Source organism: Pseudorhodobacter sp. (genome assembly GCF_034675685.1).
Lineage (GTDB): Bacteria > Pseudomonadota > Alphaproteobacteria > Rhodobacterales > Rhodobacteraceae > Pseudorhodobacter.
The window spans coordinates 229,528-287,198 of sequence record NZ_JAUCDA010000004.1; the positions used below are offsets into that span (position 1 = coordinate 229,528).

Consider the following 57,671-nt stretch of genomic DNA (forward strand, 5'->3'; position numbering starts at 1 on the left):
GCCCAGCTTTCGGGGTGAAAATCTACCCATGTCGCCCAGCCCGCAAAGAAGGTCCAGGCAAGTGCCATAGGCAAAGATACGGCGAACCAGCGGGCTGTCCGGGTTGGGTGGATGAATTTCAGGTTGGTAAACATCGCCACGGTCAGCGCGATGACAAAGCCAAGGATTGTCCAATATCCCGGTTCCAGTGCGAACATGACCAACACGAACATATTCCAGCACGCGGGGAAGCCGGCAAAAGAGTTATCCTTTGTTTTCATGCGTGTATCGACAAAGTAAATCACCGACCCATAGGTGATGACGATGATGATGATCCACCCTGTCCAATCGGGCAGCAGCCCCGATTTGAACAGCGCAAAGGCGGGGATGAAGACATAGGTCAGGTAGTCGATAATCAGATCAAGCAGCACGCCATCATAGGTCGGAAAATTGGTTTTCACATCATAGCGCCGGGCCAATGGCCCATCAATACCGTCCACCACCAAGGCGATGACCAGCCACCAAAACATCAGGCTCCAGTTCTCTTCTACCGCGGCCAGCATGGCCAACATGGCCAGAACCGCGCCGGTAGCGGTGAAGAGGTGAACAAAAAGTGCTTTCAGTTTCAATGCCATAGTTGTGCTCTATCTGGTAGAAATACGCTCAGGCGCGCGGATGCGCTTTTGCGTATACGTCCATCAGCCGGGCAGTATCAACCGCCGTATAGGCCTGTGTCGTGGAAAGTGATGCGTGGCCCAGCAACTCCTGGATCGCGCGCAGGTCGCCCCCGGCGGTCAGCAGATGGGTTGCAAAGGAATGGCGCAGCGCATGCGGGGTGGCCGTTGCGGGCAGGCCAAGCCGCGCGCGAACCCGCTCCATCGCGGCGGAGATCAGGCGCGGGTTCAATGCCCCGCCCCGCATGCCTAAAAACAATGGGCCGGTTGCAGAAACCTGGTAAGGACAAAGGCTTATATAGCGCGCGACGGCCTGGCCAGCCGCGGGCAAAACCGGCACCAGCCGTTCTTTGCCCCCCTTGCCCGTGATCCGCAGAACGTCGCGCAATGGGTAGGCCGCCCCGGTCAGCCCCAACGCCTCGGAAATCCGCAGGCCGCAGCCGTAAAGCAGCGTCACAACGGCAGTATCGCGCGCCGCCACCCAATCTTCGCGCGCATCATCGCCAATGACATCAAGCACTTGCATCGCGGCATCCGCGGCCAATGGCCGTGGCAGCTTGCGCCGGAATTTTGGTGCGCGGGTGGAAAGTGTTGCCGTGGCATCGACGCCTTCGCGGTCTGCCAGCCAGGCTGTAAAGCCCTTGACCGCCGATAAAGCCCGCGCCATCGACCGGGCACCAACGCCGCGCCCGCGTTCATGCGCCATCCAGGCCCGTATATCGGTTTGCGGCAACGCGGCGAGGCTGTGCAGCCCTTCGGTGCCGCCACGATGCAGCGCAAGAAACCCCAAATAGCCCGAAATATCTGTGCTATAGGCCTTTAGGGTGTTTTCAGCCGCGCCATCAAGCGCGCGCAAATGTGCCAACCATTCGGTCAGGGCGTCACGGGCCGCGGGCGAAATGGCAAGGCTCATGACAACCAGCGCCGCATTGTCCGCTCAAACACGGCTGCGAAAAAGGAAAGCAAGTCAGTGCCTTGGGTGGGTTTGAAGTGATGAGGGTCTTCCGCCCCAAGCACCAGCATCCCCGGCAAACGCCCTTTGCCAAAATCAAGGCGCATCAAGGCCTCTGACCTGATCCACCCGGCGCGATCGCCATAAAGCGCATCCGAGGCGGGAACGACCTGGCGCAAAGTGACAGGGCGCAGCGACACATTCCGGCCTGCTGCGATATAGTCTGCAACAAATCCCGGTTCGGCCACATAAAGCACGTCACCCAGTTTGCGCAGCGCCGGGTCATCTGCGCTTTGCACCGATTCCAGCACAAGGCGTATGCAATCCAGCCGCAGGGTTTGCATCACCTCACCCCCAAGGCTTTGCAAGAACGCCTCAAAATTCAACGGGTCGAGCATTTGCAAAATTGCCCGGTGAACCTGATTGGTGCCGGCAAGGTTTTCATAGGCAGCCGCAATCACCGAGCGGTGCGTATCCTCCAGCCGGTCCAGCCTGATTTCCAGCCGTTCCATCGCGATGCCGCGCAGATCCACGATGTTCGAGCCCATCGCGCGTTCATTCGCCGCGATCAATGCGCGCATAACGTCTTGATCTTCCAAAAGGCTTTCCGGCTCCGCAAGGATGCGGTCGCGCATATCCTGTTCAATCATACTGCTGCCTTGTTGTTTTGCGGCACTTTATCAGGGCTGCATCGCTTTTTCTTGCATTTTTTTGGGGCAGCAAAAATGCGCGATGCATTTGGGGCATATCTGCCATTCCATATGGTAAAAAAGCAAAAGGCCGAGCGTAAAAAGCGCCCGGCCTTTTGTAGGAAATGGCAAGGTTCAGAGGATCTTTTGTCCGGTTTTGGCCCAGTCTTTCATGAACTGGTCAAGCCCCTTGTCGGTCAGGATATGGTTGGCAAGGCCCTTGATCACCGAGGGCGGCGCGGTCATCACATCGGCGCCGATCATCGCGCATTGCGCAACATGGTTCGCCGTGCGGATCGACGCCGCAAGGATCTGGGTTTCAAAGCCGTAATTGTCATAAATCGTGCGGATATCGGCAATCAGGTCCAGCCCGTCCAGATTGATGTCATCCAGACGCCCGATGAACGGGCTGATAAAGGTCGCCCCGGCTTTGGCGGCCAGCAGCGCCTGATTGGCAGAAAAGCAAAGAGTTACGTTGACCATATGGCCTTCTTCCGACAGGACCTTGCAGGTTTTCAGCCCGTCCCATGTCAGCGGCACTTTCACCGCGATATTCGGGGCGATATCGGCCAGCTTGCGGCCCTCCGCAATCATCTCATCCGCCGTCAGGGCAACCACTTCGGCGGAAACGGGGCCAGAAACAAAGCTGCAGATTTCCTTGGTGACTTCCAGAATGTCACGACCGGATTTCAGAATAAGCGAGGGGTTGGTGGTAACGCCATCTACCATACCCAGATCGTTGAGTTCGCGGATAGCATCGACATCGGCGGTATCGACAAAGAATTTCATGGCACATGTCCTTTGGGTGTTACAATAGGGGTTGGGGGTGTATTAGCGCAAACGGCGGGGCTGTGAAAGGGCAAGGCGTGCAGGGCGAGCATTGGCAGGCGGGGCAAGTGATCGGCGTGGCTGTGACAGAAAGTTTCGGGCGCAGTCTTGGCCCGATTTTGGATTACCGCGCGCCCGAAGGCGGCTGTACCTTGGGTGATTTTCTGGAACTGCCTTTGGGACCGCGCAAAATTCTTGGTGTGGTTTGGGGCAAGGGCGTTGGCGGGATAGATCCGGCCAGGCTGCGCGCAGCGTATCGGGTGCTGGATGTGCCGCCGATGCGCGATGAAATGCGGTCATTTCTGGCGCGTGCGGCAGATTACACCCTGACCCCCTTGCAGGCCATGCTGCGCCTTGCCACCCGTGCGCCCGGCCTTGACAGCCCGCCGTCAACGCGGCGGGTCTACCGTTTGGGTGCGGGCGACCCGGCCCGCGCGACTGATGCCCGCGCGCGCGTGCTTGAGGTATTGCGCAGCTATGGCGGGCTGTCGTTTACCTTGAAGGAACTTGCCGAACAGGCCAGCGTGACGCCTGCGGTCATCAAGGGATTGGTGAAATCAGGCGTGGTGCTGGAACAGGACGCGCCCCGTGATCTGCCCTATCCGCGCTTGGACCCGGATGCGACGGTGGTGCGGCTTGCGGGCGATCAGGTGGCGGCGGGGGATGCGCTGGTGGCAAGTGTCGCGATGGGCGGCTTTTCTGCGACCTTGTTGAAGGGGGTAACCGGGTCGGGCAAGACCGAGGTGTATCTGGAGGCGGTAGCCGAATGTCTGCGCCAAGGGCGGCAAGCGCTGGTGTTGTTGCCTGAAATCGCGCTGACCTCTGAATTTATCAACCGCGTCGAAACCCGCTTTGGGGCCCGCCCTGCCGAATGGCATTCCGGCGTGACCATGACCGAGCGGCGCAGGCTGTGGCGCATGGCCGCGAATGGCGGTGCGCAGTTTGTGGCGGGGGCGCGATCGGCGTTGTTCCTGCCGTTTCAGGATCTGGGCCTGATCGTGGTCGATGAGGAACATGACAGTTCATACAAGCAAGAGGAAGGCGTGATCTATAATGCCCGCGATATGGCCGTGCTGCGGGCGTCGATTGCGGGGGCGGCGATTGTTCTGGCCTCGGCCACGCCCTCGCTGGAAAGCTGGGTGAACGCCAAGACCGGAAAATACGGGCGGCTGGATTTGGGCGCGCGCTTTGGTGTGGCTGAAATGCCAGAGATGCGGGCGATAGATATGCGGGCGGAAAAGCTGCCCTCAACCTGCTGGATCTCGCCCACGCTGGAACGTGCGGTCAAGGCGCGGGTGGCTGCGGGCGAACAATCGCTGATTTTCCTCAATCGGCGGGGCTATGCGCCGGTCACCCTGTGCCGGGCCTGCGGCGAGCAGGTGGGCTGTACCGATTGTGACGCGCGGATGGTGGAACATCGGTTTTTGAACCGGCTGATGTGCCATCAATGCGGGGCGACACGGCCGATGCCCGAGGTTTGCCCCTCTTGTCAGGTTGCGGGAAAAATGGCGCCGGTCGGGCCGGGGGTAGAGCGGTTGGCGGAAGAGGTGGTCGCGCTTTTCCCCGAGGCGCGGGTGGCGGTGCTGTCATCGGATTTGTTCGGATCAGCCCGTGCATTGAAAGAGCAGATCGAGGCGATAGCGGCGGGCGCGGCGGATATCATCATCGGCACCCAGATCGTGGCCAAGGGGCATAACTTTCCATTGCTGACGCTTGTGGGGGTGATTGATGCCGATCTGGGGTTGACCGGATCGGACCTGCGGGCGGCAGAGCGAACCTTTCAGTTGATGCGGCAGGTCGCGGGGCGGGCGGGGCGGGCGGACAAGCCCGGCGTGGCGATGATGCAGACCTTTCAGCCCGAACATCCGGTGATCCGGGCGATTCTGGGCGGTGATGAAGAGGCGTTCTGGAGCGCAGAGGCGGATGAGAGACGCTTCGCCGGGGTGCCGCCTTACGGGCGGATGGCAGGGATAATCCTGTCGGGGCCAGAGGTGGGGCCGGTGTTTGAAATTGGCGCGGAACTGGCCCGCCGGGATGCCCCGTTACGGGCGATCGGCGCGCAGGTTTTCGGGCCCGCACCCGCCCCGATTGCCCGCGTGCGCGGCCGCCACCGGGTGCGGCTTTTGGTGAAAGCCGAGAAAAATGCGGCCATTCAGGCGGCAATTTCGGAATGGATTGCACAGGTCAGGCTGCCCAATACTATACGGCTGGCGGTGGATATTGACCCGCAGAGTTTCTTGTGACCGCAGCTTTACAGCGTTTCGGCAAAAAACCTGAATTGCCAATAGCCTGCCGCGCTACGCGCTGTCGGGGCTTTGGTGATCAATGATGGATCACATATTTCCCGGAACGCTTTACGCCTGCGCGGGCGGTTGATGGGCTGTTGAAACTGTCCTGCGGGGCGGTTTCATGTGCCTGAATCCCACAGCTTTGCCCAAATGCGCTGGGCAAAGCTGTGGGGGCCGCGTCACGCATACCTCTCCGCCGTCAGCCCATCAAAGGAAATCTCGGGCGTTTTGCCCAGCACCACATCCGCGACGGCGCGGCCCGATCCGCAGGCCATGGTCCAACCAAGGGTGCCGTGGCCCGTATTCAAGAACAGGTTGTCATAGCGCGAGGCACCAAGAACGGGCGTGCCATCGGGGGTCATCGGGCGCAAGCCGGTCCAGCCTTCGGCTTTTGACAGGTCGCCACCTTTGGGAAACAGGTCGCTGATGACGTGGCGCACGGTATCGGTTGCATGCGGGCCAAGGCGGTTGGAATAGCCCGCGATTTCTGCGGTGCCTGCAACGCGGATACGGTCGCCCAGCCGGGTGATCGCGACCTTATGGGTTTCATCCATGATCGTTGATTGCGGCGCGAAAGCGTCATCAATGACGGGCAGGGTAACCGAGTAGCCCTTGACCGGATAGACCGGCAGACGAACGCCGATAGGGTTGAGGACGCGCGGCCCGTAGCTGCCAAGCGCGCTGACATAGGCGTCGCCGGTGATGCGGCCTGCGATTTCGGTATCGACGCCTGCCACGCGGCCATTTTCAATCGCAATTTCGCGGATGGCCTGGCCATATTGAAACTCGACCCCCATTTCGGCGCATTTCTCGGCCAGCTTGGTTGTGAACATCTGGCAATCGCCGGTGCGGTCGGCAACCAGGCGCAAGCCACCGACGAATTTGCTGCGCACCTCGGCCAGCGCGGGTTCAACGGCGATGCAGGCATCGGGGGAAAGCACCTCATAGGGGCTGTCATATTCGGCCAGGATATCCTGATCGGCTTTGGAATCCCTGAGCTGTTTGGCGGTGCGGAACAATTGCAGCGTGCCTTGTTCGCGGCCATCATATTCGATTCCGGTTTCCGCGATCAGCTCTGGCATCACATCGCGGGAATAGTTGGAAATGCGCACCATGCGACTTTTGTTGAGCCGATAGCTGTCCTCGTTGCAATTGCGGAGCATGTCATAGCTCCATTTCCACATGGTCGGGCTGATCAGGGGCCAGATGAACAGGGGGCGGCGCTTCATGAACAGCCATTTCACGGCTTTCATCGGAATGCCGGGGGCTGCCCAAGGCGAGGTCATGCCATAAGAAAGCTCGCCTGCGTTGGCGTAGCTGGCCTCCAGGCCCGGCCCCGGCTGGCGATCAAGCACGGTAACCGCAGCGCCTTGTTTGGCAAGGTAATACGCGGTGGTGACCCCGATTACACCTGCGCCCATCACGATGACTTTCATTGGATATCCTCTGCGACAGCCCCAAATTTTGCCGAGCATGCACCGGGAAAATCGGGAACTCAAGTCGCAGATATAGCCAGTTTTGCGCTGTGGATATGCCAGGGCGGTTTGCCCGGATCGGTTGATGACAAATCGGTGATCACAGCGCAAGCCATGCGGCGGTGCCCAGAATGGAGGGGGCCAGCGGCGCTGGCACCGATGGCGCAACCGTCGGCCAGCAGGGCGCCAAAGCCTGTAAAGGAGGTACCGATCACGGCAGGGCGCATGTTTCCGGCGGTCTTGAACCCTTCAAGTTTCGGCTTCCGCCCCCGAAGGGCAGCTTGCAAGACGCCGATTGGCCGACGGGCCGGAAAAGCTGGCAGAGTTGATGGGGCCAGCGCAAGCGCCGCTTGTGCCAGCGCGAAACTCAGAACCCAGCCGGAGGCCACAGCGACCCCCCTGCGCCTGCGCGCGTGTGCGGCGAAATCCCGGGATGCTTCCTTTTCGGCGGCAAGTTTGCGTTTCCCTGCGCCTGCGCGCGTGTGCGGCGAGATCCTGTTTCGGCAGGAGGCGACAAGCGCAAGGAGAGCAAGCGCAGCCCCTAAAACCAACCCTGTGGCATCGGGCAGGCCCAGCGTGGCTGCAAGGTGATGTTGCAGGGGCCGCCTGCCCGCCGCCCCGTGAGCGGGGGAAAGGGGCCAGTTTTCGGCCTGCAACCTTTAGGCGTTGGCCTTGCCAGATGGTTTCGCACCATCCAAGCGGCTTGACGCTGGCCGATCAGAGGGCTAGGCCGCTGGCATCCAAACAGAGGTTTCCCCATGCCCACCTACACTGCCCTGACCACATTGGAAGGCCAAGATGCCGCCGAAGCGCTTGCCGAGGCGATGGAGCGGATGGAACCAGAGCCAACCGGCGTTGGCGTGTTCGAGATCGAGGATGACAGCGGGTTGTGGGAGGTGGGGGCGTATTTTCTGGAAGCCCCGAATGAGGTGACGCTGGAACTGCTGGCCATGGCATTCGAGGCAAAGCCCTTTGTCATTTCTGAACTGCCCGAGGTGGATTGGGTCGCGCATGTGCGGCGCGAACTGGCCCCGGTCGAGGCGGGTCGTTTTTTCGTTTATGGCAGCCATGATGCCGATAAGGTGCCGACCGAGCCGGGCCGGGTGCCATTGCAGATAGAGGCGACCGTGGCCTTTGGCACCGGGCATCATGGAACCACGCTGGGCTGTTTGCGGGCGTTTGACCGGCTGATTGACAGTGGCTTTGCCCCTGCGCGGGTGGCCGATATTGGCTGCGGCACGGCGGTTTTGGCGCTGGCTGCGGCGCGTGTGCTGCCCGATGCGCTGGTGATCGCGTCTGATATTGATCAGGTTGCGGTGGATGTGGCGCGGGCGAATATGGCCATCAACATGTTGGAGGGCCGGGTAGAATGCCTTGAGGCGGCAGGGTTTGAACACCCGCGGCTGCGTGAAGCGGCCCCGTTCGATCTGGTTTTTGCCAATATCCTGAAAGGCCCGCTTGTGGAGCTGGCCCCGGATATGGCCAAACATATCGCCGAAGATGGGCTTTGCATCTTGTCGGGGTTGCTGGTGGTGCAGGCGCCCTCGATCGAGGCGGCCTATCACGCGCAGGGCTTTGTTTCCGTTTCCCGTGAAGATCTGGGTGAATGGTCAGCATTGGTGCTGCGCCGTAGCTGATGGGTTGAAACAACACGAGCGCTTGGCCACTTATAGCGGTTCGACCTTGGTTTGAAACACAGCCCATCACATGACGCGTTGAAATCCTTGGTTTCAGGTGGCGGTGAATGTGTGCGAGGTTCAAGGCGAAACGCTTTAGGGCGCGCTGGGTGCTTCAGGCAACAAAAAAGGCCGCTCTCCGGTTTGGGGGCGGCCTTTTCGGTTTGGCATCTCTGGGATGCAGGGATATGCGGGCATGGATGCCAGAAATCAAAAGCGGTTATTAAGCGCGATGTCGGCAATGTCGCCGCGTGTCAGGCCGATATCGTCAAGTTCACGATCCGACAGTTTGCCCAATGCGTTGCGGGTCACGCGCGCATCATTCCAGGCAACAAGCTCATTGGCGATATTGCTGAAAAAGCGGACGATGGAGTAAGTTGCGACAGCGCCGAACGGCGCGGTGCGGGACGTTTCAAAAGCGGCCATGGCGGCATTCCTTTTAAAAAGCTGCACATTTTGGCAGCACGGTTGTTCGATACAGCCCAGATAGGCGTGCTGCACCTGCAAAGCAATCCTTCCTGACAGCATGCCAGAGATGCAGATTGTGCATGGCTGTTTGCCCAATTTTCGCCTTTTTTCTAAAGGGATGTGGCAAAGTGTCGGTTTTGGGCAAGGAACCGTCGAATACCGTGCAGGCGCAGCAATTTCCCGAGGTTTGTGGCGGCCTGCGTAAAGCGCTTGGCGGATGTTCCCTATTCGTGCTATTCGCATTTTAACGATAAAAGGGGCAGGCATGCGGGTATTGGGCATTGATCCGGGGTTGCGAAACCTTGGCTGGGGGGTGATCGACGTTGCCGGATCACGGTTGACCCATGTTGCCAATGGGATTTGCCATTCTGCCCCAGGGGCGGGAATCGGTGATTTGGCGGCACGGTTGCTGAGTTTGCATATACAGTTGACAGAAGTTTTGCGCGCCTATGTGCCGGATGCGGCTGCGGTTGAGAATACATTTGTAAACAAGGATGCGGTGGCAACGCTGAAACTGGGGCAGGCGCGGGGAATCGCGCTTCTGGTTCCGGCGCAGTTTGGTATCACGGTGGGGGAATATGCCCCCAATGCGGTGAAAAAAACCGTGGTAGGTGTGGGGCATGCTGCCAAAGCACAGGTGGATCATATGGTACGGATTCATTTGCCCGGTGTGCAGATTGTGGGTGCAGATGCGGCGGATGCCTTGGCGATCGCGATTTGTCACGCGCATCATCTGCAATCGGCGGGGCGGTTGAATGCGGCGCTGAAACGGGCGGCGGGATGAAAAAGGTAGCGGCATGATTGGCAAGATCGCGGGACGGCTGGAATATTGTGGAACCGACCATGTTTTGATTGACGTGCGGGGGGTGGGCTATCTCGTCCATGTTTCCGACCGCAGTTTGGCGGCAATGCCGCCTGTGGGCGAGGCGGTGGCGCTGTTTACCGAATTGCTGGTGCGCGAGGATTTGTTGCAGCTTTTCGGCTTTCCGACGATGCTGGAAAAGGAATGGCACAAGCTGCTGGTTACGGTGCAAGGGGTGGGGGCCAAGGCCGCGATGGCGATTCTGGGCACACTGGGGCCGGAAGGTGTGGCGCGCGCGATTGCTTTGGGCGATGCGCGCGCGATTTAGGCAGCCCCCGGCGTGGGGCCCAAAATTGCGCAGCGCGTGGTCCTGGAGCTGAAATCCAAGGCGCCCAAGGTAATGGCGATGGGCGCGAACCCGGCCAGTACCGCAAGCGCGGCTGAGGATGATGTCATAGAGCCGCTATCCCCGCCCAGAAAGACGGCAAAAGCACAGAGCAGCGCTGCGGCGGCCAGTGCCGCCGGGCGCGCGGCGGCAAGTGCCGAGGCGCTTTCTGCTCTTATCAACCTTGGCTATGCGCATGGAGACGCGGCGCAGGCAGTGGCCCAAGCGGCCGCTGAGGCACCCGAGGCCACGACCGGCACGCTGATCAAAGCGGCGCTGAAATTGCTGGCACCGAAGGGATAAGCGATGGAACCCGATCCTATCTTGCGCCCCGACGGGCTGCCAGGCGATGTTGACCGCGCCTTGCGGCCGCAAGTGCTGGAGGAATTTGTAGGCCAGGCCGAGGCGCGCGCAAACCTGCGGGTGTTCATCGAATCGGCAAAGATTCGCGGTGAGGCAATGGATCACACCCTGTTTCACGGCCCGCCGGGGCTGGGCAAGACCACGCTGGCGCAGATCATCGCGCGGGAATTGGGGGTTGGCTTTCGCATGACTTCGGGGCCGGTATTGGCCAAGGCGGGCGATCTGGCGGCGATTTTGACCAATCTTGAAGCCAATGACGTGCTGTTCATAGATGAGATTCACCGGCTGTCGCCTGTGGTCGAGGAGGTGCTGTATCCGGCGATGGAGGATTTCGCGCTGGATCTGGTGATCGGTGAGGGGCCAGCGGCGCGGACCGTTCGGATTGATTTGCAGCCCTTTACATTGGTGGGGGCAACAACGCGGCTGGGGCTGCTGACCACGCCGTTGCGCGACCGTTTCGGGATTCCGACGCGCTTGGTGTTTTACACCGAGGATGAGCTGGATCTGATTGTGACACGCGGGGCACGGCTGATGGGGATACCGTCAGACCCGGATGGCACGCGCGAAATTGCCAAACGCGCGCGCGGCACGCCACGGATTGCCGGGCGATTGCTGCGCCGGGTGGTGGATTTCGTGCTGGTCGAAGGCGATGGCCGCCTGACGCGGGCAATCGCTGACCGGGCGCTGACCCGGCTTGGCGTCGACAATATCGGTCTGGATGGGGCGGACCGGCGGTATATGATGTTGCTGGCCGAGCATTACGGGGGCGGGCCGGTGGGGGTGGAAACGATTTCAGCCGCGCTGAGCGAGGCACGCGATGCGCTGGAAGAGGTGATTGAACCTTTTTTGCTTCAACAGGGGTTGATTTCAGCGAACCCCAAGGGGGCGCATGCTGGCAGCCAGGGCTTGGCGGCATCTGGGGTTGGAGGCGCCGAGGCCGCCGGGGCAGAGTGATTTGTTTGAGACGAAATAGCGCCGCTAGGTGGCCCTTTCGATTTCGCGCTGGGGGGCAGCGGATGGTTTCAGGTGTTTTTGCCCGGATAAAGCCGGGAGGCGGGGCTTGTTTGATGCGGTTTTCCTGCGCTATGGCTGTGGCCATGTAACAGGAGGCCAGCGTGAACGCGGATGAGATTGAGGCGCTGTTTACGCGCGGGGACGGTGAATATATGTTCGCGCGCTGGCAGCGACCGATTGTGCCGGTGGTGTTCGGGGTCGCGGATGGCACGCTGTCGGTGGTCAAAGGGGCGGTTGAGGCCGTCGTTGCACTGGCGGGCCATGAAATGGCCGAAACCGACCCGGAGCTGGGCGCGAACCTTATGGTGTTTTTCTTTTCCGATTGGGATGAGCTGCTGGCCGTGCCAAAACTGGATGCGATGATCCCCGATCTTGGGCCATTGGTGGCGCGGTTGCAGGCTGGGCAGGCAAACCAGTATCGCAGCCTGCGATTTGAAGCCTCGGGCGCGATCAAGGCGGCGTTTGTGTTTGTGCGAATGGATGCGGCACTGGCCGAAACACCGGCCGAGGTCTTGGCGCTGAATCAGGTGGTGCAGGTGATTTTGCGCTGGTCTGATGTGGCGTTTCGTGCGGCATCGCCGCTGGTGAGCGTGGGCGGTGTGGTGATGCTGCGGCCTGAGATTGGTGCCTTGATACGGGCAGGCTATGACCGCACCATGCCGGTGGCGGCGCAGGACCCAAGCCACGCGTTGCGCCTGGCTGCGCGGATGGCAAGGGCGCAAGAGGGTGCATGAAGATCGTTTGGCACCGCATGGGCCAAGAAGAAGGGGCGCAGGATGGGCCACCAATTTGACCTGAGAGTATATTATGAAGATACCGACCTTGCGGGGCTGGTTTATTATGCCAATTACCTGAAGTTCATCGAACGGGCGCGCAGTGAATGGGTGCGCGAGCTGGGGGTGGATCAGGCGGCGCTGAAGGCCCGGACAGGCGCGGTTTTTGCGGTGCGGCGGGTGGTGGCCGATTACCTGCGGCCTGCGGTTTTTGATGATCTCTTGCAGGTCCGAACCGCGATTCTGGGCGTGTCCGGGGCGCGGTTGCAGTTGGAGCAGGTTGTCTGGCGCGGCACGCTGCGGCTGTTTGTTGCAGAGGTAACGCTGGTTTGCCTGGACGCAGAGGGGCGCCCCACACGCTTGCCCGAGGTATTGCGGGCGCAGAGGGCCGCGCGGTAACAGGGATGTGCCGAGGTTGTGACCGGGGATGTGGCGGGTTTCTGCGCGCTCATGTGATGATCTATTGGCATTCGCCTTGAAAAGCGGATAGATTTACCGAATACCGAGGCTGGCAAACGGCCCATTAACATGAGCAGGCGATATGAACACCGAAACCCTTGCGGCAGCGCAAGAGATTGACTTCTCGCTTTTGGCGCTTTTTGCGCGCGCGACACTCACCGTTAAGCTGGTGATGCTAATGCTTTTGGCCATGTCTTTCTGGTCTTGGGCGATCACCTTTCGCAAGCATATCGCCTTTCGTCTGGCGCGGCGCGAGGCGGCGGTGTTTGATCAGGCGTTCTGGTCAGGTGAGCCGCTGGACGAGCTGTTTGAGCGGATCGGGTCGGAACCTGTCGGCGCATCGGAAAAGATATTTGCCGCCGGGATGCTGGAATGGCGGCGCAGTCACCGTGATGATGGCGGCCTGATCGCGGGCGCGCAAGCCCGGATTGACCGCAGTATGGATGTGGCGATTGCCAAGCAAAGTGAGCGGCTGAACAACGGGCTGTCGTTTTTGGCGACAACTGGGTCTACGGCGCCATTTATCGGGCTGTTTGGCACCGTCTGGGGCATCAAACACGCGTTTGAGCAGATCGCAATCAGCCAGAATACCAGCCTTGCCGTGGTTGCCCCCGGCATCGCAGAGGCCTTGCTGGCGACGGGTATCGGGTTGCTTGCCGCGATTCCTGCGGTGGTGTTTTACAACAAGCTGAATGCGGATGGTGAGAATATCATTGGCGGCTACGAAGCCTTTGCCGATGAGTTTTCGACGATTTTGTCGCGCCAGTTGGACGCCTGAACCATGGGTGGAGGCGTGGCGCAAAAATCTGGTGGTGGGCGGCGCGGACGGCGCAGGGGCAAATCTGCCGCGATGTCCGAGATCAACGTCACGCCGTTTGTCGACGTGATGCTGGTGCTGATGATCATCTTTATGGTTGCGGCGCCGATGTTGACCGTGGGCGTGCCGATTGAATTGCCAAAAACCGCAGCAACCGCGCTGCCAACCGAGCAAGAAGAGCCGCTGACGATCACCATGACCGCAGCAGGGCTGTTGATGATACAGACCCAGGAAGTTGCCGAAGGTGAATTGATCCCGAAATTGCAGGCTGTCGCGGCAGAGCGTACCAGCGACAAGATTTTCCTGCGGGCAGATGGCTCTATCCCCTACGCGCGGGTTGCGCAGGTAATGGGCGCGCTGAACGCCGGGGGCTTTCGCAATATCGGCCTTGTGACTGATACGGACGGGCCATCGTTTGGCGCGAGCGGCGGCTAGGCTGACGAGATGGACAAGGGTGTTCTTTATTCAGGCATCGGACATATCGGCCTGATCTTGTGGGTTTTTATCGGCGGTTTTTTCATCCGCCATGATAATGCTTCAGATATGGCGGTGACAGAGGTGTCGCTGGTATCGAGCGCCGAGTTTGAGGCGATTTTGGCGGCGTTGCCGTCTGCGCCCGCGCCGGATGCTCCGCAAACCGATATTTCCGCACCTGCGCCGGACATATCGACCGAGGAACCGCCTGCACCGGCCCCACAGCCAGAGCAGACCCCCGAAGCAACGCCTGCGCCCAGCCCCATGCCCGAGCCGATGCCCGAACCCGCCCCTGATCCGGTACCCGAGGCATCGCCCGATGTGACCGAAACCGCCCCTGTGCCGGTGCCGCAAGCCCCCGAGGACCCCACGCCACCTGCACCCGTCGCGGTTGAGGAGCCGCCCATTCTGGCCCCGGTAACCAGCGCGCGGCCACGGGCCAAGCCTGCCGAACGCGTGGCCCCTGAGCCGACTGAAGCACCAGCACCGGATGCCCGGCCTGACCCGACGCCAACCCCGGCCGTCACGCCCGAAGCTGCACCCGAGGCGCAGGTGGTGGAGGAGATAAAGCCGGAAACCGCGCCTGAAGAGGCGGGAACCGAACTGGCGACCGAAGCCAACAAGGCCGAGGCGCTGGCGCCCTCGGCCTCATCCCGGCCCAAACCACGCCCGGCGCGCAGGGCAGAGGCCACTCCGACGGAAGAGCCCGCAAAACCTGCGACCAGCGCCGCCACGCAGGCTGCAATTGACGCGGCCGTCGATGCGGCGATTTCTGCGGCTGCCGGTGCAAGCGCCCCGCCCGCACCTGCCGCAACGCCAAGCGGGCCACCGATGACGGCGGGGGAAAAGGATGGGTTGCGCGTGGCGGTCGAGGCTTGCTGGAATGTGGGGGCGCTGTCATCCGAGGCGCTGCAGATGACTGTGACCGTGGCGGCTGAATTGGGGCAGGATGGCAGGCCGGATGTTGGCTCTATCAAAATGATCGACTATGAGGGTGGATCAGACGGTGCGGCGCGACAAGCCTATGAAGCAGCCAGACGGGCGATTATCCGCTGTGGTGCAAATGGGTTCAAGCTTCCCCCTGAAAAATATGATCAATGGCGTAGTTTGGAATTGGTATTTAACCCGGAGAATATGAGGATCAAATGACCTGTCAGAGACGCTTCGGCCTATTACTTGCAATTGGATTGATGTTTGGCGGGCTGCATGCTGCCCCCGTCGTGGCACAAAATGGCCCACTTCGGCTTGAGCTGACAAAAGGCATGATTGAACCGATGCCCTTTGCAGTGCCCGGTTTTGTTGCCGAAAATGGGGCTGCGGGCGAATATGCCAACAACATTGCCCGCGTAATTGCGTCGGATTTGGCCGGAACAGGATTGTTCCGCGAAATTCCAGCCAGTGCGCATATCGGGCGGGTAGACAGCTTTGACGCGCCGGTCGCCTATGCGGACTGGAAGGCGATCAACGCGCAGGCGCTGGTGACAGGTGCCGTCAGCGCCAGTGGCGACCGGATCGTGGTGAAGTTCCGGTTGTTTGATATTTATTCCGGCCAGCAGATGGGCGAGGGGCTGCAATTTGCCGGCACAACGCAAAGCTGGCGGCGCATGGCGCATAAGGTCGCCGATGCGGTATACAGCCGGATTACCGGCGAGGGCGGCTATTTTGACAGCCGCGTGGTCTTTGTCTCAGAATCAGGGCCAAAGAATGAACGGGCCAAGCGGTTGGCGGTCATGGATTATGATGGCGCCAATGTGCAGTATCTGACTGATAGCCGGTCGCTGGTGCTGGCCCCGCGGTTCAGCCCGACGGGCGATCGGATCTTGTATACCTCGTACCAGTCGGGGTTCCCCAAGATTTACCTGATGGATGTGGCAAGCGTACAGGCCCGTGCGCTGGGGGATCAGCCCGGCACCATGACCTTTGCCCCGCGCTTTGCACCCGATGGTCGGACCGTGGTGTTCAGTCTTGAGCAGGGCGGCAATAGTGACCTTTACACGGTCGATACCGCTTCGGGTGCCCTCGGGCGGCTGACCAACGCGCCTTCGATTGAAACTGCGCCCGATTATAGCCCTGACGGGACCCAGATCGTGTTTGAAAGTGACCGTTCCGGCACGCAGCAGATTTACGTCATGGCGGCTGGGGGCGGTGAGCCGCGGCGCATTTCCAACGGGCCGGGCCGCTATTCGACCCCGGTCTGGAGCCCGCGGGGCGACCTGATTGCCTTTACCAAGCAGCATCAGGGCCGGTTTCATATCGGGGTGATGCGGGTGGATGGGTCAGATGAGGAATTGCTGACCTCGTCATTCCTGGATGAGGGGCCAACCTGGTCGCCAAATGGTCGCGTGATCATGTTTGCCCGTGAAACGGCAGGCGCGGCGGGGCAATCGTCGCTCTATTCGGTGGATATTTCGGGGCGCAACCTGCGCCCGGTGGAAGTGAGCGGGGCCGCCTCTGACCCGTCATGGTCGCCCTTGCTGCCGTAATATATCGTGAAAATTGCCCGATTCACAGGGCGGTTCAAACCTGCTACTCTGGCCCAAATCGGGCTGATACATAAAGGACGGAATGGATGTCTTATCTACCAAAGGCGATGTTGTTGATCGCTGTGCTGGGCCTTGCGGCCTGTAACAACCCTGACCGTTTTGGCGCAGGCGGCGCGGGTGGTGCCGGGGCTGGCGGAATTGACAGTTCGGGCCTGGGTGGCGCGAATGACCCGCGCTCGGTTGCCTATTTCCAGCAGACGCTGGGCGACCGCGTGTTTTTTGCCATTGACCAGAACACCCTGTCGGATGAGGCGCGCACAACGCTTGCGGGCCAGGCGCAATGGCTGCAAACCAACAGCGATTATGCCCTGATTGTGGAAGGCCACGCCGATGAGCAGGGCACCCGCCAGTACAACCTTGCACTGGGCGCGCGCCGGGCCTCGGCAGCACAAAACTTCCTTATATCCCAAGGGGTTGCCGCAAGCCGCATTCGCACTGTTTCCTATGGCAAGGAACGCCCGGTAGAGGTGTGTTCGACCGAGGATTGCTATAGCCGCAACCGCCGCGCCGTGACCGTGTTGTCGCTGGGCGCTGGTAGCTGATGATGATGCGCGCGGGCTTTATTGCGATCATGCTGGCGGTGCTGCCGCTGTCAGGGTTTGCGCAGGACCGCGCGCAAACCCTGGCCGATATTCGGCAGGAACTGGCGGTTTTGAACCAGTCGGTTCAAGGCTTGCGAACCGAGCTTTCGACCACTGGTGGGGTCAGCACGGGCGGCTTTGGCGGCTCTATCCTTGATCGGGTTGATGCGATCGAGGCGGCCTTGGCACAGGTGACGGCAAAAACCGAAAACCTCGAATTCAAGATCAACAAGGTTGTAACAGATGGCACCAACCGAATTGGTGACCTTGAGTTTCGGTTGACGGAACTTGAAGGCGGCGATCTGGGGGCGGTCGGCGCTACGCCTACTTTGGGTGGTGGAGATGCGGCGGCTGTGGCCCCGGTTTTGCCCGTGGCACCCTCGGCGGGCGGCTCGCTTGCAACCAATGAACAAAGCGATTTTGACCGGGCTAAGGAGGTGCTCGGTCAAGGTGACTTTCGCGCCGCCGCGGACCTCTTTGCGACCTTTGCCCAGACCTATACGGGTGGGCCCCTGACAGCGCAGGCGCATTATTATCGCGGTGAGGCGCTGTCAAATCTGGGCGAAACATCCGATGCGGCGCGGGCCTGGCTTGAGGCGTTTTCAGGCGATATGACCGGGCCGGTGGCGCCGGATGCCTTGCTGAAGGTGGGTAAGGCGCTGGCGACTTTGGGGCAGGGGCCAGAGGCTTGCGTCACCTTGCAAGAGGTTGGTGCGCGCTTTCCCGCCGATCCCGCCGCGATTGAGGCGGCGAATGCCGCGTTGGGGCTGGGGTGCCGGTAGGCGATGATTGGCCGCTGCAATTCGGGCCGGATGCGGCATTGGCCGTTTGCGCCCAAGCGGTGTTTTCAGCGGATCAAAAACCTGACCGGGTCGCGGTAGCGGTTTCGGGTGGGTCTGATTCAATCGCCGTTTTGCATTTGATGGCGCGGTTGGCGACGCATGAAGGCTTTGCGCTGCATGCGGTGACCGTGGATCATGCGCTGCGCAGCGACTCGGCTGCCGAGGCGGCTTGGGTTGCGCAGATCTGTGCCGGGCTGGCGGTGCCGCATCAGGTGTTGCGCTGGAACCATGCTGCGATTGCGGGCAACCTGATGGATGCCGCCAGACGGGCGCGCTATGGGATGATGAGTGATTGGGCGGCGGGGCAGAATGTCTCGGACGTGCTGCTGGGCCATACGGCGGATGATCAGGCCGAGACGTTTTTGATGGAGCTGGCGCGCCGCGCGGGGATTGACGGTCTTGTTGGCATGCAGCCGCAGTGGCAGCAAGGCGGGGTGCGGTTTTTGCGGCCATTTCTGACGATCCCACGCGCGGCCTTGCGGGACTATCTGTCGCGGCAAGGGGTTGGCTGGCTGGATGACCCCAGCAATGACAATGACCGCTTTGCACGGGTAAAGGCACGTCGGGCCTTGGCAGTTTTGAAACCTTTGGGCATTACGGTGGCGGTGCTGGGCGGTGTCATGGCCAATTTGCGCGCAGCCCAGGGCGCTGTGCTGGCCGCTACGCGGGATGCTGCTGCGCGGATCTGTACAGAAAGGGCTGGCGGCGTCGTTTTTGACCGGCCGCAATGGGCGGCAACAGGGGCCGAGGAACAGCGGCGCCTGTTGGTTGCCGCCTTGCGCTGGATTTCGGGTGCCGGCTATGCCCCGCGTGGGTCGGCTGTAGATCGGGTGTTGATGGCGCTTGCCAAGGGGCAGGGCGCGACCCTGGCAGGGTGCCGCATCCGGGTGTCGGGCAATGGTTTTTGCGTAATACGAGAGCCGAGGGCGGTGGCGGGGCTGGTTGCCGCGCCAGAACAACTGTGGGACGGGCGCTGGCAAGTGCGGGGGCCGTTTACACAGGGCCAAGAGATTCGCGCCTTGGGCATGGCTGGGCTTCGCCAGTGCAAGGACTGGCGGGCGACCGGGTACAGCCGCGATGCGCTGGTGGTCTCGCCCGCAATCTGGTATGATGAAGCATTGATTGCGGCACCGCTGGCCGGATTTCCGGCAGGTTTTGACGCGCGTATCGTCGCGTCTTTCAACCAATTTGTACTATCGCATTGAACAGTTGAAACTTATGTCTATTTTAAGCGCAAAGCTGTTGCCCCTTACGGCTCGGCACGTGAAGGAGAATCTTCGTGGGAAATGCACGAAATATCGCATTCTGGGTCGTCCTGTTGGTCTTGATCCTTGCTTTGTTTAACCTGTTCAGCGGCGGGCAGACGACAATGTCGTCGCGCTCGGTATCTTATTCCGACTTTATTTCGCGGGTCGATGCCGGCGATGTGGCCAGTGTGACCCTTGACGGTGAGGTGATTACCGCCCGCGGCAAGGATGGCAAGGATTTCTCGGTCATCAAGCCGCAGGGCGAAGATGTGACCGACAGGCTGATGGCCAAAGAGGTTGAGGTCGTAGCCAAACCGCAAGAGCAGTCGGGGTTTTTCAGCCTGCTGTCGCTGTGGCTGCCGTTCCTGGTGCTGATCGGCATTTGGATTTTCTTCATGAATCGCATGCAAGGTGGCGGTAAGGGCGGGGCCATGGGATTCGGTAAATCCAAGGCCAAGCTGCTGACCGAAAAGAATGGCCGTGTGACGTTTGACGACGTGGCGGGTATTGATGAAGCCAAAGAGGAGTTGGAAGAAATCGTGGAATTTCTGCGCAATCCGCAGAAATACAGCCGTTTGGGGGGTAAAATTCCCAAAGGTGCGCTGCTGGTTGGCCCTCCGGGTACGGGTAAAACCCTGTTGGCGCGCGCGATTGCGGGTGAGGCGGGTGTGCCGTTCTTTACCATCTCGGGTTCGGATTTTGTCGAAATGTTCGTAGGCGTGGGCGCAAGCCGCGTGCGCGATATGTTTGAGCAGGCGAAAAAGAATGCGCCCTGCATCGTGTTTATCGACGAGATCGACGCTGTTGGCCGGGCGCGTGGCGTTGGCATGGGCGGTGGCAATGATGAGCGTGAGCAGACGCTGAACCAGTTGCTGGTAGAGATGGACGGCTTTGAAGCCAATGAAGGCGTGATTATTGTTGCGGCCACCAACCGCAAGGACGTGCTTGACCCGGCTTTGCTGCGTCCCGGCCGTTTTGACCGCCAGATCCATGTGCCTAACCCCGACATCAAGGGGCGCGAAAAGATTTTGACCGTGCATGCGCGTAAAGTGCCGGTTGGCCCGGATGTGGATCTGCGGATTATCGCGCGCGGCACGCCCGGCTTTTCGGGGGCCGATCTGGCCAACCTTGTGAATGAGGCTGCGCTGATGGCGGCGCGTGTGGGGCGGCGTTTCGTAACCATGCATGACTTTGAACAGGCCAAGGACAAGGTGATGATGGGGGCTGAACGGCGTTCGATGGTGCTGACCACCGAGCAGAAGGAACACACTGCCTATCACGAAGCCGGGCATGCGATTGTGGGCATGGCGCTGCCGAAATGTGACCCGGTGTACAAGGCCACGATCATTCCGCGCGGTGGGGCCTTGGGTATGGTGATGAGCCTGCCGGAAATGGACCAGCTGAACATGCACAAGGATCAGTGCAAGCAGCGCATCGCGATGACGATGGCCGGAAAGGCCGCCGAGATCATCAAATGGGGTGAGGAAGGCGTGTCCAATGGCCCATCGGGTGACATAATGCAGGCCAGCGCTTTGGCCCGCGCCATGGTGATGCGCTGGGGCATGTCGGATAAAATCGGCAATATCGACTATGCCGAGGCACATCAGGGGTATCAGGGCCAGACGGGTGGGTTTTCAGTCTCGGCCGATACCAAGAACCTGATTGAAGAGGAAGTGAAGGGGTTGATCGACGAAGGCTATGCCCTTGCACGCAAGATTTTGCTGGAAAAGTCAGTAGAGTTCGAACGATTGGCGCAAGGCTTGCTGGAATACGAAACCCTGACTGGGGATGAAATCAAGAAAGTCGTTTCTGGTGAAAAACTGGGCGGCGACAATGATGGAGACAAGCCCTCGGGCGGCGAACCTGCATCGGTGGTGGCGATACCCAAGACCAAACCTCGCGGCAACAAGAGCGGGCTGGAACCAGAACCCTCAGCTTGACGTTGATGTGATCGCAATGCAAAACGCCGCAGGAAGGCCTGCGGCGTTTTGCTGTTTTGAAGCGCAACCAAAAAAATACAAGAATAAGGCGTTGTGGCCTCAACCCGACTTATGTGCCGCAGCCTGAAACCAAAGCTTTGATGCGCCATGTGAGGGAAGATTTCCCCTATGTGGCTTGTCTTCTGATAAGATCTGGGGGGATATGCTCCGCGATTTCGCGGCCCTGACGAGCGGGATCTATCACATTGGGCCACATGGCGTGCGATGTTGGCCGTTGATATCCAATCACGCGGTGAGTGAGATCAGAGCGTGGTTTTCGGCACCCGAGGGCAAAGTGCATTGCAGACCGACTTGCAAACCTGGACAGCTGGACCTGACGCAATATCCCAGCGGAGCAAAAAACGGCAACACGAAAAATGGGCATCGCGGTGGTGAACGCTGGGGCGTGGTTCGCATCGCCAGTTAGCGTAAGCGGGAGAAATCAGAGCAGCGCCAAAATACCAGCCGACAGTAAAAGCCCCAAACCGAAAGCTGCGTTGAAGACAAGCGCGACGGGGTGTTTGAGTGCGGTTTCTTTTTGCATTTCATCCTCCATGATGCTTGATTAACGCCACAAAGAAGTTTCGGTTCCTTTAACGCGGCGGCAGACCGTATAGACAGATTTCTGCGGGGTTTTATGGGGCGCGCGCATTCCCGCAAATCCGCCATCTTTATGTGGTTTTCGCGCCCTGACTTGCTGTTTTTGGCGTAATATCCGGCTTTGCAAACACGGGCTGGCGAATTTGGTCTGGGATGCGTCGGAAACGCTCTTTCCTGCTACAAATTGACTGGTTACACCATTCTCAACGCCCGACTTGGGCGATGGCATGCAGGGAGTGGCGGAACAATGGCATTTAAGACCGATATCGAGATTGCACGGGAAGCGAAGAAACAGCCGATCATGCAGATTGGCGAAAAGCTGGGCATCCCGCCCGAGCATCTGCTGCCCTATGGCCACGACAAGGCCAAGGTAAGCCAAGAGTTTATCGCCTCATTGGCGGGCCGCAAGAATGGCAAGCTGATCCTGGTTACGGCGATCAACCCGACCCCTGCGGGCGAAGGCAAGACCACGACGACAGTAGGGCTGGGGGACGGGCTGAACCGCATTGGCAAGAAAGCGGTCGTCTGTATCCGCGAAGCCAGCCTTGGGCCAAACTTTGGCATGAAGGGCGGGGCTGCGGGGGGCGGCTATGCGCAGGTTGTGCCGATGGAGGAAATGAACCTTCACTTCACTGGCGATTTCCACGCGATTACCAGCGCCCATAACCTGCTGTCGGCAATGATCGACAACCACATCTACTGGGGCAACGAGCTGATGATTGATGAGCGCCGTGTGGCGTGGCGTCGGGTAATGGATATGAACGACCGTGCGTTGCGCGATGTTGTGACCAGCCTTGGCGGCGTTTCAAACGGCTTTCCGCGCCAGACCGGGTTTGACATCACGGTGGCCTCTGAGGTTATGGCGATTTTGTGCCTGTCCAATGACCTGGCCGATTTGCAGCAGCGTTTGGGCGATATCGTTGTCGCCTATCGCCGCGACAAGGCGCCGATCTATTGCCGGGATATCAAGGCCGATGGGGCAATGACCGTGTTGCTCAAGGATGCAATGCAGCCGAACCTTGTGCAAACGCTGGAAAACAACCCGGCCTTTGTGCATGGCGGCCCGTTTGCCAATATCGCGCATGGCTGCAACTCGGTTATTGCGACCAAAACAGCGCTGAAACTGGGCGAATATGTGGTGACCGAGGCCGGCTTTGGGGCCGATCTGGGGGCTGAAAAGTTCATGAACATCAAGTGCCGCAAGGCCGGGCTTGCGCCGGATGCGGTGGTGCTGGTTGCCACGGTGCGGGCGATGAAAATGAACGGCGGCGTGGCCAAGGCCGATTTGGGGCCGGAAAATGTGGAAGCCGTGAAAAAGGGCTGCCCGAACCTTGGTCGCCACATCGGCAACCTTAAAAGCTTTGGCGTGCCGGTGGTTGTTGCGATCAACCATTTCGTATCCGATACCGAAGCCGAGGTGCAGGCGGTAAGGGATTACGTTAAATCCCAAGGGTCCGAGGCGATCTTGTGCAAGCATTGGGCGAATGGATCTGCCGGGATCGAAGATCTGGCGCATAAGGTCGTGCAGCTTGCTGAAAGTGGCGCCGCCAATTTTGCGCCGCTTTACCCTGATGATATGCCACTGATGGAAAAGATCGAAACCATCGCCAAGCGGATTTATCACGCGGATGAGGTGCTGGCCGACAAATCCATCCGGGCGCAGTTGAAGGTTTGGGAAGATGCGGGCTATGGGCATTTCCCGGTGTGCATGGCAAAGACGCAATACTCGTTCAGCACCGACCCCAACCTGCGCGGCGCGCCGACCGGCCATTCGGTGCCGGTGCGTGAAGTGCGGCTTTCGGCTGGCGCTGGCTTTATCGTGGTCATCTGCGGTGAAATCATGACGATGCCAGGCCTGCCACGGGTGCCAAGTGCCGAAGTTATCCGTCTGAATGCGGATGGCAATGTTGAGGGCTTGTTCTGACCCATAAAAAGGGGGGTGCGGCATCGCGCCCCCCGTGCCTTTGGCTATGCGGCTTGCCCCCATATCTTTAGCGGTTCAAAGCGGTAACAAAGACAAGATGAGGATAAAATGAAGCGCCCCGCCGACTGTGAGACGATGCAAGATATCCGGGCCGAGATTGACCGACTGGATGTGGCGCTGATTGAATTGTTGGCGGCGCGGGCAGGTTATATTGACCGCGCCGCCATTGTCAAAATTGGGGCTGGGCTGCCCGCCAGAATTGATGATCGGGTAGAAGAAGTGGTGGCCAATGTGCGCCTTGCGGCCGAGGCGCAGGGGCTGCCCCCCGATCTGGCTGAAACGCTATGGCGGCAGTTGATTGATTGGTCGATTGCGCAGGAAGACGTTATATTGCGGGCCGTGGCCCCGGAGGAGGCGAAATGAGTGCAGTGATCATCGACGGAAAGGCTTTTGCGGGCAAGGTACGCGGCAAGGTTGCAGCGCATGTGGCGCGGTTGATCAAAGACCATGGCATTACGCCGGGGCTGGCCGTGGTGCTGGTGGGGGAAGATCCGGCCTCGGAAGTTTATGTAAAGTCGAAGGGCAAGATGACGGTTGAGGTTGGAATGACCTCTATCGAACATAAGCTGCCTGCAGAAACCACCGAGGCGGATTTGCTGGCGCTGATTGCCAGCTTGAACGCGGATCCGAAAATTCACGGTATTCTGGTGCAGTTGCCGTTGCCTTCGCACCTTAACTCTGAACTGGTTATCAATGCGATTGATCCGGCCAAGGATGTGGACGGCTTTCACATTTCGAACGTCGGGCTGCTTGGAACCGGACAAAAAAGCATGGTGCCTTGTACGCCCTTGGGGTGTTTGATGATGCTGCGTGATCATTATGGCAGCCTGTCGGGATTGAATGCCGTTGTGGTGGGGCGCAGCAATATTGTGGGCAAGCCGATGGCACAGCTGCTGTTGGGCGACAGTTGCACGGTAACGATCGCACATAGCCGCACCAAGGATTTGGCTGCGGTCTGCCGGGGCGCGGATATTTTGGTCGCAGCCGTGGGTCGGCCTGAGATGATTACTGGCGCGTATGTAAAACCCGGCGCAACGGTGATTGATGTCGGTATCAACCGGATCGAACGCGATGGCAAAACCAAGCTCGTGGGGGATGCTGAGTTTGCAAGCTGTGCCGCCGTTGCGGGGGCGATTACGCCCGTGCCGGGTGGGGTGGGGCCAATGACGATTGCGTGTTTGCTGGCAAATACCGTGACAGCCTGTTGTCGCGCCAATGGCTTACCCGAGCCTGAAGGGTTGACCGCGTAAGATCTGGGCGCAAGGCCCCCCCCGCCCCCTTGCTTTGGGGGGCGGGGGGGGCCTTGCGCAGCCGGGGGGCGGGGCGCGAATGTGCGATATCTGCAATCCGGATAGCCGTTTCCCGTTTAAAATCATCACGTTCTGTAGATATTTTGCAAGGGCTTGGCCGCTGCACAGTGCCACTTGGTGCAGATGCAACGGCCCGCCGTAACTGCAGGCCAGTGGGAACGGCGGGGCTAGGGGGCCAAGACAGGGGCGCCACAGCGGGGCCGCAAGGTGGCCGGGCAAATCTTTCGATTTCCACTTGCTCTTGGCTGCCGCGCCGCCTATCCACATTACATGAAAATACTGTTTCTTGGCGATGTTATGGGGCGTTCTGGCCGGGCCGCGATTACCGAGCGGTTGCCGCGGCTTCGTGAGGATTGGAAGCTGGATTTCGTCGTGGTCAACGGCGAAAATGCCAGCGGCGGCATGGGCCTGACCGGGGCGCATGCCAAAGGCATTCTGGATGCCGGTGCCGATTGTGTGACCTTGGGCGACCATGCCTTTGACCAAAAGGACATGCTGCAATTCATTGAAAGCGAGCCGCGCGTTTTGCGCCCCCTCAACTATGCCAAGGGCGCGCCCGGCAAGGGCGCACGGGTGTTTGAGGCGCGTGGCGGCCGCAAGGTTCTGGTGGCGCAAGCGCTGGGTCAGGTCTTCATGAAACGTCCGTTCGACGACCCATTCTCTGCCGTGGAGGCTGTGTTGAAGGCGCATCCATTGGGCGGTATGGTCAGCGCCTCGATCATTGACATGCATTGCGAGGCGACCTCGGAAAAAATGGCGATGGGGCATTGGTGCGACGGGCGCGCCAGCCTATGCGTCGGAACCCATACCCATGTGCCAACGGCAGACGCGCAGATTTTGGCGCAGGGCTGTGCGTATCTGAGCGATGCCGGGATGTGCGGCGATTATGATTCTGTGATCGGGATGGAAAAACTGGAGCCCATGCGCCGGTTTATCACCGGAATGTCCAAAACGCGGTTTGAACCTGCGAGCGGCGATGCAACCCTGTCAGGGGTCTATGTCGAGACCGACGACAAGACCGGGCGCGCGACCCGTGTGGCGATGATCCGTATCGGTGGGCGGTTGCAAGAGGCACGCCCCTGACATGGCCTGCGCTTTGGGGCTGTTTGCCGACCCGGCAGTCAGGCTAGACTAGATCAGAACCTATAGGGGCGAATGCGCAAGTATGTTTGGTTTGGACCTTTCTGAAACGATGCAGGCGTGGGGGGCGATTGCCATCTTGTTTGGCATGTTGGTGCTGTTTGTCCGGGAAACCTTTCCGGTCGAAGTGACGGCACTTGCCGGGGCTGCCGTGATGCTGGTCACCGGGATCTTGCCACAAGATGATGCGATGGTGGTGTTGTCGAACCATGCCCCCTGGACGATTGCCGCGATGTTCGTGATCGTGGGGGCCTTGGTGCGCACCGGGGGCCTGGACTGGGTGACGCGGCTGGCGGTACGGAATGTCGAGGCGCGCCCGGCAGTGACCCTTGCGACCCTGTCGATCGCGATCATTCTGATGTCGGCCTTCATGAACAATACGCCGATTGTTGTCGTGATGATTCCGGTTTTCATGCAGCTGGCCAAACAGCTAAAGATGTCGCCGTCCAAGGTAATGATTCCCCTGTCTTATCTGGCGATTTTCGGCGGAACGATCACTTTGATCGGCACGTCGACAAACCTGCTGGTTGATGGCGTGGCGCGCCATATGGGCATGCAGCCGTTTGGCATATTCGACATCACGCCATTGGGTCTGGTCATGGCTTCGGTCGGGACGTTGTACCTGTTCTTGTTCGCGCGCAAGCTGTTGCCGACGCGCGACAGCATGGGCATGTTGCTTGGCGATCGGTCCAAGATGAAGTTTTTCACCGAGGTTGCGCTGCCCGAGGAGTCGGGGCTGATCGGCCAGAAGGTGATGGAAGTTGACCTGTTCAAACGCGAGTCGATGCGGGTGATTGACGTGTTGCGCGGGGATGCCAGTTTGCGCCGCGCGCTGGCGGGGGTAGAGTTGCAGGCGGGCGACCGTGTGGTTTTGCGCACCCCGATGTCCGAGGTATTGGCCCTGCAAAGCAGCCCCGACCTGCGCCAGGTTGAAAAGCTGTCCTCGGTGCAAACCGAGACGGTCGAGGTGCTTATCACCCCCGGCTGTCAGATGGTCGGGCGTTCGCTGGGGTCTTTGCGGTTGCGACGGCGGTATGGTGTTTACACGCTGGCTGTGCATCGCAGAAACCAGAACATCGGGCGGCAACTGGATGATTTGGTGGTACAGGTCGGCGACACATTGCTGCTGGAGGGGGCGGCGGCCGATATTCAACGGCTCGCGCTTGATATGGATCTTGTCGATATCGGGCACCCATCCGAGCGCGCCTATCGCCGGGGGCATGCGCCCATTGTGATAGGGGTTCTGACGGCGGTGGTTGGGCTGTCGGCCCTTAACGCGGCCCCGATTGTTATTCTGGCGCTGATCGGCGTAACGGTCGTGTTGGTGACGCGCTGCATTGACGCGGATGAGGCCTTTGGCTTTATCGAGGGGCGACTTTTGGCGCTGATCTTTGCGATGTTGGCCGTGGGCATGGGGTTGGACCGTTCTGGCGCGGTAAAACTGATCGTCGACGCCATTTCGCCGTTCATGCTGGGTTTGCCGCCCTTCATGCTGGTTTTTGCGGTGTATAGCCTTGCATCAGTGCTGACGGAACTGGTGTCAAACAACGCGGTGGCAGTGATATTGACGCCGATTGCGATTGGGCTTGGCAGCTCGCTTGGCGTCGACCCCAGGCCTTTGGTCGTGGCGGTGATGTTTGGTGCCTCGGCCAGTTTTTCGACGCCGATCGGGTATCAGACCAATACACTGGTTTACGGGCCGGGGGGCTATCGGTTCACCGATTTCCTGCGCATCGGGGTGCCGCTGAACCTGTTGATGATGGTGGTGATGAGCACGATGATTCCGTGGTTCTTCCCGTTTTGACCTGCGTTTGTGGTTTCGGGCGGGGTTGCGGATAAGGGCCCCGCTTGTGTATAGGGCGTTTACAGCGATTTATTCAGATAACGGAGACCGGGCTTATGGCAGGCCATTCCAAATGGGCGAATATCCAGCACCGTAAGGGCAAGCAAGACAAGTTACGCTCGAAAATGTTTTCCAAACTGTCCAAGGAAATCACTGTCGCGGCCAAGATGGGCGAGCCGGACCCAGATAAGAACCCGCGCTTGCGCCTTGCGGTAAAGGCGGCGAAATCGCTTTCGATGCCGAAGGATGTGATTGATCGGGCGATCAAGAAATCGCAGGCGGGCGATGCCGCCGATTACACGGAAATCAGGTATGAAGGCTATGGCGCCAATGGCATTGCGATTATCGTTGAGGCGATGACCGACAACCTGAACCGAACCGCCAGCAATGTGCGCAGCTATTTCACCAAATGTGGCGGCAATATGGGGCAGACCGGATCGGTAAGCCACGGGTTTGACCGGGTTGGCGAGATATCTTATCCGGCTGGGGCGGGTGATGCTGACACTGTGATGATGGCAGCTTTGGACGCGGGTGCGGATGATGTTGTGTCGGATGAGGATGGGCATTGGATTTATTGTGCAATGGAAGCCCTGAACGATGTGTCGGATGCACTGGAAAAGACCTTGGGCGAGTCGACTGAATCCAAGCTGATCTGGAAGCCGCAGATCTTGACAGAAGTAGATCTGGACACGGCGCAAAAGCTGATGAAGCTGATCGACATGCTGGAAGAAGATGACGACGTGCAGGATGTGACCCATAATTTTGACATCCCCGAGGATGTGGCCGCACAGCTTTAGGTGCTTCTGGGGCTTGATTTTGCCAAGATGAGTCTGGCTCTCGGCTTTCATGCCGGGGGCTTACAATCAGTCAGATAAAATAAATCAATAGGTTGATTGGGTTTGGACCCTGGCCTTAATGGGCTTCGAGGCCGACGCAACCATGCTTGCGTTCGTTGCTTTTCGTAAGCGGCTGACACTGATTTGGGCGTGACCCATGACGCAGGAGAGCTTGCCAGGATTGCATCTGGCCAGGCGCGAAACCCATCAGGTTCAGGTCAGGGCCACTGCCATTGCCACCAGCAAAATGACCACGGTTCCGCCAAACAGCATCTGTATCCGGCCCAGTTGCTGCGCAACCATCGGGCGCGCGCTTGGTGCAGGGGGGGGCACGGGGCGCGCCACCCGCGGCCGCTTTGGCAAGTCAGACATGAATCGCTGGCGCAAGGATTGGCCTGCGGATCTGATTTCAGGAATGGCGACGATCGGGCGTAAATCCAATTCGCGCTCCAACTGGCTGCGAGTCCGCAAAACCGGGTGTAGCTGGTCCAGCAAAAAGGCGGCCATCACCCCAAGAAACAGGCTGGCACCTGCGCCGAGAATCGCCAGTTTGCGGCGGCCACCGCTGATCGGGTAATCGGGTTCTGCGGCGCGTTCCAGCAAAGAGAATGTTTCGCCCTGATTGCGGTCTTGCAGCTTGGCATCGGTTTCGGCATCGGCGCTTCTGCGGGTTACGATTGCATATTGGTTTTGCAATTGGGTCAGATCACGTTGATATTGATCCATGCGGCGGTCTACATCCAACGCCTTGGCCAGCGTCGCCAGAAGTTCGGCGCGGCGCGTTTCCAACGCCTTGCCTTGGGCCGTCAGCGTGTCGATCTGCGCGATCAGCCCATCCAATTGGCGGCGATCCGTGGCGCGCAGGGTCGCTTTACGCTCAATCCCGGCCCGGTCATTCCGCGCGGCGACAAGCGCTTGATCAAGCGCCCGCAGTTCTGTCTCAATTCCTGTCAGCTCGGTGCGCAGCAACTCACGCTGGGCGGGCAGGGCATCACGGTTTTGCGCTTGAAACCCTGCCAATTCGGCTTCCAGCACGCCAATTTGCGTCTTGAGGCGGGTTTCTTCCTCGCGGAAAAAGCCAAGCGCTTCCTGGGCGCGCTCCATCTGGCCATCGGCACCAGCATCCAAAATGCCCTGCGCAAAATCATTGGCTACCCGTGCGGCTTTTGCCCGTGTTTCGGCCTGGGCGCTGATCAGCAGGGCCGACACCTCGGATGTTTGCCCAAAAGGCGCCGCAGCGCTTGCAACCGTTTCAAACCGCAATGCGATCCGCAACAGATGCACTTTTTCGTCATCCGTCAGCGGCAAGTCGGAATAAAGCTGGTGCCGCGCAATCACGGCAAGCATATTCTCGCGCGTGGTCAATTGTTGCTGGATGGCCTGCAAGCGTTTCGCTGAACTGTCATGCGCTGTGCCTGCTGCGGTATCCGGGCTGGTGACTGTAGGGCTTTGCACCTGAATGAGGGCGGTACTTTCAAATACATCCGGTTTGGCGATGACATAAAGCAATGTCATCACGATGCCGAACACCGTGACCGCGCCGATCAACAAGCGCCGGCGCAGCAGCAGCCCGATCAACTCATCCATATTTTGAATTTTACCCATATTACCCCCGTATCATGGCCCGTGCCACGGCTTCCGCATCATGCAATACCAAAGCGGCGCAGTTTGCGGTCTTGCGCGCGGTTCAGCACGACACCCATCAAGGGGCATTGATTGGAAAACAACCGCTCACAGGCGCGGACCTCTTCGGTGGTTGTTCTGGTCCCATCAACCACCAGCAACACCGCGTCAACTTGCGGCAACAATGCCAGCATGTCGTCGCTGACCAGCACGGGGGGCGCATCAATGACAGCCAGTTCCGGGTTTAGCTGTATCATCATCTCAGAGAGCGAGGCGGCCGTAGACGGCTCATGCAGGGTTTCGGCGGCATCGGGAATGGGGGTACTGTTCAGGCCTAGCGCAAGCGTGCGGCCTACGCGCTGAAAGTGGCTTTCCAAAGGTTGCTCGCCGTTCAGAAAGTCGCGGATCGGGCCAATATCGGCAAGGCCAAACAGCTTGGCCAAGCCCGGATGACGCAGTTCCAGATCCAGCAGCACCGTCCGGCTTGACGGGCGGCGCGCAAGGCTAAGCGCAAGATTGGCTGCAACGAAGGTCTTGCCACAGCCATGCGTAGGCGAGGTGATCGCAAGCCGTTTCCAGCCACGCTCTTGCATCGCGTGCAGCAGGCGGGTGCGCAGAATGTCGAAATAGGTCGTCACGCCGGATTGTTGCGATTCGATAAACAGACCTTTTCCGCTTAACTGTGCCGGATCAAACGTCACAACGCCAAGTGATTCCCATACGCGGTCCGGGTTGGGGGCAGACAGGTTAAGGGCGGTGCTGCCGGCGTCTTTCTCGGAGGCAGGTAAAACCGTTGGGTGCTGCGCGGCCTGCGGTGCCGCGCGAAATACCGATACAGCCGTAGTACGCGGGCGCTTGATTTCTTCTGCCATCTTTCGAAAGCTATCGTCATCCATTGGCGCTTGCCCCAAATCCGCCGGCCAACGGGCTGACGACAACAAGATATCGTGGTTGGCCATACAAAATCAGGCTCCTGCTGCCAAGCGCGACGACTGTCAACGCGGGCGGTTACACACATGGCACCCGCATCGCAGCAGGCAAGGTTTCTGGCCGTCACATTCGGGTGTGCCCCTGTTATGGTGCGCGCCTGCAAGATTCGTCCAGGCCCCCGCCCAGTACCTATAGATACCAGATTACGCTTTGAATTGAAAGACAAGAGGCGGGGCGTGGCCCCCGGTAGCGGTCTGTATGGGGCCCGCATCTGGGGGATACGCAAGATATATGTCGGGCGTGGCAAATGGGCTGGGCCGGCCGTATGATCGGCCAGCACAGTTTACAGGATACGCGCCGATGCCCAAGCCAACGCCCAAGCCGACGCCCAAGCCAACGCCCAAGCCAACGCACTGTCCCGATGCGGCCGCCAAACGGGTAGAGGCCGTTGTGATCGGGCGCAACGAGGGCGGGCGTTTGCGGGCCTGCCTTGCTTCGCTGGCCCTGCAGGTTGATCGGGTGATTTATGTCGATAGCGGGTCCACCGATGGTAGCGCCGCGCTGGCGCGGGACATGGGGGCGGCAGTGATAGGCTTGGATATGACGTTTCCCTTCACCGCTGCCCGTGCCCGCAATGCAGGGCTTGCAGCGGTACGCGCCGAATTTGTGCAGTTTGTCGATGGCGATTGCACGGTGCAGCCCGATTGGGTGACAGCGGCGCTGGCCTTTGCGGCGCAACATCCCGATGCCACGGTGATCTGCGGCCGCCGCCGCGAGCGGTTCCCCGAAGCCTCGGTTTACAACCGCCTGTGTGACAGCGAATGGAACACCCCTATCGGCCCGGCGCGTGCCTGTGGCGGCGATGCGTTAATGCGGGTGGCTGCGGTGCGGGCTGTGGGCGGATATGACAGCAGCTTGATCGCGGGCGAAGAGCCCGAGCTATGCCTGCGCCTTGCCCGCAAGGGGGGTGAGATTTGGCGTATCGACGCCGAAATGACGCTGCATGATGCTGCCATGACCCGGTTTGCCCAATGGTGGCGCCGCAGTCGCCGCGCAGGCCATGCCTTTGCAGAAGGGGCGGCCCTGCATGGCGCAGGGCCCGAGCGGCATTGGCGGGCCGAGGCGCGCCGCGCCGTTTTCTGGGGGGCGGGCGTTCCCGCCGCCGCTTTGGTCTTGGGGGGGCTGCATCCGCTGGGTTTTGCGGTGCTGTTGGCATGGCCAGCACAGGTTTTGCGCCTGATACCCCGACTGGGGCCAGAAAGGGCGTTTTTTACTGTGTTGGGTAAACTGCCCGAGGCGCAGGGGGTCTTTGGCTATTGGTGGGGCCGATTGCGGCGTAAACGCAAGCCGCTGATCGAGTATAAATAGCTACCCGCGCCGCCGCCATGCCCGCCATGCCTGCCCCGGCAAGATCGCGGCGCAGCTTAGATATCTTGGCACCATGCGTCTGGGGTTTTGTGCTGCCCGCCACGCCCACTCCAGCGCAAGGCGGCGCGACCACTCGGGCGCCCGCTGCTGATGGCCCGACAGAAAATCCACCCCTGCGCCCACGCTTGCGAATCCCGCTTGTGGCGCCAATCTGCGACCAAGGGCGGCCAATTGCTCTTGTTTTGGGGCGCCCAGCGCGATCAGGCACAGGCACGGCCCGATATCGTTGATCTGCCGCAGCAGGGCCTCTGCCTCGGGGCCAACGGGGTTGAAGCCAAAATCAGGCGCGATTGTGCGTGCGATCCTGACCCCCGGCACGCTAGCCCCCAACGCGGCGACCGCACCGGCCAGCGCTGTGGGCGTGCTGCCAAACAAGACCACAGGCCGGCCCAGCTTTGTGGCCACCCGCACCAGGGGCAACACCAAATCGGAACCGGGCACCAAAGACACCGGATGCCGCGCCAGCCTTGACAGCCACACAATCGGATTGCCATCGGCCACCACCATGTCTTGCACGGCATAGGCCGCACGAAACATCGGGTTCGCCCGCAGTTTGACAAGGTGATCAAGGTTGATTGTGGCCAACGAAAATCCGCGCCCATCCCGCAGATGTTGCGCCACATCGGCCAGAAGCGTGGCTGCGTCGGGGTGGGTGATCACAATTTCAGTACCGCCGAAAGCAAATTTCATAAGCGTGATCCGATGAGGGGGGGGGCCTGCGGGCTGTACCACGAATTTTTGTGTAAGTGAGGGTTGGAAACGTGGCGTAACAGCGATTGAAACGCAACACTCTGTTTCCAATCGGTTCAAGGATAAGGCTTTGAATGTTTCAAGATAAGGGCATTTATATTGAATTTCAAATGGTTAATGTCTTGCCCGCATGGGCTTCACCGAAATGCGCGCATCTGCGGGCGGGCAGGCACGCAACATTTGGGCCCGCCCGCACCCAGGCCGGATAGTTTGGGCGCGGCCCGCGTGTTAGGCTTGTCGCTGATAGCCGCGCCAGCCTGTCGCTGGTCTTTGAAAATGGAATGTCTTTCTGGCGATGCCCAACGCCTTTGCCTATCTGATGCTGCTTGCCTGGCCCGTCATAGCGACGGTTCTGTTTCGGCGTTTGCCGCGTGAAAAGGCGTTGATCTGGTCGATTCTTGCCGCCTATATGCTGTTGCCGCCGCTTGTGAATATCAACCTGCCAGCCGTGCCGGATCTGGATAAATTCACGATTTCCAACCTATGTGCCCTGGTTTTGACGCTTTGGGTGCTGGATGAAAAGATCAGCTTTTTGCCGCGCAGTTTCATCGGGCGGGTGCTGATCGTGCTGTATGTCATCAGCCCGTTTGCCACCATGCTGACCAACCCCGAGCCGATCTTGATTGTTGCCAAAGATGTTCCGGCGCTGCGGCTTTATGATTCGGTTGCGACAATCAGCTATCAGTTCATTGCCCTGCTACCGTTCTTTTTGGCCCGCCATTTGTTGCGAACCGATGCCGGGATGAAAGCAATGGTTGGCGCGTTGGTTACGGCCGGGCTGGTTTATTCTTTCCCGATGCTGCTGGAGGCGCGGCTATCGCCGCAGCTTAACATCTGGGTCTATGGGTTTTTTCAACATGACTTTTCGCAAAGCATGCGCGGTGGTGGCTTTCGCCCAATGGTTTTCATGCCGCATGGGCTTTGGGTGGCATTTTTCGCGCTGATGGCCGCGATGGCTGCGCTGATCATGCTGCGCACAAGCAATTCCGAAGATCGTCCGCGCCGACTTGCGATTTTTCTCTACCTCGGCTTCGTGCTTTTCATGTGCAAAAGTGCCGGCCCATTGGTCTATGCGCTGGGCCTGATCCCGATCATTCTGCTGGTTGGGCGGCGCTGGCAATTGCTGCTGGCGGCGGCTTTGGGCGTGGTCGTGATCTGCTATCCCTTGCTGCGCGGGGCACAGCTTATTCCGCTGGATACAATTCTGGATTATGCGCTGGCCATCAACTCTGAACGCCACCAGTCGCTGAGCTTTCGCATCATGAACGAAGAACAGCTTTTAGAGCGCGCGATGCAAAAGCCGTTTTTCGGTTGGGGTGGGTATGGCCGCAACCTGATCCTCGATCCGGTGACGGGCGCGATGCTGACCATTCCTGATGGGCGGTGGATTATCGTTTTGGGCACCTATGGCTGGCTTGGCTATATTGCCGAATTTGGCCTGCTGGTTCTGCCGCTGGTCTATCTGGGGGGGCAGGCGCTGGTTCAACGGTCAGCCGCGTTTTCGCCTTTTGCCTGCACGATCGCGCTGATTTATGCGGCCAATCTTGCCGATCTTTTGCCAAATGCCACGCTTATACCCTTCACTTGGCTGATGGCCGGGGCGCTGATGGGCTATGCAGAAAGCCTGGGCCTTCAAGCAAACACGCAAGCGATTGCGATGTCGAATGCCCGCCTGGCCCCCCGGTCTGACCCGCGCACGATACTCTGACTTGCTTGGCACCCGGCTTTATGGGCATTGATTCGGGGGTGAGCCGGGCAAGTGATCGTTTGTCACTGTTTCCCGATGGGGTCCAATCCGGCGCGGATATGCGGCGCTGCACGGTCAATCCTGGCGGGTTGTGCCATGTTTCGGCGGGTAAGGTGGCGGGAATGTGGCAGCACTGCGACATTGTTGCTGGTGACGCACTGATCCCTGAATGGCACAGTAGCGGGTATCAAAAGAAAGGCACCTGCGCTAGCTTTGGTCTGTTAAGACAGGCGGGTTAAGCTGTCTCATCCCTATGGGCCGGGGGCTGAGAGGTCAGGCAAGAGGGCCAGAGGCAAGCAAGATGGCAGACGTGGCAGACCGGACGGACCTAGATGAGAATGACATTGCGATTATCGGCATGGCGGCGCATCTGCCGGGTGCGGAAAATGTTTCGCAATACTGGTCCAATCTGATTGCCGGGGTTGAAAGCATCCGGCACCTTACCGAGGCGGAATTGCTGGCCAATGGCGAAAGCCAGGCCCGGATGCGGCATCGCAACTATGTGCCAGCCGCCGCCCCCTTGGATGATTTCGACCATTTCGACGCCGAGTTCTTTGGTTTCTCGCCCAAAGAGGCGGCGATCCTTGATCCGCAGCACCGTCAATTCCTTGAAGTGGCGTGGGAGGCATTGGAAGATGCTGGCCACCCGGCCGAGGCTTTTCCCGGCACTGTCGGCGTTTATGGCGGCTGCGGCATGGGCAGTTATTTCTATTTCAACCTGTGTTCGAACCCGGATCTGGTGGAAGATACCGGCCTGTTCTTGCTGCGTCACACCGGCAACGACAAAGACTTTCTGACCACCCGTGTCAGCCATATCCTTGATCTCAAAGGCCCATCAATCAGCATCCAGACTGCTTGTTCTACATCCTTGGTGGCCATACACTACGCCGCACAGGCCTTGCTGACGGGCGAGTGTGACATGGCGCTGGCGGGCGGCGTTACGGTTGAGTTGCCGCAGGGGCGGGGCTATATTTTCAATGAGGGTGAGGTTTTATCGCCCGACGGTCATTGCCATGCGTTTGACGCCAGCGCCCAGGGTACGGTTTTCGGCTCTGGTGCCGGTGTGGTTGTGCTGCGGCGGGCTGCCGATGCCCTGCGCGATGGCGATCATATCTGGGCGATCATCAAAGGCTCTGCCGTCAATAATGATGGCGCGGCCAAAGCTGGCTATCTGGCGCCTTCGGTTGATGGCCAGGCCAGCGCGATTGCCGAGGCCCAGGCCATTGCAGGGGTTTCCGCCGATACCATCGACTATATCGAATGTCACGGCACCGGCACCTTTCTGGGTGACCCCATCGAGATTGCCGCCCTGACCGAGGCTTTTTCCAAGACCACGGATGCGGTGGGCTTTTGCCGCATTGGCTCGGTGAAAACCAACATCGGCCATCTTGATACAGCCGCTGGGGTTGCCGGTCTGATCAAGGCCAGCCTTGCGCTGCATCACGGCCAGATGCCTGCCAGCCTGAATTATACCACGCCCAATCCGGCGATTGATTTTGAAACATCGCCCTTTCGGGTCAATGATCGCCTGACCGATTGGCCCCGGCGTAAAACCCCGCGCCGTGCGGGCGTGAACGCGTTGGGCGTCGGCGGCACCAACGCGCATGTGGTGTTGCAAGAGGCCCCGGCCCGCGCCCCTTCGGGCGAAAGCGACTGGCCGTTCCAAGTGCTGGTTCTATCAGCGAAAACCAAAGCGGCGCTTGACAATCAGGCGAAAAACCTTGCGGCCCATCTGCGCGCCCACCCCGAACAGCCACTTGCCGATGTGGCCTGGACGCTGAAACAGGGGCGGCACGCGTTTGAAAAACGTCGGGTGATTGTGGCCGAAAGCCACGCTGGCGCCGCAGACCTGCTGGACGGCAGCGACCCGCGCCGCGTGTTCAACCATGAACCGCTTGACTGCCCCGAGGTGGTTTTCATGTTTCCCGGTGGTGGTGCGCAATTCGCCGGTATGGCCCGCGACCTCTACCTGACCGAGCCGGAATTTGCCGATTGGATGGACCGGGGGCTGGCCATTCTGCAACCCAAACTCGATTACGATATTCGCGCGCTTTGGCTACCCGAACCGGGCGCCGAGGCCGCCGCGAATGAGGCGCTTAAAAAGCCGTCGGTGCAGCTTCCGTTGATCATGATCACCGAATATGCGCTGGCGAAACTTTACCAATCCTGGGGCGTGGTGCCGACGGCGCTGGTCGGCCATTCCATGGGCGAAAACACCGCCGCTTGCCTTGCCGGTGTTTTGTCGTTTGAAGATTGCATTGGCCTTGTCCATCTGCGCGGCACCTTGTTTGATACCATCGCGCCGGGTGGCATGCTGTCTATTCCGCTGGCTGCGGCCGAGGTTCGCGCGCTGCTGAGCGCCGATCTGGATATGGCCAGTATCAATGCGCCGGGGCTTTGTGTTGTTTCGGGCCCGGATGAGGCGTTGAACACCCTTGCGAAAACCTTGGCCGCCAAGCAGATCGACACCCAGCGCATCGCGATAGATATCGCCGCCCATTCCAAAATGCTCGGGCCGATCCTGTCGCGCTTTGGTGACTATCTGCGCACAATCCCTTTGCATGCGCCGAACTTGCCGATCATTTCCAACAGCACCGGTGCCGCCCTGACAGCGGCGCAGGCCACCAGCCCCGAATATTGGGTGGCCCATCTGCGCGCCACTGTAAACTTTGCCGCCTGCATGGAGACGCTGAAAGCCCCCAACCGGGTCTTTATGGAAATGGGTCCGGGCCGTGCGCTGTCGTCGCTGGCGCAAGCCAATGGAATTGCGGCGGCTCAGGTTATCCCCGCGCTGCGCCACCCCGATCAGGCGATCCCTGATGACCAATGGCATATCGCAACCATCGGGCGGCTTTGGGCCTGCGGCGTTAGCGTGGATTGGGCCCCGATCTGGGGCGATGCCACCCGCCACCGCGTACCGCTGCCAACCTATGCCTTTCAGCGCAAACAGTATTTCATCGCGCCGGGGCAGGCGGCCGCAACCACGCCCGATCTGCCAATGCGGATAGAGGATGTCGCCCAATGGGGCTGGCAAACCCATTGGCGCCCCCGCGCTGTAGAAGTGATGGAAGGCGATGTGGATATCGAGGCCGGGTTTGATGATCTGCCCCCGCAAACCTGGCTGGTGTTCATGGATGCCGCCGGGCTGGCCGAGGCGGCCTTTGCCCCGCTTGTCGCCGCTGGCCACAGCGTTATTGCTGTGCGCCCCGGTGATGCCTTCGGCCCAGATGGCAAGGGCGGCTACCGCCTTGCGCCGGAACATGGCCGGGCCGGCTATGACGCGCTGCTGCGTGATCTGATCGCGCAGGGCCAAACCCCCACCCGTATCGCGCATTTCTGGCTTGTTACCGATGGCGAAACCTTCCGCCCCGGCTCCAGCTTTTTTCATCGCAATATCGAACAGGGGTTTTATTCGCTGCTGTTTCTGGGGCAGGCCCTGGCGACCGAAAACCTTGCCCAGCCGCCGCAGATCACTGTCTTTACCACTGGTGCTGTGCAGGTGCGTGCCGAAGGCTTGGCCTATCCCGAAAAGGCGACCATCGCAGGCCCCGCCATGGTCATCCCGCGCGAAGTGCCGGGGGTGACGTGCCGCACGCTGGACCTGCAACTGCCCGCCCGCCCGCGTTCCGGTTCACGGCGGGGCAAGCCCGATTATTCGACCTTGCTGCCGCAGGTGCTGGAGGAACTTCTTGCCTTGCCCGCCAACAGCATGGCCGCGCTGCGCGGGGCAAAACGGCTGGAACGTGGGGTGAAAGCCATAGCGCTGCCCAAGACACCCTTGACGCTGCCCGAAGGCGCGCCGGTCTTGCTGACGGGGGGCTTTGGTGGCATTGGTCTGACACTGGCGGAAAAGCTGATTACCGATCACGGGGCCAAAATTGCCCTGATCGCGCGGCGGCCCTTGCCAGATCGCGCCAATTGGCCCGCCTATCTGGCCAAACACAGCCCCAGCGATGCCACCGCGCGCCGCATCCTTGCCTTGCAACGGCTTGAAGGGTTGGGGGGCACGGTTCTGGTATTGGCCGCCGATGTGACCAACGCGCAGGATATGCGCGCCGCCGTCGATACGATCACCAAAAGCTTTGGCCCGATCCACACCGTTATTCATGCCGCCGGCGTGATTGATGACGCACCGCTGCTGGCAAAATCGCCCGCCTCGGTCGAAGAGGTCTTTGCCCCCAAACTGCACGGCACCAAGGTTCTGGCCGATCTTTTCCCCGATGGCTCTATTAAGCGGCTGGTGCTGTTTTCGTCCACCTCAACCCAGACCGGCCCGGCGGGGCAGGTGGATTATGTGGCTGCGAATGACTATCTGAATGCCTATGCCCAATCCCGAAAGGGCGGCAAAACCCAGGTCCTGGCGCTGAATTGGGGCATTTGGTCCGATGTCGGCATGGCCGCCGAGGCGCTGGCAGATCGGATGGGCACGCAACGGCCCGCCCCGCGCGTGCCGCTGGCAGCCCGGATGCTGGATGAGGCCACGTTTGACGCCGCAGGCCACCGCCTGTTTACCGCCCATTACGGGCCGGATCGTTGGGTGCTGGATGGCCACCGCACCAAGGATGGTCACGCGCTGATCCCCGGCACCGGCTATCTGGAAATCGCAGCCGAGGCGATGGCGCATGAAGGGTTGCCCGCGTTCGAGATCCGTGACCTCTATTTCTTTCGCCCGCTTGATGTGCCGGATATCCGCGCCACCCTGTCGCCGACGGATGAAGGATACGGTTTTGACCTTCGCTCTGCGGTTCCGTCAACCGGGCGCATCGGCTGGCAGTTGAATGCACAGGCCCGCCTGTTGCCGCTGACCGGCTCAGCGCCGCAAATTGACGCCGCAGCGATTGCCGCGCGCTGCGCTGCGGCTGAAACTGGCCAGGGCCTTGCCTCTCCACAAGAGGCGCATCTGACCTTTGGGTCGCGCTGGCGGGTCCTTCACTCTCGTGCTTACGGCAAGGGGGAAGGCATCGCGCTGCTTGCCCTTCCTGCCGCCTATCAGGCAGAGGCCGGGCCGTGGCACTTGCACCCCGCGCTGATGGATCTGGCAACGGGCTGGGCCATGGGCCTGATCGACGGCTACACCCCAGATCATCTTTGGGTGCCGATGTCCTATGCGAGTGCCAAGGTCTTTGCGCCACTGCCTGCAAACATCACCTCTTGGGTGCGCAGCGCAGGCCCCAACCGGGCAAGCGACGCAACCGCGGTGTTTGACATCACGCTGGCCGACCCATCGGGCAAGGTTTGCGTTGAAATCACCGGTTTCACCCTGCGCAAGCTGGACGGCGCGCTGTCGTTTGCTGCCCCGGATCCGCGCGAATTGGCCTTTGATGACATGGGCCCCAAGCAGCTTTCCCTTGCCGAGGAACGGCTTGCCCACAACTTGACCCAGGGAATCCGGCCGCAAGAAGGGGCCGAGGCCTTTGCCCGCGCGCTGTCTCTGGACGCGGTGCAAATCATCATTTCTTCGCTGGATCTGCCGGCGCTGATCGCCCAGGCCGGGCAAACCGACCCCGCGCCAAAACCGGGGCAAAGCTTTGCGCGCCCCGATCTTGATACCGACTTTGTGGGGCCAAGGAATGATATCGAGCGCATTCTGACCGGCTTTTGGCAAGACTTGCTGGGCCTGGGCCAGGTTGGTGTCGAGGATGATTTTTTTGCGCTGGGGGGGCATTCGTTGATCGCTGTGCGTCTGTTTGCCATGGTGCGCAAAGCCTACCGCGTTGATTTCCCGATTTCGGTGCTGTTCGAGGCCCCGACAATCGCCGCTTGCGCCGCCTTGATCGAGCAGCGTATCGGCCCACAAGACGGCCCCGATCTGGCCAGCCCCGATCAGACCCCAAAAACGCCAAAGCGCCGCTTTACCCATCTGGTGGCCATGCATGAACGCGACGGCGGGCCAAAAACGCCATTCTTCCTTGTTGCTGGCATGTTTGGCAATGTGCTGAACCTGCGCCATCTGGCGCAACTTATCGGTGGCGAGCGCCCGTTCTACGGCTTGCAGGCGCGCGGGCTTTATGGTGATCAGCCACCGCACAGCACCATCCCGCAGGCCGCCGCCGATTACATCGCCGAACTGCGCCAGATCCAACCGCAGGGCCCCTATCTTTTGGGTGGCTTTTCAGGGGGGGGGGCTGACGGCATGGGAAATGGCGATCCAGTTGGAAAAAGCGGGTGAGCAGGTGGCGCTGCTGGCGCTGCTTGACACCCCGTTGCCCATGCGGCCCGGCCTGTCCGGGCTGGACAAAGCCAAGATAAAACTGGCCGAAATGCGCAAGCGCGGGCCGGGCTATCTGCTGGATTGGGCGCGCGCGCGCTGGGAATGGGAACGCCGCAAGCGCCACGCCCCGGCCACTGATGCGCAAGGCGCCTTTCATAATGCCGCAATCGAGGCGGCGTTCCGCAGCGCCTTGCCGCTTTATCCGCTGCCCCTGCGCAAGGGGCCAACGACCCTGTTTCGGCCGCCACTGGATCGGCGCTGGCAGGTCAGCAACGGCAGTTGGGTCAGCAGCGCCAAAGAATATGTCTTTGCCGACAATGATCTGACCCGCTTTGCCCCCGCACTGAAGGTGATAGAGGTGCCGGGCGACCATGACAGCATGGTCCTGGAACCCAATGTGCGCGTATTGGCCGGGGCCTTGCGCCAAGCAATTGCGCAAGCCGAGCCCGCCGCATGCCCCGCATTTGCAGCACCGTTTTCGACCCTCTTTTCGGCGGCGGCGGAATAATCGGATGAAAACCATTCTGACCGTTATCCTCAATTGGCGTACAGCCGATATGACGCTGCGATCGGCTGCGGCTGCGCTGCGCGCGATGGCGGGCATGCCCGGCGCATTGACCATTGTCGATAATGACAGTGGTGACGGCTCGTTTGAAACGCTATGTGCCGAAGTGGTGGCGCGCGGCTGGGACAAGGGCGAAATTCCGGTTCGCGTTATCCAATCCGGGCGCAATGGCGGCTTTGGCGCGGGCAATAATGTTGGTATTCGGGCGGGGTTACCCGCTGACTTTCCCGGCGGTACGCGCCCTGATTACATTTATATCCTGAACTCCGATGCGTTTCCTGATTCGGGTCCTGATTCGGGTCCTGATCCGGGTCCTGATCCGGGTTCTGATCCGGGCGCGATCCGGGTGCTTTATGATCATTTGAACGCCAACCCGAACACCGGCTTTGCGGGCAGCTATATCCATGGAGAGGATGGCACCCCTCATCGTACCGCCTTCCGCTTTCCCTCTGTTCTTGGCGAATTCGAATCCTCGGTTCGCTTTGGTCCGATCAGCCGGCTGTTGGCCAACCATGTCGTTGCCCAGCCGATTCCCAGTGCCACAACCCGCGTCGATTGGCTGGCAGGCGCAAGCCTTATGATGCGGCAAGATGTGCTTGATGCCATCGGTCTGTTTGATGAAACCTTCTTCCTGTATTTTGAGGAAACCGAGCTGTGCCACCGCGCGGCGGTTGCGGGCTATCCGACTGATTATGTGCGCGAAAGTCGCATTATGCATATCGGCTCTGTCTCGACCGGCATGAAAACATGGCGCCGTATGCCCGGCTATTGGTTTGACAGCCGGCTTTATTATTTCACCAAGGTACATGGTCGCGGTTATGCGGCCCTTGCCACAATCTCGCTCATATTCGGGTCTATGCTTTGGCGGCTGCGTTTGTTGATTCACCGCAAGGACAGGGGCGATCCACCGTGTTTTCTTCGGGATTTGATAGCGCATGCGGCCCGCGCTTATCTTTGGCGCAGCCCGCAAAACAAAGTACCCACTGCACCGCAGCGGGCCAAATTGTGACCCCCGCGTGGCGGGCCAAACCGTAATCCCCGCGTGGCGGGAAGGAGTGTGACATGTCCAGCGCCTTGATTATCGGCAATGACTCTCTGACCATCCAATGCGCCGAGGCGCTGCTGGATCGCGGCCATACCCTGACGGCGCTGGTCACGCACAACCAAGATGTGCGCGCTTGGGCGCAAGGCAAGGGTGTGCGGGTAGAGATGCCGGGCGTTGATATGGCAGCGCGGCTGGGCGGCGTGCGCGCGGATTGGCTTTTGTCGATTGCCAACCTGACAGTGATCCCCGAGGCGGTTCTGGCCCTGGCCGATCAGGCGGTGAATTTCCACGATGGCCCCTTGCCGCGCTATGCGGGGCTGAACGCGCCGGTCTGGGCCATTCTGAACGGCGAGACGCAGCACGGTATCACATGGCACCGCATGGTGGCGGGCGTTGATGCGGGCGCGATCCTGGAGCAACGCCTGTTTGATATCGCTGCAGATGATACCGCGCTGACGCTGAACACCAAGTGCTTTTCCGCCGCGATTGACAGTTTTCTCGCCGTATTGACCGCATTGGAAGGCAACGCGCCGGGGGTGGCGCAAGACCTGACCTTGCGGTCCGAATATCACCGCAGCGACCGCCCCGCGGCTGCCGCGCGGCTGGATTTCACGCAAAGCGCCGAGCAGGTCGCGGCCTTGGTGCGCGGGCTTGATCATGGCAGCTATGCCAACCCGCTGGCCCTGCCCAAACTTGATGTCGCAGGCCGTTTGGTGTTGGTTGCAAAGGCTGCGGTATTGCCCGCGGGTGAGGGCGTGCCGGGAACGGTGACCGAAGCCAGCGAGGCGGGGCTTGTCGTGACCTGCGCGACAGGGGCGGTGCATTTGTCTGGGTTGACGGATCTGGACGGCGCAGTCCTGTGCCCGAAATCCCTGAACCTTCGCCATTTGCCAAGCCCCGGTGACGCGGCCCAAGCGATTACCGATGCCATCGCCGCCGCCGCCCCAACAGAAGCTGCCATGCGTCGCGCACTTGCGCGGATAATGCCGCTGGACCTGCCGCAGCTTAAATCCGGCGCGGCGCAGTGGCAAAGCCTGCCGCTTGCCACGACCAGCCATTTTGCCAATGCGCTGGGCGTGGCGCGGGCCTTGGGGCAAGGTGCGGTTGATCTGGCTGTCAAAAGCCCGCAGCAATCGCCGTATCTGTCGGGCTGGTCGCCGCTGCATCTGGATGTGGGCGGCACAGTGGCACAGGCTGAAACCGCCTTTGCCGCCGCTTGGGCAAAGGCCAAGGCCAGCGCGGGTTTCGCTGTCGATTTGCCCCGCCGCGACCCTGCACTTGCGGCTTTGAAAACCCCGGCAATCGCGCTGTCAGACGATGGGCCCGTTGCTGATACGGTGATGACCCTTACGCCAGATGCTTTGCATTTCGACAAGGCGCGTATCAGCGCCAGGGATGCCGCAGCTTTTGCCGCCCGCCTTGCCACTTTGGCGGCAGGCCTGGCCGATGTGGCTGGCGATGCGGCGGCGCAAACGCCTTGTGCCGATTTGCCGATCATTCCGCAGGCCGAGCGTGACCTGATGGTGCATCGCTGGAATGATACCGCCAAAGACTATGACCGCAGCCTGACGGTGCATCGTGCCTTTGAGGCGCAAGCGGCCAAAACCCCAGATGCCCCGGCTGTGGTGTTTGAGGCTAAAACCCTGACCTATGCCCAGTTGAACCAGCGCGCGAACCGTGCCGCCCATGTGCTGATGGAAATGGGCGTGACACCCGGCACGCTGGTCGGGCTGTGCGCCACCCGCTCGCTTGACCTGCTGATCGGCGCGCTGGCGATCTTGAAAGCGGGCGGCGCCTATGTGCCGATGGACCCGGCCTATCCCGCCGACCGCATCGCGCTGTTTGTGAAAGACAGCGCTGCGCCGGTCATTGTCACGCAAAGCCGGCTGGCCGATGATCTGCCCAGCGGCAATGCCCAAACCCTGTGTATTGATACCGACCCCCGCATCGCACAGGCAAGCGACCAAACCCCCGACAGCGGCGTCACATCAGCCGATCTGGCCTATATGATCTACACTTCCGGCTCTACCGGGCGGCCCAAGGGCGTGATGGTGGAACATCGCAACGTCGCGAATTTCTTTGCCGGGATGGATGATCGCATTGACCACGCCACCGGCTCGGTCTGGCTGGCCGTCACCTCGCTGTCCTTCGATATTTCGGTGCTGGAATTGTTCTGGACGCTGGCGCGCGGTTTCAAACTTGTGCTGTCGTCGGATGAAAACCGCGCCTTGGTGTCGTCGGGCACCATCACATCATCAAAAGGCATGGAATTTTCGTTGTATTACTGGGGCAATGATGATGGCGCGGGCCCCAAGAAATACGAAATGCTGCTGGAAGGTGCGAAATTCGCCGATACCCATGGCTTTTGCGCGGTCTGGACGCCCGAACGCCATTTCCATGCTTTCGGCGGCCCCTATCCGAACCCCTCGGTCACAGGGGCTGCCGTTGCGGCGGTGACGAAAAACATCGGTGTGCGCTCCGGCTCTTGTGTGTTGCCGCTGCACCATCCGGCCCGCGTTGCCGAAGAATGGGCGGTGATTGACAACCTGACCAATGGCCGCGCCGGGATTGGCCTTGCCTCGGGCTGGCAACCCGATGACTTTTTGCTGCGCCCCGAAAACACCCCGCCCAACAACCGCAAGGCGATGTTTGACGGCATAGAGCAGGTGCGCCGCCTTTGGCGCGGCGAAGAGGTTGAATTTCCAACGGCCACCGGCACCCACAAGATCATCACGCAACCCCGCCCCGTCTCGCGCGAATTGCCGGTCTGGGTGACCATCGCAGGCAACCCCGCAACCTGGCGCGAGGCGGGTGAGATTGGCGCGCATGTGCTGACCCATCTTTTGGGCCAGTCGATCGAGGATGTGGGCGAACGGATCAAAATCTATCACGACGCCTTGCGCGGCGCGGGCCATGACCCCGCCGATTTTACCGTCACCCTGATGCTGCACACCTATATTTCGCGGGATCGCGAATTGGCCCGCACCATCGCACGCGGGCCGATGAAGGCATATATGGGGTCGGCTGCGGGGCTGATCAAACAATGTGCCTGGGCCTTTCCGGCGTTCAAAAAGCCTGTTGGTGTTGAAAACCCGATGCAGATTGATCTGGAAACGCTGTCTGGCGAAGAGGTCGAGGCGATCCTCGATTTCGCTTTCAATCGCTACTTTGAGGATTCGGGCCTGTTCGGCACCGTTGATGATTGCCTTGCCCGCGTTGAGTCGCTGAAAAAAATCGGCGTGACCGAGGTGGCCTGCCTGATCGACTACGGCATCGCCTCTGAAACCGTGATGGAGGGGCTTTACCCCCTGGCCGAGGTGCTGCGCCGTTCCAACCAGGCCGGCCCCGAGGCGCATGATTTTTCCATCGCCGCTCAATTGATCCGCCACAAGGTCACGCATCTGCAATGCACGCCCTCGATGGCGCGCATGATCGCGATGAATGATGACAGCCGCGCAGCCTTGGCCGGCGTGAAAACCCTGATGCTGGGCGGTGAGGCGCTGCCCTCTGCGCTGGTCGCAGACCTGAACACCGCCACAACTGCGCGTATTGAAAACATGTATGGCCCCACCGAAACCACGATCTGGTCCACCACCGAAACCGCTGTGGCAGGGCAGGGCGTGGCCAGCATCGGCACGCCGATTGCCAATACCCAGGCCTATGTGCTCGACGCCGCGCTGAACCCGGTGCCTTTGGGCGTGGCGGGTGAGTTGTGGATTGGCGGCGACGGGGTGGCGCGCGGCTATTGGCAGCAAGATGATCTGACCGCCGAACGCTTCCGCGACAACCCGTTCCATGCTGGCCGGATCTATGGCACCGGCGATCTGGTGCGCTGGCGGCCCGATGGCAAGCTCGACTTTCTTGGCCGCGCCGACCATCAGGTCAAACTGCGCGGCTACCGGATAGAGCTGGGCGAGATTGAAACCCTGCTGGAGGCGCAGCCCGGCGTGGCCCAAGCCGTTGTTCTGGCACGCGAAGATAGCCCCGGCGATCTGCGCCTTGTCGCCTATCTGCGCGGCACCGCCCGCGAATTTGCCCTGCGTCCGGCTTTGGCGGCTGCCCTTCCCGCCCATATGATCCCGCAGCATTTCGTTGCGCTGGACAGCTTTCCGCTGACCCCAAACCGCAAGGTTGACCGCAAGGCGCTGCCCGCCCCAAATGCGGCATCTGCACCCCAAACGGCAAGCTATGTCGCCCCAATCGGCGTGGCCGAACAACTGGCCGCCATCTGGTCGCGCGTGCTTGGCGTGCCAAAAGTGGGCGCAAAAGACAGCTTCTTTGGCCTTGGCGGCCACTCCTTGCTGGCGGTTCAGGCACATCGTGAAATCCGCGCCGATCTCGGGGTTGCAAAGCTTTCGATCACCGATATTTTCCGCTTTCCGGTACTTGAAACCCTTGCTGCACACATTGAAAAGCTAAGCGGTGCGGCACAAGCGGCCCCCACCCCAGAGCCGGCAGAAAACAATGACCGGGCGAATGCGCGCGCCGATGCCATGGCGCGCCGCCGCCAGATGCGGGCAGGGCAGGCGGCAAGCTGATGCCAGCCCTTGCAGCCCTTGCAGCCCTTGCAACGGCTGCGCGGGCAATGCTGCCCGCCACTGTGGCGGTCGCAACCGCCGACCCAATGGCGGTTGCACAAATTGCTTGGCCCGGTGAAACGCTGCCCAATGCGGTGCTAACACGCCAGCGTGAATTTGCCGCTGGCCGCAGCGCCGCCCGCGCCGCCCTGCACCAACTCGGGCATCCCGCCACCGCGCTTCCGATGGGCCCAGATCGCGCGCCCATCTGGCCGCCCGGTCTGACAGGCTCCATCACCCACAGCGCTACGCTTTGCCTTGTGGCGGTGACCCATACAGCAAACCTTGTCGGGGTTGATCTGGAACCCGCAACCCCCCTGAGCCCCGATCTGTGGGATGTAGTCTTGCGCCCCGAAGAGCAGGCCGTGCTTGCCGGCAACCCAAACGCGCCCTTCCTTGCAAAACTGATCTTTTCGGCCAAAGAGGCTGCCTATAAGGCGCAATATGCCCGATCCAGAACGCTGCTGGATTTTGACGCCTTGCAGATCGTATTTGCAGAAAACACCTTCACCGCCCGCTTTACCCAAAATGTTCCGGGCTATGCCATTGGCGCAACCCTGATTGGCCGCGCTACAACCATTCAAAACCATTTTCTGACAATCGTAAGCGGTTAATGGGTCCCCTCACTTTCTGTTCGGCAGAAATATCCTCGGGGGTGTCACTTTGCCTTGCAAAGTGACTTCGGGGGCAGACAGCCCCCGTCCCCCGCGGCAACAGGCACTGCATTTGAACATCACTGCCCCAGCACATCACGAGCGCGTTCAAGATCGGGGCCACAAGCACGTTTCACACCTCGGCTGATGGCAAAGAAGCGATCTGCACGCCTGAGCGGCTGTCCAAAATACACGGGCTTGAATTGCTTCAGCTTCCGGGTGAAGTATCGGGCCAGAAACAAAAAACGCACTGGTTGCAAAATCGCCGCGACAAGCCGGACCATGCAATCCTGTCTGGCTGGGGCGTGAGGAATGCCGTGGCCATTCACGAAGCCGCCATCACCCTCTATCCGAAGGGTAAATCCATCGGCGCCTGCGGTCAGGGTTGAAAAATACCGTTTTGCCTGCTGGCGGTGGCGCGGGTGGTCGAATTTGGCTTGCCCGTTTTGGCCGGGCTTTCAATTCCACCTGCCAAGATCATGGCGGCCCCGGCAAGGCGCGTATTCATGCAAAAAAAGCCCCGAAAAGAGGAGCCGGATCACCGATCGGATCACGCCTGACAGGGATGTGATCCAACCGGTGATCCAGAAAAAACTCAGGGCTGCGCCCGGTGTCACCGCGCCTCCCGAAGCGGCCCCTGCGCGGATTTTCGCCACCCGTAACTGCGAGATTGATGAAAGGACGCTCACGAATGAAACCAGAGCGGTCAATCCTGCGTTATAGTAACGAACCGTACTCGAAACGCTCAGCTTTCGTGGTAAGGTAGGGCATGTACCGCCGGGGACGCTGCCGAATGACGGCAAGGGTATCACAAACCTGCGCCACCACGACCAGGCAGCAGCCCCAGGCGGTTCAGGCCGTGGTCTGGAAATTGTGAAGGGGCTGTCATGCGTGGAAATTCGGTTGCAATTGTTTTGGCCCTTGCCCTTGGCGTGGCCCCGCTTTGGGCCGAGGATCGGTCACTGATCATCGGCAATGATCCTGTTGATCCCGCCAGCACAGTGGCCGTCGCAACCGAGGTCAACCGGATTTCTCGCGCGCTGAACGGGGCGGGTTTTACCACGCTTGACGGCAGCAATCTTGCAACGGCCGCGCTTCGCAGTCGCCTTGACCGCATTTTGCGCGATCTTGGGCCCACCGATACGCTTGTCATCATGCTCGCCGGTGACTTTGTACATTCGTCAGGCCAAACGTGGTTTCTTGCCCCCAATTCCGGTGATACGACCGGGCTGAACCTTGTCAGCATTGGTGCGGTGGCAATCAACCTTGCCACAGTGTTTGAACTGGCGGGCATGGCACCGGGGCGCGCATTGGTGATGCTTGGCACTGATGGCAACCGATTGGCATTGGGGCGCGGGCTTTCTGCCGGGCTTGGCCGTTTTGATATTCCGCAAGGTGTGGCCGTGGTGCAGGGCGGCACCGCTGATCTGTCACGTTTCGCGCTGACCGGCTTGGTCACGCGCGGCCAAAGCCTTGCCCAGATGCTTGGCGCGGCCAAGGGGATGACGGCGGCGGGCTACCTGCCGCAAGGCCTTGCTTTTCGCACCGCCGCGACAGGCAGCCCCGGGGCCATCACTGACGATGGCGCTGCAAAGGCCCGGGCGGCCATTCAAGCCGCCGAGGCCAAGGACTGGGCCGCAGCGCAAAAGCTGGGCAGCATTGCGGCCTATCAAGCCTATGTCGATGCGCATCCCAGTGGTCTTAACGCCGCCACCGCGCGGGCCGAGCTGTCGCGCCTGCGTAATGATCCGACCCTGTTGGCCCAGCAGGCCGAAGACGCGCTGAAACTTGATCGCGAACAGCGCCGCGCGGTTCAGCGCCAGCTTACGTTATTGGGCTTTGACACCCGCGGCATTGACGGGATTTTCGGCCGGGGCAGCCGTTCTGCGATAATTGCCTGGCAAAAAGCACAAAACGCCCCGGCCAGCGGCTATCTATCGGCGGTAGAGCTGCAACGCCTGTCTGCCGCCGCCGACCGCCGCGCAGCAGAGCTGGAGGCTGAAGCCGCAGCGCGTCAGGCCCAGCTAGACCGCGAGGACCGCAGTTTTTGGGACCGTAGCGGTGCCTCGGGCGAAGAAGACGGCTTGCGCACCTATCTGCGCCAGTTTCCCGATGGGCTTTACGCCGATATTGCGGCAAACCGCTTGCAAGTGTTTGACTTGAAGCGTCAAAACGCCGCTGCCGCCCAAGATCGGGCGGCATGGGCGCAGGCCGAGAAGGATAATGATATCGGCAGCTATACCGCCTATCTTGACCAGTTTCCCCAAGGCGCATTTGTAGCCGAGGCAAAGGCCCGCGTTGCGGCTGCCCAAGACGCCGCCGAGGGCGGTGACAGCAATCGCGCCGCTGCTCAGACCACCGAAGACGGGCTTGGGCTGAATCCGGTCACGCGCAAATTGATCGAAACGCGGCTGGCGAGCCTTGGCTTTGACCCCGGCCCCGCTGATGGGGTTTTTGATGAAAAGACCCGCCGCGCCATTCGCCGCTTTCAAAAGGCCCGCGGCCAGGAAGTGACCGGGTATATAAACCAAACCGCCATTGTTGCGCTTTTGGCTGGTGCGGTGTTCGATTTGGGTAATTGATGCGGCTCAGGTTAAAGAAGACCAGGATCAAGCGCAAACCAAGAGGTCCAAGCATTTCAGGTGTTTGTGCTTTGTAATTGGCCCATTATGTCAACTTGGCCGTAAATAGGTTTATGCAGGAAAATGCCAGGTGTCTGGGCACGCCCGCGCATCGCATCAATGCTGGTTGCCCGCTTTTCGCGCCGTTTTTGCCCCCAATCCTTGACCGTGGCCGGCGCAATAAATTGCTGTGCCGCGCAAGAAATCAACGCGCAAACGCTTGCGGCTCCTTGTCCCTTGCGCCTGCGCAGCTTACATCAGGCCCATGCGTAAATTTATTCCCTTTCTCAACAAACCGCCCTTCGTTCCGGTGATCCGCCTTTGCGGCAGCATTGGCGGTGGCAATCGTTTCAGCCCTTCGCTCAGCGATGCCGCATTGGCCCCGCAGATCGAGCGCGCCTTTGCACGCGGCAAGCCCGCAGCTGTGGCGCTGGTCATCAATTCGCCCGGCGGTTCGGCGGTGCAATCCAGTCTGATCGCCGCCCGCATCCGCCGCCTGGCCGATGAGAAAAACATCCCCGTCCATGCCTTTGTCGAGGATGTTGCCGCCTCGGGGGGGTATTGGCTGGCCTGCGCTGCCGATAATATCTGGGTGGATAACAGTTCTCTTGTTGGCTCTATCGGTGTGATTTTTTCCAGCTTTGGCTTTCCGGGGCTGATGGCCAAACACGGGGTGGAACGCCGTGTGCATACTGCTGGCACCTCAAAATCGCTGGCCGACCCGTTTCTGCCCGAAAAACCCGAGGATGTCGCGCGGCTGAAAGCCTTGCAAGAGCCGATCCATGAGGCGTTTATCGCCCATGTGAAATCTCGGCGCGGGCGGCGTCTTGCGACTGGAACCGACCTGTTCAACGCCGATATCTGGGTCGGGCAGGGGGCAGTGGATGTTGGGCTTGCCGATGGGGTGGCGCATCTGGTGCCCAAGATGCAGGCGCTTTATGGCAATCGGGTTGCGTTGCGGCTGATTGGTGAACGCAGATCCTTTTTGCAACGCTTCGGCGTCAGCGCGGGTAGCCTTGCCTCTGGCATGGTTGCCGGGGCAGCGGCCGAGGTTGAGGAGCGCGCGCTCTGGTCGCGCTACGGGCTTTGACGTGATCAAATTCGTCACCCTTTTTCTGGTGGTTATCCTCGTGCTGGCGATGTTCGGCAAACTGGGCTGGCTTGGCAAGATCGCGCCTAAAAACCTGCGGCGCGGTGGCAAAAACCGCCCCGCTTTGTGCCTTAAATGTGGCCGTCACATCATTGGCTCCAAAGGCTGTGAATGCAGCCAAACCCCGCGTAACAAAGGATAATCCTGCCCGATGCTGATGGATGTAATGTATGTGGGCATTGGCCTTGTGTTGCTTGTTCTGGCTGGCGATGCCTTGGTCCGAGGGTCGGTCAACCTTAGCCTGCGTTTGGGTATTCCGCCGTTGATCGTGGGCCTGACGGTTGTGGCATTTGGCACGTCGGCGCCTGAAATGCTGGTATCGGTTAGCGCGGTTCTGGATAATGCACCGGGCATCGCTTTGGGCAATGTCGTCGGCTCCAACATCGCCAACATCTTGCTGGTGCTGGGCATCCCGGCCATTATTTCCACCATCCATTCCAGTGATCTGGGCGTGACGCGCGGTTATCTGACCATGCTGGCCGCCACAGCCCTGTTCATCGGCCTGTGCTTTTTGGGACCGATCACCTGGTGGCATGCCGCTATATTGCTGATCGGGCTGGCCCTGATGATCCTCGATAATATCCGCACAGCCTACAGGCATCGCAATGGGGCAAAACTGGATGATCTGGAGGGGGCAGACCCTTCGGCGCCTTGGTGGAAAATCATCGGCTTCTTGATCGTGGGCCTGATCGGCCTGCCCTTTGGCGCAGATTTTCTGGTGGATGGCGCGTCCAATATCGCGCGCGTCTTCGGCATTTCAGAAACCGTGATCGGGCTGACTTTGGTTGCCGTTGGCACCTCGCTACCCGAACTTGCCACTTCGGTAATTGCCGCGTTCAAGAAACAGGCCGATGTCGCGATGGGCAATGTAATTGGCTCTAACGTGTTCAACCTGCTGGGTATTATCGGCGTGGCGGGTTTTGTTGGCTCCATTCCGGTACCACAATCCATGTTGCACTCTGATCTATGGGTCATGGCGGCTGCCGCGTTGCTGCTGATCCCCTTCATCATGATGCGCCACCATATCACCCGCGCTGTGGGGATCGCCTTTGTCGCGGCCTATGTCGCCTATACCGTGTCATTGGTGGCCTGAGGTGGCCCGTGCGCTGATCACCGGGGCAGGCCGACGTCTGGGCCGCGCCATGGCGCTGTATCTGGCCGGGCGCGGGCATGATATCGCCGTCCATTACGCGACATCGGCCCAGGATGCCGCCAGTCTGGTCGCCGAGATCATTGCAATGGGGCGCCACGCCGTAGCCTTGCAAGCCGACCTGCTGGAGGATGCGCAAACCGAAACACTGGTGCCGCGCGCGACTGCCGCGCTGGATGGCCCGCTGACGGTGCTGGTCAACAATGCCTCTATTTTTGATTATGACACCTTGCATACGGCCACCCGCGCCAGTTGGGATCGGCATTTTGGTTCCAACCTGCGCGCGCCTTTCGTGCTGACCCAGGGTTTCGCCGCCCAGGCTTTGCCCGCCAGCATGGATGCCGCAGAGGAGCCTTTTGCCCCGTCGCTGATCGTCAACATGCTGGATCAACGGGTCCGCAAACTGACGCCGGAATTCATGACCTACACGCTTGCCAAAATGGGGCTCTGGGCGCTGACCCAAACCGCAGCCCAAGCGCTGGCCCCTGCAATAAGGGTCAACGCCATCGGGCCAGGCCCGACCATGATCGGCGCCCGCCAATCGGTGCAGCATTTCACCGGGCAACGCGCCAACACTATCTTGAAACGCGGTGCAAACCCTGCGGATGTTACGGCGGCCCTTGGGTATTTTCTTGATGCCCCGGCCGTCACCGGGCAGCTTTTATGCGTTGACGGTGGCCAGCATCTGGGGTGGAAAACCGCCGATATCCTGGGTGTGGAGTAGTCATTTCGCTTGACCTGCGACAAGTTGTACACCGCCAGCAGATTCGTTACCAATATGATATATTTTCTCCTGCTATTTCAGTTGCTTGCCACGTGTTAAAAATAATTTCATTAAAAAACAGCTACTTAGGGAAGTGCCTCTTTTTTAGGCACGGCTGCGAAAAGGGCCAAATACAAGGGAAATTCCACGCTGGCGGAATATTCCTAACAGAGTTATCCACAGAAACCGGGGATAGGTTTGCTATTGCCCTCGGCTTGGCAACATTGCAGCCAGGCAGGGAATTGATGTCTCTTATAGGAAAGCTGGAACGTGACGCAGATTGGCAGTGAAACCCCAACCGGGCATGGCGTCATTCAGGCCTATCTGAAATCTCTGGATGGGTCGCCGGGCGTCTATCGGATGCTGAATGCCGCGTCCGAGGTGCTTTATGTCGGCAAGGCCCGTAGTCTGCGCAACCGGGTATCCAATTACGCCCGCCCTTCGGGTCATTCGGGCCGCATCGCGCGGATGATCTCGGAAACCGCTTCGATGATGTTTCTGACGACGCGCACCGAAACCGAGGCGCTGCTGCTGGAACAAAACCTGATCAAGCAGTTGAAACCGCGCTACAATGTGTTGCTGCGCGATGACAAAAGCTTTCCAAATATCCTTATTCCAACAGATCACCCGTTTCCGATGCTTAAAAAACATCGCGGCAAGCGGTCCGAGGCTGGGCATTATTTCGGCCCCTTTGCCAGCGCCGGGGCCGTGAACCGAACGCTGAATCAGCTTCAGCGCGTCTTTTTGCTGCGCAACTGTTCAGATGCGATGTTTGCTGGCCGCAGCAGACCTTGCCTGCAATTTCAGATCAAACGCTGTGCCGGCCCCTGCGTCGGCAAGATATCCGAGGCTGATTACGCCAATCTTGTCGCTGATTCCAAACGCTTTCTTGAAGGTAAGACCACCGCTGTCCAAGCCAATCTGGCCGCTGAAATGGCCAAAGCCTCGGATGAGCTGGAGTTTGAGCGCGCCGCCGCCTTGCGGGACCGGATCAAGGCGCTGACCCAGGTGCAATCGGTGCAGGGCATAAATCCGGCATCGGTGTTTGAGGCTGATGTGGTCGCATTGCATCTGGAAAACGGCCAAGCCTGCGTGCAGGTTTTCTTTATCCGCGCCAATCAATCCTGGGGCAACCGCGATTTCTACCCCCGCACCCCGGCAGATGCCGAGGAGCCCGAGATATTGGAAGCGTTCCTTACCCAGTTTTACGATGACAAGGAACCGCCGCGCTTGCTGCTGCTGTCACATGCCGTTGATAATGCAGACCTTGTGACGCAGGCGCTTAGCGACCGCGCCGGCCGCAAAGTTGAAATCGCGGTGCCGCAGCGCGGCGAAAAGGCCGAGCTGGTGGAAAACGCCGCCCGCAATGCGCGCGAAAGCCTTGCGCGCAAAATGTCGGAATCTGCCACCCAGAACAAGCTGCTGGCAGGGCTGGCCGAGGCGTTTGATCTTGACGGGCCACCCAAACGGATTGAGGTTTTCGACAACTCGCATATTCAGGGCAGCAATGCCGTGGGCGGCATGATCGTGGCGGGGGCGGATGGTTTCCTTAAATCGCAGTACCGCAAGTTCACGATCAAATCGGCTGCGGGGGCGAATTCTGATGATTTCGGCATGATGAAAGAGGTTCTGACCCGCCGCTTTGAACGCCTGCTGAAAGAAGACCCCGAGCGAAAAACCGATATGTGGCCAGACCTGCTGCTGATCGACGGCGGGGCAGGGCAGGTTTCGGCAGTCGAAAGCATCCTGTCGGAACTTGGCGTCGATGATATTGCCATGATTGGTGTTGCCAAAGGCGTAGACCGCGATCACGGCAAAGAGGAATTTCACCGCACCGGCCAGCGCCCGTTTGCGCTGCGGATGAATGACCCGGTGCTGTATTTCGTGCAACGCCTGCGCGATGAGGCGCACCGCTGGGCGATTGGTGCGCATCGGGCAAAACGGGCCAAGGCCGTTTCTGCCACCCCGCTGGATGATATTCCGGGCGTAGGCGCGGCCCGCAAGCGCGCCCTGCTGGCGCATTTCGGCTCTGCCAAGGCGGTCTCGCGCGCGGCCATTCCCGATCTGATGGCCGTAGGCGGCATTTCAGAGGCCCTGGCACAAAAGATCAGCGATTTTTTCAACGCAAAAGGGTAGGGTCTGGGCCGGTCTTGCGCAATCTGGCGGGCGTTTCGCCGCTGCTGCCCCCGGTCAACCGCAGGCAGCAGCGCTGATTATCCGGCCAGCCCAGTACCTTCGGCACTGTCTTTGCGCGATTTGCGGGCCCGTTCGGTCGCGGATTTCAATTGCCCACAAGCGGCCATGATATCTTCGCCCCTTGGTTTACGGATCGGAGAGGCATAGCCAGCGGCGTTGATGATGTCGGCGAAGGCGTGGATGCGGTTGCCCGATGAGCGTTTGTAGGGCGCGCCGGGCCATTCGTTGAAGGGGATCAGGTTGACCTTGGCGGGGATGCCGCGCAGCAATTCTACAAGGCGGTGGGCGTCTTCCTTGCTGTCGTTGACACCGTCCAGCATGACATATTCAAAGGTGATACGTTCGGAATTGGTCAGGCCGGGGTAATCGCGCAGGGCATCCAGCAGGGTTGCGATGTTCCATTTCTTGTTGATCGGCACCAGTTGGTCACGGACCTCATCTGTCGTGGCGTGGAAGCTGACGGCCAGCAGGCAGCCGATTTCCTGCGCGGTGCGGGCGATTTCGGGCACGACACCGCTGGTTGACAAGGTAATGCGGCGGCGGCCAAGGGCGATGCCTTCGCCATCCATAACGATGGTCATCGCATCACGCACGTTCTCAAAATTGTAAAGCGGCTCGCCCATGCCCATCAGCACCACGTTTGACACAAGCCGCGCTGCCGGGTCGGCGTTGGAGGCACCTTTGACCGGCCATTCATCCAGATCATCACGGGCCAGCATGACCTGGCCGACAATTTCGCCCGCTGTCAGGTTGCGCACCAGTTTTTGCGTGCCGGTGTGGCAAAAAGAGCAGGTGAGGGTGCAGCCGACCTGGCTGCTGATGCACAGCGTGCCGCGATCGGTTTCGGGGATATAGACCACCTCTACCTCATGGCCGCCGGTGATGCGGACAAGGTATTTGCGGGTGCCATCGCTGGAGATCTGGCGGGTGACGACCTCGGGCAGGGCAAGTTCGAATTTTTCGGCCAGCAGGGCGCGGAAATCCTTGGAGAGGTTGGTCATTTGCGCGAAATCACGCAGGCCAAAGAAATAGACCCATTGCCAAATCTGGCCCACGCGCATTTTGGCCTGCTTTTCGGGGCAGCCGGCAGCGATCAGCGCCGCGCGCAACTGATCACGGGTCAGGCCGATGATATTGGTTTTGCCCCCCTCTGGCAGTTTGCGCGGGATGGTGTGCAGGTCTTGGGTGATCGGGGCATTCTGGGCGGCGGGCATGGCGGTGATCCTGTTGGGCAAGCTGGC

General features: G+C 60.2%; 41 protein-coding genes and 3 pseudogenes (1 of these 44 running past the window's edge). 34 read left to right on the forward strand and 10 right to left on the reverse strand.

The features are described 5' to 3' along the window. The 4 genes from VDP61_RS05170 to fsa all read right to left on the reverse strand — a co-directional run. Window positions 1-614: the 5' portion of a CDP-alcohol phosphatidyltransferase family protein gene (locus tag VDP61_RS05170; protein WP_323005877.1), read on the reverse strand. The gene continues 82 nt to the left of window position 1, outside the view; the window shows 614 of its 696 coding nt (coding positions 1-614); it begins with the start codon at window positions 612-614; the stop codon falls past the left edge of the window. A gap of 28 nt (window positions 615-642) precedes the next feature. Continuing rightward, window positions 643-1,566 carry a tyrosine recombinase XerC gene (locus VDP61_RS05175; protein ID WP_323005878.1) on the reverse strand — a complete coding sequence of 308 codons (924 nt, stop codon included), beginning with the start codon at window positions 1,564-1,566 and terminating at the stop codon, window positions 643-645. After that, window positions 1,563-2,255 (reverse strand): DUF484 family protein, encoded by a 693-nt coding sequence (locus VDP61_RS05180; protein WP_323005879.1) that lies wholly within the window; start codon window positions 2,253-2,255, stop codon window positions 1,563-1,565. The genes VDP61_RS05175 and VDP61_RS05180 overlap by 4 nt, the downstream gene beginning before the upstream one ends. A 174-nt stretch (window positions 2,256-2,429) precedes the next feature. After that, window positions 2,430-3,083 (reverse strand): fructose-6-phosphate aldolase, encoded by a 654-nt coding sequence (fsa, locus tag VDP61_RS05185; RefSeq protein ID WP_323005880.1) that lies wholly within the window; start codon window positions 3,081-3,083, stop codon window positions 2,430-2,432. Window positions 3,084-3,193: 110 nt separating this feature from the next. Here fsa and VDP61_RS05190 point away from each other — a divergent pair, with 110 nt between their 5' ends. Beyond that, on the forward strand, window positions 3,194-5,365 hold the full coding sequence (locus tag VDP61_RS05190; RefSeq protein WP_416236493.1) for a primosomal protein N': 2,172 nt from the start codon (window positions 3,194-3,196) through the stop codon (window positions 5,363-5,365). 224 nt (window positions 5,366-5,589) lie between these two features. Here VDP61_RS05190 and VDP61_RS05195 read toward each other — a convergent pair whose 3' ends face one another. Then, on the reverse strand, window positions 5,590-6,846 hold the full coding sequence (locus VDP61_RS05195; RefSeq protein WP_323005881.1) for a D-amino acid dehydrogenase: 1,257 nt from the start codon (window positions 6,844-6,846) through the stop codon (window positions 5,590-5,592). Window positions 6,847-7,643: 797 nt separating this feature from the next. Between VDP61_RS05195 and VDP61_RS05200 the strand changes: the two genes are divergently transcribed. Next, window positions 7,644-8,522 (forward strand): 50S ribosomal protein L11 methyltransferase, encoded by an 879-nt coding sequence (locus VDP61_RS05200; protein ID WP_323005882.1) that lies wholly within the window; start codon window positions 7,644-7,646, stop codon window positions 8,520-8,522. Window positions 8,523-8,771: 249 nt separating this feature from the next. Here the strand turns inward: VDP61_RS05200 and VDP61_RS05205 are convergent, their stop codons facing one another. Next, window positions 8,772-8,987 (reverse strand): DUF1127 domain-containing protein, encoded by a 216-nt coding sequence (locus VDP61_RS05205; RefSeq protein ID WP_323006038.1) that lies wholly within the window; start codon window positions 8,985-8,987, stop codon window positions 8,772-8,774. A 307-nt stretch (window positions 8,988-9,294) separates the two neighbouring features. On the opposite strand from VDP61_RS05205, the gene ruvC reads away from it, so the two are divergent. The 19 genes and pseudogenes from ruvC (at window position 9,295) to VDP61_RS05300 (ending at window position 28,982) form a co-directional block, all read left to right on the forward strand. Next, the gene (gene ruvC, locus VDP61_RS05210) at window positions 9,295-9,813 is read left to right on the forward strand and encodes a crossover junction endodeoxyribonuclease RuvC (protein WP_323005883.1); all 519 of its coding nucleotides are present in this window, start codon (window positions 9,295-9,297) and stop codon (window positions 9,811-9,813) included. Between the two features lie 13 nt (window positions 9,814-9,826). Then, window positions 9,827-10,519: pseudogene (ruvA, locus tag VDP61_RS05215) on the forward strand (Holliday junction branch migration protein RuvA). A gap of 3 nt (window positions 10,520-10,522) precedes the next feature. Beyond that, window positions 10,523-11,552, forward strand: a pseudogene (gene ruvB, locus VDP61_RS05220) (Holliday junction branch migration DNA helicase RuvB). Window positions 11,553-11,694: 142 nt separating this feature from the next. After that, entirely contained in the window at window positions 11,695-12,327 is a 633-nt protein-coding gene (locus VDP61_RS05225) for a hypothetical protein (RefSeq protein WP_323005884.1), read from the forward strand. Between the two features lie 42 nt (window positions 12,328-12,369). Next, entirely contained in the window at window positions 12,370-12,765 is a 396-nt protein-coding gene (gene ybgC, locus VDP61_RS05230) for a tol-pal system-associated acyl-CoA thioesterase (RefSeq protein ID WP_323005885.1), read from the forward strand. 142 nt (window positions 12,766-12,907) lie between these two features. Further along, window positions 12,908-13,603 (forward strand): protein TolQ, encoded by a 696-nt coding sequence (gene tolQ / locus VDP61_RS05235; RefSeq protein WP_323005886.1) that lies wholly within the window; start codon window positions 12,908-12,910, stop codon window positions 13,601-13,603. A 3-nt stretch (window positions 13,604-13,606) separates the two neighbouring features. Further along, window positions 13,607-14,077: a protein TolR gene (gene tolR, locus VDP61_RS05240; protein WP_323005887.1), complete on the forward strand. Its 471-nt coding sequence runs from the start codon at window positions 13,607-13,609 to the stop codon at window positions 14,075-14,077. 9 nt (window positions 14,078-14,086) lie between these two features. Continuing rightward, window positions 14,087-15,265: a cell envelope biogenesis protein TolA gene (locus VDP61_RS05245; RefSeq protein ID WP_323005888.1), complete on the forward strand. Its 1,179-nt coding sequence runs from the start codon at window positions 14,087-14,089 to the stop codon at window positions 15,263-15,265. Between the two features lie 41 nt (window positions 15,266-15,306). Further along, window positions 15,307-16,599: a Tol-Pal system beta propeller repeat protein TolB gene (gene tolB, locus VDP61_RS05250; protein ID WP_415234390.1), complete on the forward strand. Its 1,293-nt coding sequence runs from the start codon at window positions 15,307-15,309 to the stop codon at window positions 16,597-16,599. A gap of 86 nt (window positions 16,600-16,685) precedes the next feature. Next, window positions 16,686-17,201, forward strand: coding sequence for a peptidoglycan-associated lipoprotein Pal (gene pal, locus VDP61_RS05255; RefSeq protein WP_323005890.1), 516 nt, complete (start codon window positions 16,686-16,688; stop codon window positions 17,199-17,201). 5 nt (window positions 17,202-17,206) lie between these two features. Further along, the gene (ybgF, locus tag VDP61_RS05260) at window positions 17,207-18,022 is read left to right on the forward strand and encodes a tol-pal system protein YbgF (RefSeq protein ID WP_323006039.1); all 816 of its coding nucleotides are present in this window, start codon (window positions 17,207-17,209) and stop codon (window positions 18,020-18,022) included. Beyond that, the gene (tilS, locus tag VDP61_RS05265; RefSeq protein ID WP_323005891.1) at window positions 18,013-19,287 is read left to right on the forward strand and encodes a tRNA lysidine(34) synthetase TilS; all 1,275 of its coding nucleotides are present in this window, start codon (window positions 18,013-18,015) and stop codon (window positions 19,285-19,287) included. The genes ybgF and tilS overlap by 10 nt, the downstream gene beginning before the upstream one ends. Before the next feature lie 74 nt (window positions 19,288-19,361). Beyond that, on the forward strand, window positions 19,362-21,269 hold the full coding sequence (gene ftsH, locus VDP61_RS05270; RefSeq protein ID WP_323005892.1) for an ATP-dependent zinc metalloprotease FtsH: 1,908 nt from the start codon (window positions 19,362-19,364) through the stop codon (window positions 21,267-21,269). Window positions 21,270-22,155: 886 nt separating this feature from the next. After that, window positions 22,156-23,832 carry a formate--tetrahydrofolate ligase gene (locus tag VDP61_RS05275; RefSeq protein ID WP_323005893.1) on the forward strand — a complete coding sequence of 559 codons (1,677 nt, stop codon included), beginning with the start codon at window positions 22,156-22,158 and terminating at the stop codon, window positions 23,830-23,832. A gap of 108 nt (window positions 23,833-23,940) precedes the next feature. Further along, on the forward strand, window positions 23,941-24,255 hold the full coding sequence (locus tag VDP61_RS05280; protein WP_323005894.1) for a chorismate mutase: 315 nt from the start codon (window positions 23,941-23,943) through the stop codon (window positions 24,253-24,255). After that, entirely contained in the window at window positions 24,252-25,142 is an 891-nt protein-coding gene (gene folD / locus VDP61_RS05285) for a bifunctional methylenetetrahydrofolate dehydrogenase/methenyltetrahydrofolate cyclohydrolase FolD (RefSeq protein ID WP_323005895.1), read from the forward strand. Before VDP61_RS05280 ends, folD begins: the two co-directional genes overlap by 4 nt. A gap of 330 nt (window positions 25,143-25,472) precedes the next feature. Beyond that, complete coding sequence (locus tag VDP61_RS05290) at window positions 25,473-26,285, forward strand: TIGR00282 family metallophosphoesterase (RefSeq protein ID WP_323005896.1); 813 nt, start codon at window positions 25,473-25,475, stop codon at window positions 26,283-26,285. Window positions 26,286-26,367: 82 nt separating this feature from the next. After that, window positions 26,368-28,146 (forward strand): SLC13 family permease, encoded by a 1,779-nt coding sequence (locus VDP61_RS05295; RefSeq protein WP_323005897.1) that lies wholly within the window; start codon window positions 26,368-26,370, stop codon window positions 28,144-28,146. A gap of 95 nt (window positions 28,147-28,241) precedes the next feature. Beyond that, window positions 28,242-28,982, forward strand: coding sequence for a YebC/PmpR family DNA-binding transcriptional regulator (locus tag VDP61_RS05300; RefSeq protein ID WP_323005898.1), 741 nt, complete (start codon window positions 28,242-28,244; stop codon window positions 28,980-28,982). 252 nt (window positions 28,983-29,234) lie between these two features. Here the strand turns inward: VDP61_RS05300 and VDP61_RS05305 are convergent, their stop codons facing one another. Both VDP61_RS05305 and VDP61_RS05310 read right to left on the reverse strand, forming a co-directional pair. Beyond that, complete coding sequence (locus VDP61_RS05305; RefSeq protein WP_323005899.1) at window positions 29,235-30,626, reverse strand: Wzz/FepE/Etk N-terminal domain-containing protein; 1,392 nt, start codon at window positions 30,624-30,626, stop codon at window positions 29,235-29,237. A gap of 38 nt (window positions 30,627-30,664) precedes the next feature. Next, complete coding sequence (locus VDP61_RS05310; protein ID WP_323005900.1) at window positions 30,665-31,603, reverse strand: CpsD/CapB family tyrosine-protein kinase; 939 nt, start codon at window positions 31,601-31,603, stop codon at window positions 30,665-30,667. A 331-nt stretch (window positions 31,604-31,934) separates the two neighbouring features. On the opposite strand from VDP61_RS05310, the gene VDP61_RS05315 reads away from it, so the two are divergent. Then, window positions 31,935-32,942 (forward strand): glycosyltransferase family A protein, encoded by a 1,008-nt coding sequence (locus VDP61_RS05315; RefSeq protein WP_323005901.1) that lies wholly within the window; start codon window positions 31,935-31,937, stop codon window positions 32,940-32,942. Here the strand turns inward: VDP61_RS05315 and VDP61_RS05320 are convergent, their stop codons facing one another. Then, a complete protein-coding gene (locus VDP61_RS05320; protein WP_323005902.1) occupies window positions 32,943-33,692 on the reverse strand; it encodes a WecB/TagA/CpsF family glycosyltransferase in 750 nt (249 codons plus the stop codon). A 355-nt stretch (window positions 33,693-34,047) separates the two neighbouring features. On the opposite strand from VDP61_RS05320, the gene VDP61_RS05325 reads away from it, so the two are divergent. The 12 genes and pseudogenes from VDP61_RS05325 to uvrC all read left to right on the forward strand — a co-directional run bounded on the left by VDP61_RS05325 (window position 34,048) and on the right by uvrC (window position 56,370). Next, the gene (locus VDP61_RS05325) at window positions 34,048-35,460 is read left to right on the forward strand and encodes a hypothetical protein (RefSeq protein ID WP_323005903.1); all 1,413 of its coding nucleotides are present in this window, start codon (window positions 34,048-34,050) and stop codon (window positions 35,458-35,460) included. A gap of 340 nt (window positions 35,461-35,800) precedes the next feature. Then, a pseudogene (locus VDP61_RS05330) lies at window positions 35,801-42,218 on the forward strand (type I polyketide synthase). 4 nt (window positions 42,219-42,222) lie between these two features. Beyond that, window positions 42,223-43,284, forward strand: coding sequence for a glycosyltransferase family 2 protein (locus tag VDP61_RS05335; protein ID WP_323005904.1), 1,062 nt, complete (start codon window positions 42,223-42,225; stop codon window positions 43,282-43,284). A gap of 53 nt (window positions 43,285-43,337) precedes the next feature. Continuing rightward, on the forward strand, window positions 43,338-47,858 hold the full coding sequence (locus VDP61_RS05340) for a MupA/Atu3671 family FMN-dependent luciferase-like monooxygenase (protein ID WP_323005905.1): 4,521 nt from the start codon (window positions 43,338-43,340) through the stop codon (window positions 47,856-47,858). Next, the gene (locus VDP61_RS05345) at window positions 47,858-48,511 is read left to right on the forward strand and encodes a 4'-phosphopantetheinyl transferase family protein (protein ID WP_323005906.1); all 654 of its coding nucleotides are present in this window, start codon (window positions 47,858-47,860) and stop codon (window positions 48,509-48,511) included. Before VDP61_RS05340 ends, VDP61_RS05345 begins: the two co-directional genes overlap by 1 nt. 242 nt (window positions 48,512-48,753) lie before the next feature. Then, window positions 48,754-48,939 (forward strand): hypothetical protein, encoded by a 186-nt coding sequence (locus VDP61_RS05350; protein ID WP_323005907.1) that lies wholly within the window; start codon window positions 48,754-48,756, stop codon window positions 48,937-48,939. A gap of 498 nt (window positions 48,940-49,437) precedes the next feature. Further along, complete coding sequence (locus VDP61_RS05355; protein WP_323005908.1) at window positions 49,438-51,132, forward strand: peptidoglycan-binding domain-containing protein; 1,695 nt, start codon at window positions 49,438-49,440, stop codon at window positions 51,130-51,132. A gap of 304 nt (window positions 51,133-51,436) precedes the next feature. Beyond that, window positions 51,437-52,261: a S49 family peptidase gene (locus tag VDP61_RS05360; protein ID WP_323005909.1), complete on the forward strand. Its 825-nt coding sequence runs from the start codon at window positions 51,437-51,439 to the stop codon at window positions 52,259-52,261. Between the two features lies 1 nt (window position 52,262). Next, a complete protein-coding gene (locus VDP61_RS05365; RefSeq protein WP_323005910.1) occupies window positions 52,263-52,463 on the forward strand; it encodes a hypothetical protein in 201 nt (66 codons plus the stop codon). Between the two features lie 9 nt (window positions 52,464-52,472). Next, window positions 52,473-53,414 (forward strand): calcium/sodium antiporter, encoded by a 942-nt coding sequence (locus VDP61_RS05370; RefSeq protein WP_323005911.1) that lies wholly within the window; start codon window positions 52,473-52,475, stop codon window positions 53,412-53,414. A 1-nt stretch (window position 53,415) separates the two neighbouring features. Continuing rightward, window positions 53,416-54,195 (forward strand): SDR family oxidoreductase, encoded by a 780-nt coding sequence (locus VDP61_RS05375; RefSeq protein ID WP_323005912.1) that lies wholly within the window; start codon window positions 53,416-53,418, stop codon window positions 54,193-54,195. A 309-nt stretch (window positions 54,196-54,504) separates the two neighbouring features. Further along, entirely contained in the window at window positions 54,505-56,370 is a 1,866-nt protein-coding gene (gene uvrC / locus VDP61_RS05380) for an excinuclease ABC subunit UvrC (protein WP_323005913.1), read from the forward strand. Between the two features lie 77 nt (window positions 56,371-56,447). Here the strand turns inward: uvrC and rlmN are convergent, their stop codons facing one another. Next, window positions 56,448-57,644, reverse strand: a complete 1,197-nt coding sequence (gene rlmN / locus VDP61_RS05385) for a 23S rRNA (adenine(2503)-C(2))-methyltransferase RlmN (RefSeq protein WP_323005914.1) — start codon at window positions 57,642-57,644, stop codon at window positions 56,448-56,450. Window positions 57,645-57,671 lie beyond the last annotated feature (27 nt).

Bases quoted from the DNA above. Each gene is read 5' to 3' on its own strand.
- tolR (WP_323005887.1), top strand. From the start codon at position 13,607: ATGGGTGGAGGCGTGGCGCAAAAATCTGGTGGTGGGCGGCGCGGACGG.
- VDP61_RS05360 (WP_323005909.1), top strand. From the start codon at position 51,437: ATGCGTAAATTTATTCCCTTTCTCAACAAACCGCCCTTCGTTCCGGTG.
- tolB (WP_415234390.1), top strand. From the start codon at position 15,307: ATGTTTGGCGGGCTGCATGCTGCCCCCGTCGTGGCACAAAATGGCCCA.
- VDP61_RS05325 (WP_323005903.1), top strand. From the start codon at position 34,048: ATGCCCAACGCCTTTGCCTATCTGATGCTGCTTGCCTGGCCCGTCATA.
- VDP61_RS05315 (WP_323005901.1), top strand. From the start codon at position 31,935: ATGCCCAAGCCAACGCCCAAGCCGACGCCCAAGCCAACGCCCAAGCCA.
- VDP61_RS05175 (WP_323005878.1), bottom strand. From the start codon at position 1,566: ATGAGCCTTGCCATTTCGCCCGCGGCCCGTGACGCCCTGACCGAATGG.
- VDP61_RS05290 (WP_323005896.1), top strand. From the start codon at position 25,473: ATGAAAATACTGTTTCTTGGCGATGTTATGGGGCGTTCTGGCCGGGCC.
- VDP61_RS05195 (WP_323005881.1), bottom strand. From the start codon at position 6,846: ATGAAAGTCATCGTGATGGGCGCAGGTGTAATCGGGGTCACCACCGCG.
- folD (WP_323005895.1), top strand. From the start codon at position 24,252: ATGAGTGCAGTGATCATCGACGGAAAGGCTTTTGCGGGCAAGGTACGC.
- VDP61_RS05205 (WP_323006038.1), bottom strand. From the start codon at position 8,987: ATGGCCGCTTTTGAAACGTCCCGCACCGCGCCGTTCGGCGCTGTCGCA.
- VDP61_RS05295 (WP_323005897.1), top strand. From the start codon at position 26,368: ATGTTTGGTTTGGACCTTTCTGAAACGATGCAGGCGTGGGGGGCGATT.
- VDP61_RS05355 (WP_323005908.1), top strand. From the start codon at position 49,438: ATGCGTGGAAATTCGGTTGCAATTGTTTTGGCCCTTGCCCTTGGCGTG.
- ruvC (WP_323005883.1), top strand. From the start codon at position 9,295: ATGCGGGTATTGGGCATTGATCCGGGGTTGCGAAACCTTGGCTGGGGG.
- VDP61_RS05340 (WP_323005905.1), top strand. From the start codon at position 43,338: ATGTCCAGCGCCTTGATTATCGGCAATGACTCTCTGACCATCCAATGC.
- VDP61_RS05335 (WP_323005904.1), top strand. From the start codon at position 42,223: ATGAAAACCATTCTGACCGTTATCCTCAATTGGCGTACAGCCGATATG.
- VDP61_RS05200 (WP_323005882.1), top strand. From the start codon at position 7,644: ATGCCCACCTACACTGCCCTGACCACATTGGAAGGCCAAGATGCCGCC.
- VDP61_RS05300 (WP_323005898.1), top strand. From the start codon at position 28,242: ATGGCAGGCCATTCCAAATGGGCGAATATCCAGCACCGTAAGGGCAAG.
- VDP61_RS05345 (WP_323005906.1), top strand. From the start codon at position 47,858: ATGCCAGCCCTTGCAGCCCTTGCAGCCCTTGCAACGGCTGCGCGGGCA.
- VDP61_RS05245 (WP_323005888.1), top strand. From the start codon at position 14,087: ATGGACAAGGGTGTTCTTTATTCAGGCATCGGACATATCGGCCTGATC.
- VDP61_RS05305 (WP_323005899.1), bottom strand. From the start codon at position 30,626: ATGGGTAAAATTCAAAATATGGATGAGTTGATCGGGCTGCTGCTGCGC.
- rlmN (WP_323005914.1), bottom strand. From the start codon at position 57,644: ATGCCCGCCGCCCAGAATGCCCCGATCACCCAAGACCTGCACACCATC.
- pal (WP_323005890.1), top strand. From the start codon at position 16,686: ATGTCTTATCTACCAAAGGCGATGTTGTTGATCGCTGTGCTGGGCCTT.
- VDP61_RS05370 (WP_323005911.1), top strand. From the start codon at position 52,473: ATGCTGATGGATGTAATGTATGTGGGCATTGGCCTTGTGTTGCTTGTT.
- VDP61_RS05310 (WP_323005900.1), bottom strand. From the start codon at position 31,603: ATGGCCAACCACGATATCTTGTTGTCGTCAGCCCGTTGGCCGGCGGAT.
- ybgF (WP_323006039.1), top strand. From the start codon at position 17,207: ATGCGCGCGGGCTTTATTGCGATCATGCTGGCGGTGCTGCCGCTGTCA.
- ybgC (WP_323005885.1), top strand. From the start codon at position 12,370: ATGGGCCACCAATTTGACCTGAGAGTATATTATGAAGATACCGACCTT.
- VDP61_RS05275 (WP_323005893.1), top strand. From the start codon at position 22,156: ATGGCATTTAAGACCGATATCGAGATTGCACGGGAAGCGAAGAAACAG.
- VDP61_RS05320 (WP_323005902.1), bottom strand. From the start codon at position 33,692: ATGAAATTTGCTTTCGGCGGTACTGAAATTGTGATCACCCACCCCGAC.
- VDP61_RS05180 (WP_323005879.1), bottom strand. From the start codon at position 2,255: ATGATTGAACAGGATATGCGCGACCGCATCCTTGCGGAGCCGGAAAGC.
- fsa (WP_323005880.1), bottom strand. From the start codon at position 3,083: ATGAAATTCTTTGTCGATACCGCCGATGTCGATGCTATCCGCGAACTC.
- VDP61_RS05280 (WP_323005894.1), top strand. From the start codon at position 23,941: ATGAAGCGCCCCGCCGACTGTGAGACGATGCAAGATATCCGGGCCGAG.
- tolQ (WP_323005886.1), top strand. From the start codon at position 12,908: ATGAACACCGAAACCCTTGCGGCAGCGCAAGAGATTGACTTCTCGCTT.